We start from the raw sequence: 54,392 nt of genomic DNA on the forward strand, positions 1-54,392 counted from the left end.
CGGAAACACGCGGAAGACGCGGTCGCCGCCACCTCCGCCGCCATCCGAAGATCGGCCGCGAGCCCGGCCACGACGGCGGCTCGCTCGGACGAATCGCGCAGCCGCAGCACGGCGGACGGATGGATCGTGATGACAACCGTTCTCCCCTCGGCCTCGATCGGGCGTCCCCGACGGTCACACGCTCGCGGTCACTCGTGCTCGCATCACCTGCACCGCGATGCAGAGCGACACCGTCACGGCGCCCCAGACCGCACACGCCGGCGGCAGCACGCGGTAGGCGAGATGCGCGGCGGTGAACTCGGCATCCAGGGGACCATGAACAGCGATGCCCCATCCCCATGCCAGTGCGAGCGCGAGCGGGAGCGACGCCCACCAGATCCAGCGGGCCGCATCGGGCAGCACGCACGGAACGGATGCCGCGGCGGTACGCCGACGCAGCCACACGAGCATCCATACGACGATGATCGCGAGGCCGATCACGCTCGAGCCGTGCTGGAGCCACTTGTAGCCGGGAAGCGGGCCCCACGCTGCCGCCAGCACGGGGAGCACGGTCGTGCCCCAGCGACCCTCGTGCGTGAAGAGGTCCCACACGATGTGGCTCACGACGCCGAGCAGCAGCGAGGCGACGAGGAGCAGCATCCCCCGCCAGGACACACGCGGCTCGCCCGCCGAAGCTCCTCCCAGCGTCTCGCGCAGCGCGGCGCCGGCACCGGCATCCCACTGCGCCGGCAGTCGCGTCGCGAGCCATCGCGGCGAGAGCTCACGCGTGGCCGGCCGCAGCACGCACCGCCAGACGAGCAGCAGCACCAGCGCCAGGACGACCGTTGCGGGGAGCCACGCGAACGAGTGCGTCACTCCGTAATGCAACGGCAGCCCGCGGACGAACAGCGGCAGGTCGGGGGTCATGGCCCCGATGGCGATCGCCGCCGGCACGAGCGGCGTGCGCACGAACGGCAGCGCGACCACCGCGTGACTCGGGGTGAACGGCATCCGTCATCCCTCTGTCGGCGCAATGGCCGTGGTCACGAGCGTCCCGTCAGCCGACGAACACGCCGGCGAGCGTCTTCTTGCCGCGCCGGAGCACCGAGACCCCGCCGGGCAGTGCGCCCGACACGGTCGCCGCATCGTCCTCGATCTTCGCACCGTCCAGCGAGACCCCGCCCTGGGCGATCGCGCGCCGGCCCTCCGACAGACTCGAGACGAGCCCGGTGTCGATGAGCGCCTGCACGACCGGCGTGCCGGCGGTGACCGTGGCGTTGGGCAGTTCCTCGAGAGCGTGACGGAGCGTCGTCGCGTCGAGCGCCGCGAGGTCGCCCTGACCGAAGAGCGCCTCGGATGCCGCGATCACGGCGGCCGCGGCATCCACCCCGTGCACGAGGCCGGTGACCTCCATCGCGAGGCGCTTCTGCGCGGCGCGACGGAACGGCTCCGTGGCGACGAGTCGTTCGTACTCCTCGATCTCGGCCCGCGTGAGGAACGTGAAGATCTTGAGGCGCTCGATCACGTCGGCGTCGTCGGTGTTGAGCCAGAACTGGTACATCCGGTACGGGCTGCACATCGCGGCGTCGAGCCAGATCGCGTTGCCCTCGCTCTTGCCGAACTTGGTGCCGTCGCTGTTCGTGATCAGCGGCGTGCCGATCGCGTGCACCGAGACGCCCTCGACGCGGTGGATGAGGTCGGTGCCGCTGGTGAGGTTGCCCCACTGGTCGCTGCCGCCGGTCTGCAGCACGCAGCCGTACTGCCGGTACAGCTCGAGGTAGTCCATGCCCTGCAGGATCTGGTAGCTGAACTCGGTGTAGCTGATGCCGGCCTCGGAGTTCAGGCGGGCCGCGACCGCGTCCTTCTTGAGCATCGTGCCGACCCGGTAGTGCTTGCCGATCTCGCGCAGGAAGTCGATGGCGCTCATCGGCGCCGTCCAGTCGAGGTTGTTGACGATGCGCGCGGCGTTGTCGCCCTCGAAGCTCAGGAACCGCTCGACCTGCGACTGCAGGTAGCCGACCCACTCCCCGACCGTCTCTTTGGTGTTCAGCGTGCGCTCGGCCGACGGGCGGGGGTCGCCGATGAGGCCGGTCGATCCGCCGACCAGGCCCAGCGGCCGGTGGCCCGCGAGCTGCAGGCGGCGCATCGTGAGCAGCTGCACGAGGTTGCCGAGGTGCAGACTCGGCGCCGTGGGGTCGAACCCGCAGTAGTACGTGATCGGGTCCCCGGCGAGAAGGGCGCGCAGCGCCTCCTGATCGGTGGACACATGCACGAGCCCCCGCCAGACGATCTCGTCCCACACATTCTCGAACGCGGGGTCGATCGCAGGCGCAGTCGTGCTCACGACGGTTTCAGACACGCGAGCCAGGTTATCAGCGCGGATGGGGCGGCCCTTTCGCCGACGAGCCGCCGTGAGGTCAGCGGCGTGTGCCTCGGCAACGCCGGCACTGGGCGGGAACGCCACGTTAACCATCTGGGCTGAAGTCGGCCCACTTCAGCCCAGAGCCTTGCTTCACTGAAGTGCACAGGCTAAAGTAGGTCATAATTAAGTCTCGATGCATAAGGGTGGAGCCATGTACGTGATCACCAGTGATCAGCGCGACAGCCGCACCAGCGCCGATCTCGTGCCCGCCGCCCTCTCAGCCGTGGCGACGCACGCACCGAGGGGCGTCGCACTCGCGCCCGAGCGGACCGCGGGCGACGAGGTGCAGGTGGCGGTCACGGACGCCGCGGCCGTGCTCGCGATCCTCCTCGACCTCACCCGGGCCGGCCGATGGAGTGTCGGCGTGGGCGTCGGCGACGTCGAGACGCCGCTGCCGGACAGCGTCCGCGCGGCCAGGGGCGAGGCGTTCCTCAACGCGCGCGACGCCGTCGACCGGGCCAAGAAGGCCACCACACGGGTGGCGGTCACCGCGCCCGAGGGCGGGGAGGATGCCGAGGCGCTGGTGCGCCTCCTCGTGGAGCTGCGCGATCGCCGGACCGCTGAAGGATGGGAAGTCTACGACCTCCTGGCCGAGGGCATCACACAGCGCGAGGCGGCGGCGCGGCTCGGCATCTCGGAGGCCGCTGTCAGCCTGCGCGTCAGATCCGCCGGGTTGCGGACCGAGGAAGCGGCCGTCCCGGCCCTGATCCGCGTGCTCGCGGGCCTCGATCCGGCCGCCGTGCCAGACTGACGCCATGGTCTCCCCGGACGTGCTCCTCGTCGCCGTGCTCTCGATCTTCCTGTTCGTCGCCTTGTGCGGAGCGCTCGTGCTCGTGGTCCTCAGCCTGCGGAAGCCGACCGACATCCCGCTCATCGTCGCGGGCGTCCTCGTGGTCCTGTGCCTGCTCGCCGTGACGGTGTCGCCGGTGAACGTGCCGCTGCTGCTCGGACTGGGCATCGCGCTGCTGGGAACCGCCCTGGCCGTGCTCGGCGGCAACCCGGTCACCCGCCGGGTGCTCGACATCGCGAGCCACGGTCGCGTGGAAGAGGGCGACAACGGCGGCATCCTCCTCCGTGCGCCGTCCCTGCCGGGAGCGGTCGCCGGCGAAGGAGCCGTGCGCGAGGTGATGCGCGGCGGCACCACGATCGGCTATCTGGAACGCGTGGCGGTGGCGCTCGGGATCATCGCCGGGTTCCCCGAGGCGATCGCCGTGGTGGTCGCTCTCAAGGGCATCGGCCGGTTCTCGGAGCTGGCCAGCGCGGAAGCGCGCGAGAGATTCATCATCGGCACGCTCGCCAGTCTGGTCTGGGCGTGCATCGTCGCCGCGCTGGTGCGCCTGGCGATCTGGTGATCGCCGCCGCCACACCCGCAGCGCAGCGGACTACAGCCCGAGGATGTGTGCGGCCGCCTGCACGCGCTCGATCAGCTCGGCACGCTGCTCGGCGACCCTGACGGGCGCCGTCCCGCCCGCGCCGGTGCGGCTCGCGACGGAGCCCTCGACGGTGAGCACGTCCCGCACCTCGGGAGCGAGGTGCGGCGAGACCGACGCGAGCTGCTCATCGGTGACCTCGTGCAGCTCGATCCCGTTCTCTTCGCACACCCGCACGAGGTGTCCGGAGACCTCGTGCGCATCGCGGAACGGCACGCCGCGCTTCACGAGCCACTCCGCGACGTCGGTCGCCAGCGAGAAGCCCTGCGGTGCGAGCGCCGCCATGCGATCGGTGTCGAACCGCAGCGTCGCGACCATGCCGGCGAAGGCCGGCAGCACCGTCTCAAGCGTGCGCACCGAGTCGAACACCGGCTCCTTGTCCTCCTGCAGGTCGCGGTTGTACGCGAGCGGGAGCGCCTTGAGCGTGGCGAGCAGCCCGGTGAGGTTGCCGATGAGCCGCCCGGCCTTGCCTCGGGCGAGTTCGGCGATGTCGGGGTTCTTCTTCTGCGGCATGATGCTCGAGCCGGTCGAATACCCGTCGTCGAGGGTCACGAAGCCGAACTCGCGAGTGTTCCAGAGGATGATCTCCTCCGCGAAGCGCGAGACGTCGATGCCGACCATGGCCGTGATGAACGCGAACTCGGCGACGACGTCGCGCGCCGATGTGCCGTCGAGCGAGTTCTCGGCGGGGCGGTCGAGGCCGAGTTCCCGGGCGACCAGCTGGGGATCCAGCCCGAGCGTCGAGCCGGCGAGCGCGCCTCCGCCGTACGGCGAGACCGCCGCTCGCGCGGACCAGTCGCGCAGGCGCTCCAGGTCGCGCACCAGCGGCCACGCGTGAGCCTGCAGATGGTGGGCCAGCAGCACCGGCTGCGCGTGCTGCAGATGGGTGCGGCCCGGCATGACCGCGTCGGGGTGCGCCTCGGCCTGCGCCACGAGGGCGTCGACCAACCGGAGGATCTCGCGTGCGATGGTGCGCGAGTGGTCGAGCAGATACATGCGCACGAGCGTCGCGATCTGGTCGTTGCGACTGCGTCCGGCGCGCAGCTTGCCGCCCAGCTCGGCGCCGACGACGCCGATCAGCGCCTGTTCGAGAGCGCCGTGGACGTCTTCATCGGATGCCGCGGGCCGAAGTGTGCCGTCGGTCACGCCCCGTGCGAGCACATCGAGCCCGTCGTGCATGGCGTGCTCCTCGTCCGGGGTGAGATACCCCGCGGCGGCGAGCGCCTTGGCGTGCGCGTGCGAGCCGGCGATGTCGTAGAGCGCCAGGTCCCAGTCGAAATGGGTCGATCGGCTGAGCTCGGCCAGCTCCGGGGACGGCCCCGTCGCGAAACGGGCTCCCCACAGTGCGCCTTCGTTGGTGCCGTCAGCCTTCGATTCACTCACCCGACCAGCCTATCCGCCGGCCCGCGGCGCACCCGCCCGTGTCAGCGGCGCCAGCGGCCCCTGTCACCGTTGTCAGCGTGTGGGCGACGCCGCCGGATGCCTGGGCGGGCGGTCACCTGAGACTGCGAAGCGCGACGCCGCGTCCAGCGCCGTCTCCAGCGGGCCGCGCCCGACCAGAAGCGCCCACGCGGTGCACAGCACGACGGTGCCGATCGTGAGCGGCCAGAACGGCTCGAGCGCGCGGAAGCCGGCGAGGTCGCCGACGCGGTCGAGCGTCGCGGCGGCGATCGCCGCCCACACCACGAGCTGCAGCGTGTAGGCGGTCAGCGGCATCGCACCGACGGCGCGCAGGGGCAGCACGACCCACCGGAGCACGGTGCGGCACAAGAGCAGGCAGGCACCGAGCACGGCGAGCGCGAAGCCGCCGGACCCGATGACCTCGAGCAGCCCCGTGGAGTGGGGCCGAGCCGTCCAGAGCGCCCCGAGGTACGACGCCGTCTCGGCCTCCGGACCGGCGCCGGTCGCGGCATCCGTTCCGTAGCCGACCACGGCCAGGCACGCGCCGGCGACGACCAGCCACACCTGCGTGCGCAGCAGCGTCACGTCGGCGCGGGCGACGCCGAGTCCGGCCACCACGAACGCGATCCAGGTGGTGAACGGGTAATGCCAGCCGAGTCCCGCCGACACCGTGTACCCGGTGGGCGTGCTCCAGACCAGCGGCGCATCGAGGACGATCTGCACGAACGGCATGACGATGGCCAGGGCGCCCGCGAGCGGCAGCAGGACGCGGGCCGGCAGCGACGTCAGCGGCAGCGCCAGCAGGAACATCAGCGCGTACGCGGGGAGGATCACGTACACCGGCACATCGGTGGCGATCAGCAGGATGCCGAGCACCCACAGCAGTCCCGCTCGCACCGCGAGCCGACCGCGTGCCATCGTCATGCGGTCCGCCGGCAGCGGGACCCGCCCGCCCGTCATGAGGCCGATCGATACACCGGCGAGGGTCGCGAACAGGATCGATGAGCGGCCCTGAACGACGGTGATCCACGTGTCGGGCTCTGTCGCGTCGAAAGGTCCGCTGATCCACAGCAGGTGCGCCGCGAACATGCCGAGCACCGCGAGCCCCCGCGCGAGATCGACCCCGGCGATGCGGCCAGGCCCGTTGAGGCGCACCCAGCGCGACGCGAGCCAGCCGTCGTGGCGCGGCTCGGCGCGTTTCGTCTCGCTTCGCTCGCTCAACGACCGGGCTCTTCCGCGCCGCCGCGCTCAGTCCTGACGGAGGAGCCAGACCAGCAGGGCCTTCTGGGCGTGCAGCCGGTTCTCGGCCTCGTCCCAGACCACGCTCTGCGGCCCGTCGATGACTTCCGCGTCGACCTCGTAGCCGCGGTCGGCGGGCAGGCAGTGGATGAAGATCGCGTCATCCTGCGCGAGCGCCATGAGCTCCTGGGTCACCTTGTACCCGCCCAGGTCGCGCAGCCGCTCGAGCTTCTCCTCCTCCTTGCCCATCGACACCCACGTGTCGGTGACGATCACGTCCGCTCCGGCGGCCGCCTCGTTCGCGTCGGTGTAGAGGGTGACCGATCCGCCGGTCTCCGCCGCCCGTCGATCCGCGTCCGCGATCACGTCGTCGCGCGGCGCGTACGTCTCGGGCGATGCCACGCGCACGTGCATGCCCGCAGTCACGCCCGCCAGCACGTAGGAGTGGGCCATGTTGGACTTGCCGTCGCCGAAGAACGCCAGCGTCAGGCCCCTCAGGTCGCCCTTGTGCTCCTTGATGGTGAGCAGGTCGGCGAGCAGCTGGCAGGGGTGGAAGTCGTCGCTGAGCGCGTTGATGACCGGCACGCGCGTGCCCTCCGCCATCTGCTCGAGCCCTGCCTGCGCGTAGGTGCGCCAGACGATCGCCGCGACCTGGCGCTCGAGCACTCGTGCCGTATCGGCCGGCGTCTCCTTGCCGCCGAGCTGGCTGTTCGCGGTCGAGATGATGAGCGGCGAGCCGCCCAGATCGGCGATGCCGACGGCGAACGAAACGCGCGTCCGGGTCGAGGACTTGTCGAAGATGACCGCGACGGTCTGGGGGCCTTCGAGCGTCTTGAGCTTCCAGCGGTCCTTCTTGAGCGCGATGGCGAGATCGAGGATCTCGTCCTGCTCGGCATGCGTCAGGTCGTCGTCGCGCAGCAGGTGGCGGGTCATGCGGGAACCTCCGTCGGGGTATCGAGCACCAGGGCGTCCTCCACCGTGCGGATCGCAGCCGTGAACAGCTCGATGAACTCGTCGATCTCGACGTCGCCGATCGTGAGGGCGGGAACCAGCCGGATGGTCTCGTCGTTGGGCGCGTTGATCACGAGGCCGTGCTCCTGCGCGGCCGCGACGAGCGCCTTGGCGACGGGATGCCGCAGCCCCACGCCGATCAGCAGCCCCGAGCCGCGGCATCCGGTGATCAGCTCGGAGTCGATGCCCGCGATCGCCTCGCGCAGCTGCGCACCGCGCTCGGCCGCGTTGCGCACGAGGTCGGCACGCTCGATCTCACCGAGCACGGCGCCCGCGACAGCGGTGCCGAGCGCGTTGCCGCCGAACGTCGAGCCGTGCGTGCCCGGGTAGAACAGTTCGCTCGCGCTGCCGAAGGTGATCAGCGCGCCGATGGGGAACCCGCCGCCGATGCCCTTGGCGACCGTGATCGCGTCGGGGGTGATGCCCTCGTGCTGGAAGGCGAACCACTCCCCCGTGCGGCCGGCGCCGGTCTGGATCTCGTCGATGATCAGCAGCGCTCCGTGGCGTTCGGTGATCTCGCGGGCCGCGGCGAGGTAGCCCTCGGGCAGCGGGAGCACACCGGCCTCACCCTTGACGGGCTCGACGAAGAGCGCGGCGACGCGGTCGTCGATCGCCGCCTCGAGCGCCTCGACCGTGGAGTCGATGAACTCGACACCCGGCGTCATCGGCAGGAAGGGCTCCTGCATGTACGGCTTCCCGGTGAGGGCGAGCGTGCCCATCGTGCGGCCGTGGAAGGCGTCCTGCAGCGCGAGGATCCGCGGGCGCTCGGAGCCCCCGTGCAGGCGGGCGAGCTTGAACGCCGCCTCGTTGGCCTCCGCGCCCGAGTTGCCGAAATACACCCGGCCATCGTCGCCCGTGCCCGCGAGACGCTTCAGCGTCGACGCGAGCGCGAGCTGCGGCGGCGTCGCGAAGTAGTTCGACACGTGCGCCAGCGTCGCTGCCTGGGTCGCGATCGCGTCGACGAACACCGGGTGTGCGTGACCGAGCGAGTCCACCGCGATGCCCGCGAGGAAGTCGAGGTACCGCTTGCCGTCGGCGTCCCACAGATACGAGCCCTCGCCTCGCACGAACAGCGCCATCCGCTCGCCGAAGCTGCGGACGAGATCGCGTCCTGCGTCATCGTGCCAACTCATCCGTGCACCACCTCTGTTCCGATTCCCTTGCTGGTGAAGATCTCCACGAGCACCGAGTGCGGCACCCGCCCGTCGATGATGGCCGCGGTCTCGACGCCGCCCTCTACGGCCTCCAGGCACGCCGCCATCTTCGGGATCATGCCCGACTCGAGCGTGGGCAGCATCGCGCGCAGCTCGGTCGAGGTCAGGTGCGACACGAGCGAGTCGCGGTTGGGCCAGTCGGCGTAGAGCCCGGCCACGTCGGTGAGCACGACGAGCTTCGCCGCCCCCAGCGCCACGGCGAGCGCGGATGCCGCGGCATCTGCGTTCACGTTCAGTGAATGCCCGGGGTGGTCGAGGTCGGGCGCGATGCTCGAGACGACGGGGATGCGACCGGCGGTGATCTGGTCGAGCACGGGCTGCGGATCGACCTCGACGACGTCGCCGACCCGGCCGAGGTCGTGCTCGACGCCCTCGATCACGACACCGCGTCGGCGTCCGCCGAACAGGCCCGCGTCCTCCCCGCTGAGACCCGTGGCCACCGGGCCGTGGGCATTGATCTTCGACACGAGCTGGGGGTTGATCTGCCCGGTGAGAACCATGCGCACCACCGAGATCGCCTCGGTGGAGGTGACGCGGTATCCGCCCTTGAACTCGCTCGGAATCTCCAGGCGGTCGAGCATCGACGAGATCTGGGGGCCACCGCCATGGACGACGACCGGCTTCACCCCGACGTAGCGGAGGTAGGCGATGTCGGCGGCGAAGGCATCCTGCAGCTCCTCGCTCACCATCGCATTGCCGCCGTACTTCACGACGACGATCTGGTCGCGGAAGCGCTTGAGCCAGGGCAGCGACTCGATGAGCGTGACCGCCCGCGCGCTGGCCTCGCCGGGATCGGTCTCTTGCAGATCAGTCATGAGGCCTGCTTCTTCATGAGGAGTACGCGCTGTTCTCGTGAACGTAGTCGTGGGTGAGGTCGTTGGTGAGGATGGTCGCCGTCGCGGCGCCCACCTTCAGGTCGATGACGAGGTCGGTGGCGCGGGGCGTCAGGTCGACGGCCTCGCGCGGCGCGTCCGGGCCGCCGGCGCTGCACACACGCACGCCGTTCATCCACACGTCGACGTCGTACGGGTCGAAGGCCGCCTGGGTGGTGCCGATCGCCGCGAGCACGCGGCCCCAGTTGGGGTCGTTGCCGAAGACCGCCGCCTTGAAGAGGTTGTTGCGGGCGACCGAGCGGCCGACCTCCACGGCGTCCTCCTCCGAGGCCGCGTTGACGACCTCGATGGTGATGTCGTGGCTCGAGCCCTCGGCATCCCCCTGCAGCTGCTTGGCGAGGTCCTGGCAGACTTCGGCGAGAGCAGCGGCGAACGCGTCGCCGTCCGGCGTGACACCCGAGGCGCCGCTGACCATGAGCGTGACCTGGTCGTTCGTCGACATGCAGCCGTCCGAGTCGAGCCGGTCGAACGTGCGACCGGTGGCCTGCCGCAGCGCGGCGTCGGCCTGTGCCGCGTCGAGGACGGCGTCGGTCGTGATCACCACGAGCATCGTCGCGAGACCGGGCGCCAGCATCCCGGCGCCCTTCGCCATGCCGCCGATCGACCAGCCGTCCTTCGCTACGGCGGAGCGCTTGGGATGGGAGTCGGTCGTCATGATGGCGAGGGATGCCGCGTCCCCGCCGTCTGCGGAGAGCTCGGCGACACCCTGCTCGGTGCCGGCCAGCACCTTCGCGCGGAACACCTCGTCGCCCGTGCCGATGAGACCGGTCGAGCACACCAGGATGTCGCCCGCGCTCACGTCGAGCAGCTCCGCCGCCTTCTCGGCGGTCTGGTGCGTCGTCTGGAAGCCGAACGAGCCCGTGAAGCAGTTGGCACCGCCCGAGTTGAGGACGATCGCCTCGACGACGCCGTCACGGATGACCTCCTGCGACCAGAGGATCGGGTTCGCCTTCGCGCGGTTGCTGGTGAAGACGGCCGCGCCGACCTTGAGCGGGCCGCGGTTGACGACGACGGCCACGTCGGGCTTGCCCGACGACTTGAGTCCGACGGCGACGCCGGCTGCGGCGAATCCCTGGGGCGTGGTGACGCTCACGGGGCGACTCCGTTCACGGTGAGCGCGGTGCCTTCGGCGAGGCCCAGCGCGATGTTCATGGACTGGACGGCCGCTCCGGCGGTGCCCTTGACGAGGTTGTCGACGGCGGTCACGACGACCACGCGATTCGCCGCGCGATCGATCGCGAGACCCATCAGCGCCGTGTTCGCACCCAGCACGTCGGCCGTGCGTGGGAACTGGCCCTCGGGCAGCAGCTGCACGAAGGTCTCGTCGCCGTAGGCGGCCTCCCAGGCCGCGCGGATCTGCGCGTCGGTGGTGCCGGGTGCGATGGGTGCCGTCGAGGTCGCGAGGATGCCGCGCGACATCGGGACCAGAATGGGCGTGAACGAGATGCGGATGCCCTGGTCCGCGGCATCCGACGATGCCGTCTCCGTCGACGGGCGAGCGGCGGCGAGCGCCTGACGGATCTCGGGGATGTGCCGGTGCGTCCCTCCGACGGCGTACGGGTTCGCCGTGCCCAGGATCTCGCTGGCGAGGAGGTTCGTCTTGAGGCTCTTGCCGGCGCCCGAGGGGCCCACCGCCAGCACCGTCACGATGTCGGACGGATCGATGACGCCCGCGGCCACGCCCGGAGCGAGGCTGAGACTCACCGTCGAGGCGTTGCAGCCGGGGGCCGCGATGCGCGTCGCGCCGACGAGCCGGTCACGCTGCTTCGAGCCGGCGACCGGAAGCTCGGGGACGCCGTACACCCAGGGCTCGTGGTAGTCGCCGCCGTAGAAGCTGTCCCAGTCGGAGACCGACTCGAGACGGTGGTCGGCGCCGGCATCGATCACGAGCGGCGTGTCGCCGAGCGCGTCGGTGTACTGCCCGGACTGCCCGTGCGGCAGCGCCAGGAAGACGATGTCATGGCCGGCGAGGACGTCCGGCGTGGTCTCGGAGAGCGTGAGGTGTGCGAGCGACCGCAGGTGCGGCTGGTGCTGGATGAGCGGCTGTCCCGCGTTGGAGTGCGCGGTCACGGTGCGGATCTCGACGTCGGGATGCGCGGCGAGGATCCGCAGGATCTCGCCGCCCGCATAGCCGGATGCGCCGGAGACGGCGACCGAATATGTCATGGATTCCACCTTAGAGTCTGGGTGCAGGGGCCGGAGACGGCGACGCCCGCAGCTGCCCTCCTCAGAAGGTGCGCAGGGTCGCCTAAAGTCGGCGGTCTCCCAGACGGCGTCGGCGCGCGGGGACGACGCTCGGAACGAGCGTCGCGAATCCCTGGGCAGCCGAAGGCATGCGCCGACGATAGCGGCCCGCCCGCGGCATCCGCAAATCCGACCCGCCCTCCGGAATCGCGAAAGGGGAGATCTCCGCACGTCACGGGTGCGGGAATCTACACTTTCGCGCCTCCGGGGTCAGCCCTCGAGCTCGGCGAGCAGCGCGAGCTCGTCGGACCGCGTCAGCCCCGAGCGGCGGTCGCGATCCAGGCCGCGGGTGCGCTCGTCGGCGAGCGTGCGCTCGAGCGTCGCGCGCAGCGGACGCAGGCGACCGCCGAGAAGGCGGAAGGCGGCGTGGGATCGCGTCCAGAAGCCGGGCATGCCGACGGGCAGCCAGAGGGGGAGCGACCGAGGGCCGGCCCAGTGCGACACGTCGCGCGCTTCGAGCCACTCGTCGGACGCCGGGACCAGGGCGCCGGTGTGGCCTGCCACCTCGCGAGCGAGCCTCAGCACCTCGGCGAGCTCGATCGGGTCTCCGACGGCATTCACCACCCCGGTCCACCGCTCTCGGCCGAGCGCCTGGACGAACTCGGCGAGGTCGTCCACGTCGATCACCTGCGCGCCGCGGTCCGTCGTGTCGGGTACCAGCACGCCGCCGTCCGCGGCGAGCGCGAGACGGCCGACCCAGTAGCCGAACCGGTCGGTGGGGTCGCCGGGGCCCACGATGAGACCGGGTCGAACGATGGCGGCGCGGTAGCCGAGCGCTGCACGGACGGATGCCTCGGCCCGCACCTTCGCCTGCCCGTAGTCGTCTTCTTCGTCCGGTCCGGTCGGCGCCAGCAGCTCTGCAGTCTCGTCGGCGCCGGGAACGTCGTTCGCCGCGTACACCGACACGGTGGAGATGTAGGTCCAGTGCTTCGCGCGCTCCCCCAGCGCCGTCACCGCCGCCGCGACGTGCACCGGGTTCGACGAGATGTCCACCACCTCGTCCCAGTCGCGACCGTCGACCGCGTCGTACGCGCCAGGATCGTCTCGGTCGGCGACGACGAGCGTCGTGCCGTAGGGCGCTTCGCGTCCACCCCGGGCCAGGCAGGTGACGGCGGCTCCGGCGACCGCCCATCTCTCGGCGATGCGCCCGCTCAACCAGCCCGTCCCACCCAGCACCAGTACGTCGGTCATGTCACCAGCCAACCAGACGCCCAGGGTCGCGGCATCCGTCTCCGCCGACGGCGGATGCGAGTCAGTGGAGCGCGTCCGAGAGCACGGCGAAGTTCACGGCCGTCACCTCGCGGGCGCGACGCGACGAGAGGAGCCGCAGCTCGGCGGGTGCCGGCAATCCGTCGAAGAGGCGGATGCCTCCCCCGAGCAGGACGGGCACGATGTGCAGCAGCAGCTCGTCGACGAGGTTGTCGCGGAGGAACTGCTGGGCGGTGTTCGGGCTGCCCATGATGATCACCTCGGCACTTCCGGCGGCGTCCTGCGCCAGCGCGAGCGCGGCTGCCGGCTCACCAGAGACGAAGGTGAACACCGTCCCGTTCTTCACCTCGGGCGGGCGCTGCTCGTGGGTCATCACGAAGACCGGGCTCGAGAACACGTCGTCATCGCCCCACGGCTCCTGGCCGGCGTCCCAGGTGCGGCGCCCGAAGATGATCGCGCCCGCCCTGCGGAATCGGTCGATCAGCTCCACGGCGACCTGGTCCTCGTCCGGCGGCGCGGTGTCGTCGAGCCAGCGGTGGAGCCGTGAGAGGTCGTCGCCCGGCGCTGCCGCGTACCCATCGACCGAGACCGAGACGTACAGCACCGTCGAACCCATGAGCCGCTCCTTTCGGATACCGCCGGTCGGTCCGGCTCTCAGGAGCGTATGGCGAAAGTGGCCCAGTGATATGGTCCAGCGTGATGGCTCAGAATTGGACCACTTCCGATCTGGCGCTCGCACTGGCGCTTCCGCCCGGCCGACGGCCCGGCGAGCAGCTGCAGACCGCGCTGCGGGATGCCGTCCGGCAGGGTGTGCTCGACGACGGCGACGCGCTGCCGTCCACGCGTGAGCTCGCCGCAGCGCTGGGGGTCGCGCGCGGCACCGTCGTTCATGTCTACGAGCAGCTCGGCGCAGAGGGCTACCTCGTCGCACGCCCCGGCGGCCGCACGCGGGTCTCGTCGCGTGCCGTCCCGCCGGGCGGCACGCCGCCCTCGCCGCCGGCCGCGGCTCCGGCAGGCGCGGATCTGCGTCCCGGGATCTCTGATCTCCGCCGCTTTCCCGCCGACGATTGGGCCTGGGCCTATGCACGGGCGGCGCGAGGCGCGGGCTCGCATGATCTGGACTACGGCGACGGGCTCGGGCATCCGGCAGCGCGCGAGGCCATCGCGGGCCATCTGCGTCGGATCCGCGCCGCGTCGACCGACGCCGACCATGTCGTCCTCTGCCAGGGCTTCGCCCAGGGGTTCGCCCTCGTTCTGCCGGCGCTCGCCGCGCGCGGTGCCCGCGTGCTCGCCGTGGAGGATCCGGGCGACCGGGGCGTCGACGCTGCCGCTGCCGCCGCCGGAATGGAGCTCGCGCCCATCCCGGTCGATGCGCACGGCATCCGCACCGACCTGCTCGACAGGGCCGGCGCCCACGCGGTGCTGGTCACGCCGGCGCACCAGTCACCCACCGGGGTCGTGCTCTCGGCGTCCCGGCGGGTGGAGCTGGTGGAGTGGGCCGGCCGCAGCGGCGGATGGATCATCGAGGACGACTACGACTCGGAGTTCCGGTACGACCGTCAGCCCATCGGCGCGGTCCAGGGCCTCGCGCCCGACCGGGTCGTGCTGATCGGCTCGGCGAGCAAGACGCACGCGCCCGGCGTGCGGGTCGCATGGATGGCGATTCCAGGCGAGCTGATCGACGATGTCGCCGCACGGAGGATCGCGGCAGACCGCGGCGGACCGGTCATCGACCAGCTCGCGTTCGCGGCGCTGCTCCAGTCCGGACGCCATGATCGGCACGTGCGCACCATGCGCGGCGTGTACTCGGCCCGCCGAGCCGTGGTCCTCCAGACGCTCGACCGGATCTCTCCCGGGCTGACGTTGACGGGTCTGGTGGCTGGATTCCACGGTGTCTTGCGGCTTCCGTCGGGTGTCCGCGAAGACCGCGTCGTCGCCGCTGCCACCGATGCCTCCCTCCGCATCGCCGGCCTCGCGGCATTCACCCGGCACCGGCGCGACCTCCCGCCGGCCCTCGTCCTCGGCTTCGGCAACATCGACGACGAGGCCGTCGTCGAGGCGATCCTGCGCCTCGGCGACGTGATCGCCGCGGCCACTCCGCGACGGTAGTTCCCGCCCGATCCCTGCGTCGCAGCGGGTGGCGGCATCCTCATCCGAGAACGGTGAGAGCCCGTGCTCCCCACCGGAAGCCCACGTCGTTCTCGGTCAGAACGTGGGCGTTCGGTGTGAGCACGGGCTCTCGACCAATCTGCGCGGCCTGCGGGCGCCTACTCGCGCAGCGTTGCTCCGAAGCGCTCGGACGCCACGGCGACGCCGGCCAGCTTGGCCTCGCTCGCCTCGGCGGCCGTGAGCGTGCGGTCGGCGGCGCGGAAGCGCAGCGCGAACGTCAGGCTCTTCTGCCCCTCCGATACACCCTGGCCGCGATAGTCGTCAACCAGCCGCACGGACTCCAGCAGCTCCCCCGCACCCTCGGTGAGCGCCGCCTGCACCTCGGCGGCCGGCACGTCGGCCTGCAGCACGAGCGACACGTCCTGGGTAGCGGCGGGGAAGCCCGACAGCGACGCGGCGACGACCTTCTCGCCCGCCAGGGACAGCACGAGATCGAGATCCAGTTCGGCGACGATCACACGACCGGGAAGATCGGATGCCTCCGCCACACCCGGCAGCAGCTCGCCGACGTAGCCCACCTCGACGCCGGTCGCCGAGGTCGTCGAGGCGACCGACAGCACGCCAGTGCGGCCGGGGTGAAGCGCCGCCCGCTCGCCCTGGACGACGTCGATCGTGACGCCCGCGGCCGCGGCGATGGTGCGGACGGCGTCGAGCGCGTCGCCGAGCCCGGCGGTCACCGGCGCGACCCCGGGCTGCTTCGTCACGAGGTTGCCCGTGAGCAGCACGGCGATGTGCCGGTGCTGCGGCGGGATCGAGGCGTCGAGCTCGGCGAGGGTGGCGGCATCCGGGCGCACCGCGAGCGGCGGCACGTGCGGCGTGCCGTACTGCACCCCTGGCTCGGGAAGGAACACGACACCGGTCTCGAACAGCGAGAGGTCGGTCAGCCCGCGCGCCACGTTGCGGTGCGCGACCTGCAGCAGCCCCGGCACGAGCGAGCGGCGCAGGAACGGCGACTGGCCGTCGAGCGGGTTGGCGAGCTTGACGCTGGGCAGGTGCTCACCCGACGGCGAGCCGTGCAGGTCGTTCTGCTCCTCGGTGGTGAATCCGAAGGAGGGCGTCTCGACGTAGCCGGCGGCGGCGAGCGCGTTGGCGACCCGGCTCCGGCCCTGCTGGGCGGCGGTGAGGCCGCGACCCGACGGCGGCAGCGGCAGCACCGACGGGATGCGGTCGTAGCCCTCGATGCGGGCGACCTCCTCGGCGAGCGTCCACTTGTCGGTGAGGTCGGGGCGCCACGACGGCGGGATGACCTGCCAGCCGGCGGCGTCGTCCTCGTTGGGCACGACCTCGCAGCCGATGAGACGCAGCGCCGCCTCGATCTGCCCGGGCGTGTAGTCGACGCCGATGAGGTGCTGGACGAACAGCGGCGGAAGCTCGATGCCCGGCATGAACACTTCGGCGAAGAGCGCGGCGCCGAAGGTGTCGTCGCTCGTGCCCCCGGCGTATTCCTCCATCAGTTCGGCGACGCGGCGGGCGGCGACGAACGGCACGAGCGGGTCGACGCCGCGCTCGAAGCGACGGGACGCCTCGCTCGGCAGCTTGTGCCGACGAGCCGTTCGTGCGATCGACACGGTGTCGAACGTGGCGGCCTCGATGAGCACGTTGCGGGTCGTATCGCTCATCTCGGTGGCGCCGCCGCCCATGACACCGGCCAGACCGATCGGCCCGGACTCGTCCGTGATCAGGAGGTCTTCGGGGTGGAGCGTGCGCACCTTGCCGTCGAGCGTCTCGAGCTTCTCGCCGGCGGTGGCGCGGCGCACCGTGATCCCGCCCTGCAGCTTGTCGAGATCGTAGCCGTGGATGGGCTGGCCGAGCTCGAGCATCACGTAGTTCGTGATGTCGATCAGGATGCCGAGCGAACGGATGCCCGCGAGCGACAGGCGCGCGATCATCCATGCCGGCGTGGGCTTCGTCGGGTCGACGTCGCGCACGACGCGCGCCACGAACTCGGTGACGCCGGCGCGACCGCGGATCGGGGCGAGATCGTCGGCGGTGACGGTGAACCCCTGGCCCGGCGCGACCTCGTCCCACGGTCGCTCCGCAGGGTCGCGGAACGCCGCACCGGTCGAGTGCGAGTACTCGCGTGCGACACCGCGGATGGACAGCGCGTAGCCGCGGTCGGGTGTCACGTTGATCTCGACGGCGACGTCGTCGAGGCCCAGCAGTGAGATCGCGTCGGTGCCGACGGGCGCGTCGATGCCGAGCTCGACGAGCCGCAGGATGCCGTTGTGCTCCTCCCCCAGCCCGAGCTCGCGGGCGGAGGCGATCATGCCGTCCGACACATGGCCGTACGTCTTGCGTGCGGCGATCGGGAAGGGTCCCGGAAGCACGGCGCCCGGAAGCGTCACCACGACCTTGTCGCCGGCGAAGAAGTTGCGGGCGCCGCACACGATGCCGTGCACCGCGTCGCCGCCGTCCGCCGCGGTCTCGCCGTCTGGCGCGACGCGCACCTGGCACCAGCGGATCGTCTTGCCGTTGGACTGCGGCTCCTCGACGAACTCGAGCACCTCGCCGACGACGATGGGACCCTGCAGCTCGAAGCGGTGGACGTCCTCCTCTTCGAACCCGACGCGCACGAGCGCCGCGAGGACGTCCTCGGGCGAGGCATCCGCCGGAACGTCGACGTACTCACGCAACCATGAGAGCGGGACGCGCATCAGACCACCATTCCGAACTGCTCGCTGAAGCGGACATCGCCCTCGGCCATGTCGCGCATGTCCTGGACATCGCTGCGGAACATGAGCGTCCGCTCGACGCCCATGCCGAACGCGAAGCCCGAGTACTCCTCGGGGTCGATCCCGGCCGCTCGGAGCACGTTCGGGTTGATCATCCCGCACCCGCCCCACTCGATCCATCGGGCGCCGCCCTTGAAGGTGGGGTGCCAGAGGTCGAGCTCGGCCGAAGGCTCGGTGAAGGGGAAGAAGTTCGCGCGGAACCGCGTCTTCGCCTCGGGGCCGAACAGCACCTTGGCGGCGTGGTCGAGAGTGCCCCTGAGATGCGCCATCGTGATGCCCTTGTCGACGACGATGCCCTCGAACTGGGTGAACACCGGCAGGTGCGTCGCGTCGTACTCGTCGGTGCGGTAGACGCGGCCCGGGCACAGCACGTAGAGCGGCAGGTCGCGCTCGAGCATCGAGCGCACCTGGACGGGACTCGTGTGCGTGCGCATGACGAGATGGCGCTCCACCGGGTCGATGAAGAACGTGTCCTGCATCTGACGCGCCGGGTGGTCGACGTCGAAGTTCAGCGCGTCGAAGTTGAACCACTCGTGCTCGAGCTCGGGACCCTCCGCGATCTCCCAGCCCATCCCCACGAAGATGTCGGCGATCTGCTCCTGGAGCAGGGAGATCGGATGCCGCGCCCCGACGCGCGCGCGAGCGGCCAATGCGGTGATGTCCACGCGCTCGGCTTGGAGCTGAGCGGCCGTCTCCGCCGCGGCGAGCTCCGCTTCGCGCGTCGCGAACGCCTGGTTCACCCGGCCGCGAGCCTGGCCGACGAGCTTGCCGAACTCGGCCTTCCTGTCGTTCGGCACGTCGCGCAGGCGCGCGTTGAGCTTCGCCAGCGGCGAACCCTCGGCGGCGTGCGCGGACCGTGCGGCCTTCAACGCCGCGGTGTCTGCCGAGCCGGCGATCGCGGCGAGGGCGGCGTCGACGGCGGCGTTCACCGCCTCGGGCGTGATCTCGGTGTTCTCAGCAGCGTCTGACACGAGAGTCGAGTCTACCGACGGCGGACCGTCGCCTCCGCGCCTATCCTCGGAGCCGCTCAGCGCGGTGGTGGACCTTGGAGGTCGGCCTTGGCCTCGACCTCGAGCAGCGCACCGGGAGCGGTGGGGTCGGTGACCTTCGTGCCCCGCTTGATGCGGGTCCCCCCGCTCGCCGTGCGACGCGCCAGCCACCGCGCGAACCACGACAGGGTCAAGTTGATGGCCAGGTAGATGCACAGCGTCACGACGAACAGCGAGAAAAGATAGCGGTTGCCGTAGAAGCTGCCGAGGATGTTCATGTTCTTGCGGATGATCTCCTCGTAGCCGACGATGTAGCCGAGCGAGGTGTCCTTGAGCAGCACCACGAGCTGCGCGATGATGATCGGCAGCATCTGCCGGAACGCCTGTGGGAACTCCACCAGCATCTTGGACTGGAACTCGCGCATGCCGACGCTCAGCGCCGCTTCGCGCTGTCCGCGCGGCAGGGCCACGAGGCCGGCACGCAGGATCTCGCCGATCAGCGTGCCGTTGTACAGGATCAGCGCGATCACAACCGCCCAGAAAGCGCCGGTCGAGGCCACCAGCAGGATGAACAGCATCATCAGCAGGACTGGCATCCCACGGAAGAACTCGATCACCACTGCGGTCGGCACCCGCACCCACGCGATGCGGGAGCTGCGCATGAGCGACAGCACGATGCCGAGGGCGATGGCCCCTACCGCCGCGATCGCCGCCGCCTGCAAAGTCGCAACGACACCCTCCAGGATGAAGCCCCAGACGACCGGGTCGATGAAGATATCCCAGCGGGTGCCGTCGAACATGCCGGGAAGCGTGATGCCGCCGGAGTCGCGCGGCGCAGCCAGCGTCAGGACCACCCACACGGCTCCCGCGATGAGCAGGACCAGAGCGACGATCGACAGGATCAGCGACAGTCGCCTGGCCTTCGGGCCCGGCGCATCGAAGAGGACGCTCGGTGCGCTCATCGCTGCACCACCCAGCGCCGCTCGAGCCGCCCGGCGAGGAAGCCGAGCGGGACCGTGATGACGAGGTAGAGGACGGCTGCGGTGATGAGGATCTGGATGACGATGTTCCCGTTGTCGTTCGCGAGCTGCCGGGTCGTCCCGAAGAGCTCGAGGACGAAGAAGCCACCGGCCACCGAGGTGTTCTTGGTGAGCGCGATGAAGACGTTGATGAGGGGCGGGATCGTCATGCGGAACGCCTGTGGCAGGACGACCAGCGAGACCGTCTGCCCGAATCCCAGCCCGATGCTGCGGGCCGCCTCGGCCTGCCCGACCGGCACGCCGTTGATGCCGGATCGCAGGGCCTCGGCGACGAACGGCGACGTGTAATAGGTGAGGGCGACGAGCGCCAGGATGATGAACGGCAGTCGGACGCCGAGCATCGGCAGCACATACATCGTGAAGATGAAGACAAGCGTCAGCGGGGTGTTCCTGGCGATCTCGGTCCAGAACGCCGCGAACGCGCGAAGCGCGGCGACGGGTGAGATCCGCATCGCCGCGATGAGCGTGCCCAGGATGAGCGAGAGCACACCCGCGACCGCGAGCAGCAGGAGAGTCACGCGGAAGCCCTCGAAGAACGTCGGCATCAGCGACCAGAGCTGTTCCATGCGCCTCCTCTCGTGAGCATCGAAGTCAGGTCAGGGGATCGGATGCCTCGGGCCGGGGCGCGGCCCGAGGCATCCGGATCAATCAGTACCGATCGGGTGCCGGCGGATCGACGAACGGCAGCACGGTGCCGGCCGTCGCGTTCCAGGCTTCCTCGTAGCGGCCGTCCTCGTACGCCTCCTCGAGCACGTCGTTGATCCACATACGGAACTCGGTGTCTTCGAGCGTGACGCCGATGCCGTACGGCTCTTCGGTGAAGGGCTCTCCGACGACCTTGAACTCGCCCTCGTTCTGCGCGGCGAGGCCGGCGAGGATGACGTTGTCGGTCGAGACCGCGACGACGGCGCCGCTGCGCAGCGGCTCAAGGCAGTTCGAGTAGGTGTCGGTGAGCACCGGCTCTGCGCCGATCTCGGCCAGCTTGGCAGCAGGCGTCGAGCCGGTCACCGAGCAGACGGGCTGTCCGACGAGGTCGTCTTCGCTCTCGATGTCCTCGTTGTCGGCGAGCACCAGGATCGACTGTCCGGCCATGTAGTACGGACCGGCGAAGGAGACGACCTCCTTGCGCTTGTCGTTGATCGTGTAGGTCGCGACGACGAGGTCGACCTCACCGTTCTGGATGAACGGCTCGCGGTTGGCCGAGACCGATTCCTTCCACTCGATGCCCTCTTCGGCAATGCCGAGTTCGGACGCGATGATCTTGCCGATCTCGACGTCGAAGCCCTCGGGGTCGCCCGACGGGCCCTTGAGGCCGAACAGCGGCTGGTCGAACTTGGTGCCGATGGTGATCGAGCCGGCCTCGGCGAGCTCGGCCATCGTCGTGCCGGCCTCGAACGTGGGCTCGGGCTCAGGAGTCGTCGTCTCCTCGCCGCCCGGCGTGCCACCGGTGGCGCACGCCGACAGCGCGAGCGCACCGGCGGCTGCCAGCGCGATCAGCGGAAGTCGCATTCGCTTCATGTTTTCGTCCTTTGCTGTGGGGACCGCTCGTGACGGCCTCTCGGATCCCGGCCGCTTTTGGGCGACGACCGGACGTACGGATCAGTGCTCGAGGATCTTGGACAGGAAGTCCTTCGCCCTGTCGCTCTGCGGGTTGGTGAAGAACTCGTCGGGCGTCGCCTCTTCCACGATCGCGCCGTCCGCCATGAACAGCACGCGATCGGCCGCCTTGCGGGCGAACCCCATCTCGTGCGTGACGACGATCATGGTCATGCCGTCGGCTGCGAGGCCGATCATCACGTCGAGGACCTCGTTGATCATCTCCGGGTCGAGGGCGCTCGTCGGCTCATCCATGAGGATCAGCTTCGGATCCATCGCGAGCGACCGGGCGATCGCGACGCGCTGCTGCTGACCGCCGGACAGCTGGCTCGGCATCTTCTTTGCCTGATTAGCCACGCCGACCCGGTCGAGCAATGCCATGGCCTTCTCGTCGGCCGCCTTCTTCTTCATGCCGCGCACGCGGATGGGACCGAGCGTGACGTTCTCGAGAACGGACTTGTGCGCGAAAAGATTGAACGACTGGAACACCATGCCGACGTCCGCGCGAAGCGTGGCGAGGGCTCGACCCTCTTCCGGGAGCTTCGCTCCGTCGATGGTGACCGTGCCCGAGTCGATCGTCTCGAGTCGGTTGATCGCGCGGCAGAGCGTCGACTTGCCGGAGCCCGAGGGACCGATGACGACGACGACCTCGCCTCGATTCACCACCGTGTTGATGTCCTTCAGGACATGCAGGTCGCCGAAGTGCTTGTCGACGTGGTCCACGACCACGAGCGGCTCACCTCGTCGCACCGAGATGTTGGAAGTCCGGGGCGCCGGCGCCGGGGCATCAGGTGTCGCCATGTCCCTCACCCTAGGGGCGAGCGGCGACCCACTGCCAGTGGACCCGCGAGCCTTTACCGATCCGTAACAGGGTCGGAACGAGAGCCGCTCAGCCGGCGGCGCGCTGCGCGAACGCGGTCTCGTAGAGGCATACGCTGGCGGCCGTCGCCAGGTTCAGCGACTCGGCGGCACCGTAGATCGGCAGCCGCAGCGAGAGGTCGACGAGCGCCAGCGCCTCGTCGTCGAGCCCGCGGGCCTCGTTGCCGAAGAGCCAGGCGGTCGGCTCGGCGAGCACGTCGCGCGCGGCGAGGAAGTCTCCTCCCCCGACGTCGGCGGCGATGACGCGAACGCCGGCGGCGCGTGCCTTCTCGACAGCCGAGGCGAGATCGGCGCCGACGGCGACCGGCACGTGGAAGAGCGAACCGGTCGTGGCGCGCACCACCTTCGGGTTGTACGGGTCGACGGTGCGACCGGTGAGGATGACCGCGTCTGCTCCTGCGGCGTCGGCCGCGCGGATGATGGTGCCGAGGTTGCCCGGGTCGCGGACCTCCTCGCAGATCGCGACGAGCCGGGGCCCGGCCGCGAAGATGTCGCGCAGCGACGTCGGCGACTGCCGTGCCACCGCGACGATCCCCTGCGGCGTCACCGTGTCGGCCATCGCATCGAGCACGGCTTCGGTGGTGTAGACCACCTCGAGGCCGGCATCCTTCGCGGCATCGCGCACATCCACGTGCCTCTCGAGCGCCGACGGCGTCGCGAACAGCTCCACGAGGGTGTCCGGCCGGTACGCCAGCGCCTCGCGCGCGGCCTGCGGCCCTTCGAGGAGGAAGAGCCCGGTCTCCTGCCGCGCGCTGCGCTTGGTCAGCTTCGCGACGGCGCGGACACGCGGAGAGCGAGGGTTCTCGAGCACGGCATCAGTCTAGGGTCGCGGCTGGGCCCACGCGCCCCGAGGCTCCGGACGACGCGCCAGCGGCGTCGGGAGAGGGCGTGGGGACCGTCCCCCGGCACGCATTCTGCGCGGACGGCGTCCCGTCGAGACGAAAAGAGGCGCCCTCCGTGAGGAGGGCGCCTCTTTCGAGACAGCGTATGCCGAGGGTCAGGGGCTCTTCGGAGCGTTGACGTTCTCGGGCAGTGCCTTCTTGGCGGTCTGGACGAGCGACGCGAACGTCTTGGGCTCGTTCACCGCGAGCTCGGCGAGCATGCGACGGTCGACCTGCACACCCGCGAGGCCGAGGCCCTGGATGAAGCGGTTGTACGTGATGCCGTTCTGACGGGCAGCGGCGTTGATGCGCTGGATCCACAGACGGCGGAAGTCGCCCTTGCGCTTGCGACGGTCGCGGTACGCGTAGACGAGCGAGTGGGTGACCTGCTCCTTCGCCTTGCGGTACAGACGCGAGCGCTGGCCCCGGTAACCGGAGGCGCGCTCAAGGATGACGCGACGCTTCTTGTGGGCGTTGACGGCCCGCTTGACTCTAGCCATTTCGATTGATTCCTATTCCTGCGTCGGCGCTCAGATACCGAGGAGCTTCTTGGCGACCTTGGCGTCGCCCTTCGCGAGGACCTGCTCCTGCGACAGGCGACGGGTGCGGCGGCTGGACTTGCCCTCGAAGTTGTGGCGAAGGTTCGCCTGCTGCTTCATGAGCTTCCCGCTGCCTGTGACCTTGAAGCGCTTCTTGGCGCCCGAGTGGGTCTTCTGCTTCGGCATCTCTTCTTCCTTCGTTTCACTTCCCGCCCAGGCGGGAGTCGGTATCCCGCGGTGCGGGAGTCTGTGGGGCCTATTCGGCCGTGGCGGTCTCGGACTCGGCGGCCGGGGCTGTCTCGGCCGCGGTGTCGGAGCTGTCCGAGTCGGCGTCGCCCTGAGGGCCACTGCCGTTGCGGGCGGAACGCGCTGCCTCCTTGTTGGCGGCACGCTGCGCGTTCTGCTCGGTCTTCACCTCGGACTTGTTCTTGTGCGGGGCGACCACCATCACCATGTTGCGACCGTCGATCGTCGGGTTCGACTCGACCGTGCCGAACTCGGCGACGTCTTCCGCGAACTTGCGGAGGAGACGGACACCCTGCTCCGGGCGCGACTGCTCGCGGCCACGGAACAGGATCATCGCCTTGACCTTGTCGCCCGCCTGGAGGAAGCCCTCGGCGCGCTTGAGCTTGGTGATGTAGTCGTGGGCCTCGATCTTCAGACGGAACCGGACCTCCTTGAGGACGGTGTTCGCCTGATTGCGACGCGCTTCCTTGGCCTTCTGCGCAGCCTCGTACTTGAACTTGCCGTAGTCCATGATCTTGACCACGGGGGGCTTCGAGTTCGGGGCCACCTCGACGAGATCGAGGTCGGCCTCCTGGGCCAGGCGCAGTGCCACCTCGATGCGGACGACGCCGACCTGCTCACCCGCGGGTCCGACGAGGCGGACCTCGGGGACGCGGATGCGGTCGTTGGTGCGGGGATCGCTGATGCGGAACTCCTTGGGTTTATGGGCTGGACCACCGCGACACATGTTCATGTCGCGGGCGGAGGAAGATCCATTCCACCCGTCAGACGCTTCGAGCGCCGACTTCCTGCACCCTCTCCGGTGACGGAGCTCCCGCGCGGTTGCCCTGGCGGCTACCCCTCCCGTTTCTGCGTGGCCGCAGGACGGTCGGGGCGGAGTGCATGACCCGGTAGCCTGGAACGGCAAGCGCGGGTGGGATGTGATCCACTTTCCGATCCGGTACAGAACGTACCGGAGACCGCAGCAGTCTATCAGAGAGTACGGCGTGGACACGATTCGAGACCAGGACGGCGAAACGACGAGCACGACGGCGGTGGATGCCGAGCGTCAAGCCCGCTGGGAGGAGCAGGAGCGCGCGGCCGCATCGGCCTCGCGCGACATCGCCGAGGTGCCGGCCGTCGAGATCATCACGACCGCCGCCGTGCACCTGCTGAGCGCCGCCGCCGTCAAGGTCGGGCTCGCCGACGATCCCGCGACGCAGACCGACCTGGACGAGGCCCGCAAGCTCATCAACGCCCTGGCCGGCCTCATCACGGCAGGCGCCCCCGAGATCAGCGACATGCACGCCCGCTCGCTGCGCGATGGCCTGCGCTCGGTGCAGCTCGCCTTCCGCGAGGCATCCGTGATCCCCGACCCGATCGGCAAGGGTCCGGGCGAGAAGTGGACCGGCCCGGTCACCTGACCACACCCGCGATCGTGTCCCGCTTTCCAGCCTTCATGTCCCGGATTCGGCCGCGACCGGGTGTCCAAATGGCGGATTTCGGGACACGGACCACATGATCAGCGCCCGCTAGCTGTACCCGCAGGACGGGCGATGCCGGATCGCCCGCCGATGCCCAGCGCGACCACCCCGCGCGCCCCGGCGTCGACCGTCCGACGCAGCCTCGGCGTCGGTGCCGTCGCAGGGAGGGCGGCGAAGGGTGCCGTGAGATACGTCGCGGCTCAGGCGCGGACGAGCTTCACGGTGAGCGAGTCCACGAGCACCGCGATGCGGTCGTCGGCAGCCCAACGCGCGGCGAGCCGCGCGAGCACCGCATCGAGCTCGGCCTTCTCGAGGCCGTCCATGAGGTGCAGGCGCACCACGAGCTCGGGCCCGCGGAGGCGGGCGTCGGGGTCGCCGGGCTCCACGGCGAGGTCGATGACCGCGAGCTCTCCCCCGATGCTCTCGTGCAAGCCGGTGAAGACCTCCGGCGAGAGGAAGCTCGGCTCCCAGGGCTGTCCTCGGCCGATCGCCCAGACCGCCGGACGACGGATGACGAACTCGGTGTCCGATCCCGGGTCGAGCACGATCAGGTCGGTGTCGTCGGCGGCGGCCGACAGCGCGGTGCGGACGCCGTCGGCGGGAACCGGCCGCGCCGCGGCATCCCATCGTCCCATCGCATCGACCGACGAGAAGACCGGCAGCACGCGACGCCCGTCGGGCGCGGCGACGGTGACGATCGACAGCTCCTGCGTCTTGTCGACCTCGAGGCCATGTGCGCCGATGCCGTGCTCGCCCTTCTCGGCGACGAGCGGGATCAGCAGCCGCGCGGAGCGGTAGGCGTCGATCACCTCGCGCTGGCTGCCCGAGCCTGCGCGGAACGCCATGAGCGCGGTGAGGAGTGCGGGATCGGCCGAGCCGTCGTCCGAGGCGTGCGGGTTGGCCTGGAAGCTGCGTCCCTCCCAGGGCACGCCCGCGGAGTCGCCGCCGTGTCCATGACCGTGACCCTGCCCCTGCCCCTGACCGTGGCCGGCGGCGTGAGGGTCAGTATCCGGCGACATCCAGCGCCTCGGCGAGCGTGAACGCGCCGGCGTACAGCGCCTTGCCCACGATCGCACCTTCGACACCGAGGGGCACGAGGTCCCGGAGCGCGGCGATGTCGTCGAGACTCGACACACCGCCGGACGCCACGATCGGCTTCGGCGTGCGCGAGGTCAGCTCCCGCAGCAGATCGAGGTTCGGACCCTGGAGGGTGCCGTCCTTGGTGACGTCGGTGACCACGTAACGGCTGCAGCCCGCCGACTCCAGCCGGTCGAGGACCGTCCACAGGTCGCCGCCCTCACGGGTCCACCCGCGGGCGGCGAGCGTGGTGCCCCGCACGTCGAGGCCCACGGCGATCGCGTCGCCGTAACGGCCGATGACGTCGGCGGCCCATTCGGGGTTCTCGAGCGCCGCGGTGCCGAGGTTGATGCGGGAGGCACCGCTCTCGAGCGCCGCCTCGAGGGTGCGGTCGTCGCGGATTCCGCCCGACAGCTCGACCTGCACGCCCTTGGCCTGCTTGATGACCTTGCGGAGCACCCCGGCGTTGCTGCCGCGGCCGAAGGCGGCGTCCAGGTCGACGAGGTGGATCCACTCGGCGCCCTGCCGCGCGAAGTCCAGCGCAGCGTCGACGGGATCGCCGTAGCTCGTCTCGGTGCCCGCCTCGCCCTGCGTCAGGCGGACGGCCTTGCCGTCGGCGACGTCGACGGCGGGCAGGAGGACGAGTTTGGGTGTGGACGCGAAATCGTTCATGGCTCCTGGCTCAGGCATCGAAAGCTGTGGGTGGCGGATCCGGGAAGCACTCGCTCCCGCAGATGGCACGGTCTCAGAGGGTAGCCCTGCGAAGCCCGTCGATCCAATTCGTCAGCAGGCGGATGCCGGCATCTCCCGATTTCTCGGGATGGAACTGGGTGGCGGACAGCGGCCCGTTCTCGACAGCGGCGAGGAACGGCGTGCCGTAATCGCACCATGTCAGGACCGGCTCGGGGAACGGCGGCTGCACGTCGAGCAGCCACTTCTGCGCGGCGAAGGAGTGGACGAAGTAGAACCGCTCGTGCTCGATGCCGCGGAAGAGGCGACTGCCCTCACCCGGCTCGACGGTGTTCCACCCCATGTGGGGCAGAACGGGAGCGTCGAGCTCGGTCACGACCCCCGGCCATTCGCCGAGCCCCTCGGTGTCGACGCCGCGCTCCACGCCGCGCTCGAAGAAGATCTGCATGCCGACGCAGACGCCCAGCACAGGACGTCCGCCGGCGAGACGGCGTTCGATGAGCTCGTCGCCGCGGCTGGCCCGCAGCGCCTCGGCGACGGCGCGGAACGCGCCCACACCGGGCACGAAGAGCCCGTCGGCGTCGCCGACGAGGCCGCGGTCGGCGGTCAGCCGCGCGTCGGCGCCGGCGGCGATGAGCGCCTTCACGGCCGAGTGCACGTTCCCGGAACCGTAATCGAGGACCGCGACGACCGGCCGGTCGCCTTCCATGGGCACGCCTTCGCTCACAGGGCGCCCTTCGTGCTGGGAATGCCCTCGACCAGCGGGTCGAGCGCCTTCGCCTGACGGAAGGCCCGCGCGAAGGCCTTGTACTCGGCCTCCGCGATGTGGTGGGGGTCGCGCCCCGAGAGCACGCGCACGTGCACCGTGAGGGCGGCGTTGTACGCGATCGCCTCGAACGTGTGCCGCACCAGCGAACCCGTGAAGTGACCGCCGATGAGGTGGTGCTCGAAGCCCGCGGGCTCGCCCTCATGGACGAGGTAGGGGCGGCCGCTGATGTCGACGACGGACTGGGCCAGCGCCTCGTCGAGCGGAACCAGCGCGTCGCCGTAGCGCGCGATGCCAGACTTGTCGCCGAGCGCCTGGCGGATCGCCTGGCCGAGCACGATCGAGATGTCTTCGACCGTGTGGTGGGCGTCGATGTCGGTGTCGCCCGATGCGCGCACCGTCAGATCGGTCAGCGAGTGCTTCGCGAACGCCGTCAGCAGGTGGTCGAAGAACGGCACGGTCGTGTCGATCCGGCTGCGGCCGGTGCCGTCCAGATCGAGTTCGAGCTCGACGGTCGACTCGCTCGTCGCCCGTCGCAGCTCGGCGGTGCGTGGTGCGGCGCTCATGCCGCCGATCCTACCGAGGCCAGCGCGTCGAGGAAGGCCGTGGTCTCATCGGCCGTCCCCGCCGTCACCCGCAGATGCGCGGGGATGCCGACGTCGCGGATGAGCACGCCCTGGTCGTAGAGCGCCTGCCAGACGGCAGCGGGATCGGTCACTCCCCCGAACAGGACGAAGTTCGTCCACGTCTCGTGCGGCGTGTAGCCCAGCGCCTCGACCGTCGCCGAGATGCGGTCGCGCTGCGCGACGATCTCGTCGACCATGCCGAGCATGATGGGCGCGTGGCGCAGCGCGGCCGTCGCGGCGGCCTGTGTGAGCGCACTCAGGTGGTACGGCAGGCGCACCAGCCGGAGTGCGTCGATGAGCGCGGGGTCGGCGGCCATGTATCCGACGCGCGCGCCAGCGAAGGCGAAGGCCTTGCTCATCGTGCGCGAGACCACGAGCCGCTCACGGCCCGGCAGCAGGGTCAGCGCCGACCGCTCGTCGTGCGGGGCGAACTCGAAATAGGCCTCGTCCACGATCACGATCCCGTCGGTCGCCTCATAGGCGGCCTCGACGACGTCGAGCCCGAGCGGGGTGCCGGTGGGGTTGTTGGGCGAACACAGGAACACGACGTCGGGCGCGGCATCCGCGATCTGGGATGCCGCATCGTCCGCCGTGATCCAATACTCCGCCGATCGGGTGCCCGAGATCCACTCGGCGCCCGTGCCACGGGTGAGCAGCGGGTACATCGAGTACGTGGGTGCAAACCCGAATGCCGTCCGACCCGGTCCCGCGAAGGCCTGCAGGATGTGCTGCAGAACCTCGTTCGAGCCGTTGGCGGCCCAGATCTCGTCGCGCGTCAGACCGTGACCCAGATAGTCGGCGAAGCCCTCGCGCAGTGCGGTGAACTCGCGGTCGGGGTAGCGGTTCACGTCGCTCAGCGCCCGGGCGATCGAGTCGAGGATGTCGTCCGCGACCTCCGCCGGAACCGGATGCGTGTTCTCGTTCACGTTCAGGGCTACCGGCAACGGCGCCTGCGGGGCACCGTACGGCTTCTGACCGCGGAGATCGGTGCGCAAGGGGAGGTCTTCGAGACGTGCACTCACCTCTCCCATGCTAGGCCCGTGGCCGGCTGTGCCGGCGCCGCGTGACGTCAGGAGATCGGGAGATCGGGCTGGCTCGCGAACCGCGCGGGGCGGCCCCCGCGAGCGTCGTGTGAGCGGCCGCCAGTGCCGGCTCGACCGAACGCGACCGCCTCAGCGGCCGTCGCCGTACGCCGCAGGGATCGCGATGCTCTGGCCGGCCTGAACCACCACGGTGTCGAGAGCGTTCAGCCGCACGATCTCATCGACCACATCGCGCGGATCGTGCTCGGGCGCGACCTCTTCGGCGATGCTCCACAGCGAGTCGCCGGCAGCCACCGTCATCGTGCTGAAGGAGCCCGCCGGGGCGCCCGCGTCACGGGAGGCGAGTGCCGCTCCCCCGCCGATCACGGCAGCGCTCAGCGCGATCACGGCCGGCAGCGCCGCGAGGACGGCCAGCACCCGACGCCCGCGCAGGGTGAGGCGGAGCCGTGTGGACCGCCCGGACGAGGCCTGCGCAGCCGCGCCGGCGGCGAACTGTCGTGCCGAGCTGTTCACGCGCTGCGCCGCGACACGCGCGGCGCGGGACGGCGACGGGACGGAGGTCGTGAAGTCGATCGCGGTCATGCTGGGCTCCTCGTGATGGGGAGAGATTCGCATTCACCACTCAGCCGGGAGCGGCGAATGCGAATCTCTCTTCCGAAGCTATCTTCGAGTCTGTACGATGTCAATACCGGTTCAGGACGGCGATCTCTCGAACGCGACACGCGGCTGAGATGTTCCCCAGAAGCCCGCTATCCGGATACGGTTTCGATACGAGAACCCCACCACGGGCCTCCGACATTCGAAGAAACAGCGCTCCTCGCCGGGCGCAGGACGGAGCCGGAAGATGAGCGACGCGGCCGGGCGCGAGAAGCCCCAGACTCGTCGGCGCAAGAGCCTGAGCGACAAGCAGCTGGCGATCCTCGAGGTGATCCAGCGCTCCATCGCGCGCCACGGCTACCCGCCCAGCATGCGGGAGATCGGCGACGCCGTCGGCCTGAAGTCGCTCTCCAGCGTCACGCACCAGCTCAACCAGCTGGAACTGAGCGGCTATCTGCGGCGCGATGCGGGCAAGACGCGCGCGATGGAAGTGCTGATCGACCTGCCCGGCACGGCGACCGAGAGCCCGGCGGACGCCTCGCCCTCCGTGGGCGATGCGGCCCTCGTCCCTCTCGTCGGGCGCATCGCCGCCGGCGTTCCGATCACGGCCGAGCAGCAGGTCGAGGAGATCTTCCCGCTCCCCCGGCAGCTCGTGGGCAAGGGCGACCTCTTCATGCTGAAGGTCTCGGGCGAGTCGATGATCGACGCCGCGATCTGCGACGGCGATTGGGTCGTCGTCCGCTCGCAGGCGACGGCCGACAACGGTGAGATCGTGGCCGCGATGCTGGACGGCGAGGCCACCGTCAAGACGTTCCGCCAGCGCGACGGCCACACCTGGCTGCTCCCGCGCAACTCCGCGTTCGAGCCGATCCTCGGCGATGAGGCCACGGTGCTCGGCAAGGTCGTGGCGGTGCTGCGCGCCGTCTGAACGGCGTCGGACGAATTCATTCGGAATGGGTGATGCCGGACGTGGCATCTACGACACAATGAGTGCATCCGGCTAGAGGAGGCCTCATGAGCGAGCCAGTCACCGTCGACCTGCAGGCCGAACTCGCCGCGTTGCGGGCCGAGAACGAAGCACTCCGGCGGGGCGTGGTCGCTCCGGACGAGGTCGCACCCCCCTCACGCACTCGCAGTGGATGGTGGCGTTCGCTGCTCTCGGCCCTGTGCATCACCATCGCGGCCATCCTCGTCCCGGTGTCGATCGTCGGCGCGTGGGCCCGTGTACAGCTGACCGACGAGGACGCCTTCGTCGCCACGCTGGCACCGTTGGTGGACGATCCCGCGGTGCAGTCGATGATCATCGACGAGTCCATGGAGGCGGTCAACGCCCAGGTCGACTTCGACCAGATCACTGCGGACGTCTTCGACGGCATCGCCGGCCTCGGACTGCCGCCCCGCGCCGCCGACGCCCTCCAGCTCCTGGAGGCGCCGGCTGCCAACGGCCTCGAGAGCCTCGTGACGACGACGGTCACGCGAGTGGTCGAGTCCGATGCCTTCGCTGAAGTGTGGGCCACCGCGACGCGCGCCGCCCATCGCGCCCTGGTGGGCGTGTCCACTTCCGACGGCGGCGGACTCATCGTCCGCACCGACGAGGGCGTGGGGATCCAGTTGGGCGCGGTCGTCGAGCGTGTGAAGCAGAACCTCATCGATCGGGGCCTGGGTGCCGCTGAGCTGATCCCCGCCGTCGATCGCGTCATCATCCTCGGCGAAGGCGACAACCTCGCGACGATCCGCACCGGTTACGCCGCCGCGAACACGCTCGGACTCTGGCTGCCGATCATCGCGATCGCGCTGTTCGGCTTCGGCATCCTGATCGCCCGCCGCCGCAGCGCCGCCGTCCTCGGGACGGGCATCGGATTCGCCCTCGGCGGCGTGGCCCTGGCCATCATGCTCGCGATCGGCGATTCCGCCATGGGCGTCACGGCGGGGGTGCTCGGCCTCTCACCCGATGCGCTGAACGTCATCTACGAGCAGCTGGTCGGCAACATGCAGCAGACCGCGCTCGTCGCCGCGTTCCTCGGTGTCTTCATCGCGATTCTGGGCTGGGTGACCGGCAGGTCGGCTCCGGCACGCGGCTTGCGCAGCGCCATCGACAGCATGAATGCGTCGGGGCGGCGCGAACTGGCCGCGCGAGGACTCGACACCGATTCGTTCGGGCTGTGGCTCGGCCGGCAGCGCGTCCTGGTGCGGACCCTCATCGCCGTGCTCGCGGTGATCTGGCTCTTCTTGTTGCGGCCGCTGTCGGTCGGCGACATCGTGCTCGTGGCCGTCGTCGCATTCGGCGTCGCCTGGGTCCTCGAACTGCTGCAGCGCCGCCCCGAGGAGGCGGCCGCAGTCGGCGACGCGGACCTGCTCTACAGCGGCGTACCCATCGGGGACGACGACGCGAATCCCACGGTGGAGATCCTGCTCGCCGACGAGTCCCCGACGACCGACCCCGACGCCGACACCCTCGTGATCGATCCGGATGCCGCGACCGATGCGGCCGCGGCACCCGGATCGAAGAAGGGCTCCTAGGCCGGAACGGCCGCGCGCACCGCCTGCGTCGCCGCCACGAGGTTCTTGAGCGACGCGACGGTCTCGTCGTACCCGCGGGTCTTCAGCCCGCAGTCCGGGTTGACCCAGACGCGGCGCAGCGGCAGCTCAGCGACCGTGCGGTCGAGGAGCTCGGCGATCTCATCCACCGACGGCACACGCGGCGAGTGGATGTCGTAGACACCGGGTCCGATGCCGGCGGCGAAGCCGGACGTGGCGATGTCTCCGATCACCTCGCCGCGGCTGCGCGCGGCCTCGATCGAGGTCACGTCGGCGTCCAGCGCCGCGATCGCGTCGATCACGGCGTCGAACTCCGAGTAGCAGAGGTGGGTGTGCACCTGCGTAGCCGGGGCCGCGCCGGCGGTCGCGAGGCGGAACGAGCCGACCGACCACTCCAGGTAGGCGGGCTGGTCGGCGCGCTTGAGCGGCAGGAGTTCGCGCAGCGCCGGTTCGTCGACCTGGATGACGCGGATGCCGGCCCCCTCGAGGTCGGCGATCTCGTCGCGGAGGGCGAGGGCGACCTGGTTCGCGGTCTCCCCCAGCGGCTGGTCGTCGCGGACGAACGACCACGCCAGGATCGTCACCGGGCCGGTCAGCATGCCCTTCATCGGCTTGTCGGTGAGGGACTGCGCGAACGCCGACCACGCGACGGTGATCGCCGCGGGGCGTGCGACATCGCCCCAGAGGATCGACGGGCGGGTGGCCCGCGAGCCGTACGACTGCACCCAGCCGTTCTCGGTGACGGCGAAGCCTTCGAGGTTCTCGGCGAAGTACTGCACCATGTCGTTGCGCTCGGCCTCGCCGTGCACCAGGACGTCGAGGCCGATGTCCTCCTGCAGCGTCACCACCTGCGCGATCTCGTCGCGCAGGAAGCTCTCGTACTCGTCGGCGCTGAGCTCGCCGCGGCCGTGCCGCGCACGCGCGCGGCGGATGTCGCCGGTCTGCGGGAACGATCCGATCGTGGTCGTCGGCAGAACGGGGAGGGCGAGCTCGGCCTCTTGCGCGGCGACCCGATCGTCGTAGCTCCCGCGGGCGAAGTCGTCCGCGGCGAGCACCGACGCCCGCTCCCGCACCGCACCGTCGCGTACGCCCGGCGCATTGCGACGGTCGGCGAGGGCGTCGGATGCCTCGGCCAGAGCCTCCGCGATGGCGAGGCGGCCGTCGACCAGGCCTCGCGCGAGCGTCACCACCTGCCCGACCTTCTGGTCGGCGAACGCCAGCCACGTCGCGAGGCGCGGGTCGAGCGTCGTCTCGTCCTCGACGTCGTGCGGCACATGCTGCAGCGAGGTGGAGGTGCCCACGCTGATCTCCGACGCTCCGAGTGCGTGCAGCGCCTGCAGCCGCTCCCACGCGCCGTCGAGATCGCCTCGCCACACGTTGCGTCCGTCGACGACCCCGCCCACGAGCGTCTTGCGGTCCAGGCCGGGCACAGCCTCGGGCACCGCACCGCGGGTCAGATCGATGGCGACCGCCTCGATGGGAGCGGCCGCGAGCGCGGTCCACGCCTCGGTCGACAGCTGCGCGTAGCCGGCCGCGACGAGGATCGCGGGCCGGTCGCCACGCACACCCAGCGCCGCATATGCGCGGGCCGCGGCATCCGCCAGTGCGGCCGCGTCGGCCGGCAGACTCTCGCTGACGAGCGCAGGCTCGTCCAGCTGCACCCACTCAGCGCCCGAGGCCCGCAGACTCGCCAGCAGCTCCGCGTACACCGGCAGCAGGTCGTCGAGCCGGCTGAGTGGGTCGAAGCCCTGGGGCGCGGCATCCGTCGCCTTCGCGAGCGCGAGGAGCGTCACCGGGCCCACGATCACCGGGCGAACGGTGAATCCGTCAGCCTTCGCCTCTGCCACCTGGCGCGCGAAGCGGTCGCTCGAGAGGGTGAAGACCGTCTCGGGGCCGACCTCGGGCACGAGGTAGTGGTAGTTCGTGTCGAACCACTTGGTCATCTCGAGGGGGGCGTCCTCGCCCGCACCGCGCGCGGCCGTGAAGTACGCGTCGAGGCCGATGCCGCCGTCGGCATCGCGGAGCGCGGCGAACCGGTAGGGCAGCGCGCCGACCGTGACGGCCGCGTCGTGCACCTGGTCGTAGAACGAGAATGACTCCGGGATCGACGAGTCGTCGCGGCCGAGGCCGAGCTCGGCGAGGCGCTCGCGCGTCGCGCGGCGCAGTCCGGCCGCCGTCTGCTCGAGGGTCTCGGCGTCGGTCTCTCCGGACCAGTACGCCTCGACCGCGCGCTTCAGCTCGCGGCGGCGCCCGATCCGGGGATAGCCCAGGATCGTGCCGTGGGGGAAGGTGCTGCGGGGTTCGGTCATCGTGCTCTCTCTTTCGCTTCGTTCATCTCGGAGTGGGGTTTTCGGGGTCGCCGAAGAGACCATCGGGGCATCCGACGGATTGCGGCGTCCGGGTCAGTGGACGGCGTCGGGCATTCGCGTCGCCGAGGCGAGCACGCCGGCTTCACGCAGCACGTCGAGGACCGTGTCGTGGTTGTTGAACGCGTACAGGTGGATGCCGGGGGCACCGCCGTCGACGACCTCGCGGGCGAGACGAGCGGCATGGGCGATGCCGATGTCGCGCTGCCCCTCGACCGTGGGCTCGACGTCGAGCGCGATCGCGAGGTCGGCCGGAAGCGCCTCGCCGCTGAGCTCGAGCACGCGCCGCAGCCGGGTGCTCGAGGTGATCGGCATGATGCCGGGCAGGATCGGGATGCTGACGCCGGCGTCGCGCGAACGCGCCACGAACGCGAGGTAGTCGTCGGCGTGGAAGAACAGCTGAGTGATCGCGAGGGTGGCGCCCGCCGCCTGCTTCGCGAGGAGCGCGTCGATGTCCTCGAACGCGTGCCGGGAGCGGGGGTGACCGTTGGGGAACGCGGCGACCGCGATGTCGACCCGGGGCCGCTTCTCGACCCGCACCGCACCGGGCACGCCCGAGATGGGCGCCTCGGTGTACGGCTCGCGCTCCGCCTGCACCCGGTCGATCAGCTGCACGAGCTCGCCGGCGCTGCGGAGGTCGCCCAGGAACACGTCGTCCTCGGATGCCCCCGCCGGCGGGTCGCCGCGCAGGGCGAGGAAGCTCGTGATGCCGGCATCCAGGAACTCCCGGATCAGCGTGTTGGCGCCCGCGTAGGTGTTTCCCACGCACGTCAGGTGGGCGAGCGGCTCGACGTGGGTCTCGCGGAGGATGTGGGTCAGGAGCTCCAGGGACCGACCGCCGGTGGATCCGCCCGCGCCGTACGTGACGGAGATGAACCTGGGGTCCACCGACGCCAGATGGCGGATGGTCTCATGCAGCGCGGCGACACCGGCCTCGGATCGGGGCGGGTACACCTCGAACGAGATCGGCACGGGAGGAGTGCTCAGGTCGATGGACATGGGCCTGCTTCTCAGGATCGGAATCGGGCTCAGCCGAACGGGAGGACCCGGGCGGCCGCGGCACCTCGCCTCCGCCGCGCTGTTCAGGACATGCGAGGCAGAAGGGGTGTCATCGCGGGCGGGTGCCGGGCTCGGCTGTCGCTCCTGCCCGGCAACCCCGAGGTTCGGGGGGCGTCCTCGCGGACGACCGGGCGTCGATGCGTCCACGGTAGCGGAGCAAGTCCGTGCGGAACCGCCTGTGACGTACTGTTTCGATCGCATCGCGCACACGTTGGTCGTAGCGTGGGGGGCGTGACGACCCGCGATGTTCTTCCCTATGGCAGCTGGCCATCCCCCATCTCCGCCGCGCAGGTGTCGGCTGGGTCGTCGCGCATCGAAGGCGCCCGCTTCGTCGGCGCCGGTGAGGTGCTGGCCGGGGAGACCGGCGGCGCGGCGGCCCGGGTGCGGCGGGGCGACGTGTGGAGCGGCGACGTGTGGTGGGGCGAGTCGGTGCCCGAGGAGGGCGGCCGTTCCGCCGTGCGCCGGCGGGAGGCATCCGGAGCCGTCGTGGATGTCCTTCCCGCCCCGTGGAGTGCGCGGTCGCGGGTGCACGAGTACGGTGGCGGATCCTGGACCGCCGACGACGATGGTGTGCTGCTCTTCGTGGAGAAGGCCGACCAGCGCATCTGGAGTCTCGCCCCGGGTGAGGAGCCGCGCCCGCTCACGCCCGACGCCGGCGATGTCCGCTACGGCGGGCTGACGCTGCAGCACGGCCGCCTGCTGGCCGTGCGCGAAGACCACACGGCGGGAGGCGCGCCGGTGCGCGACATCGTCGACGTTCCGCTCGACGGCTCGGCAGCAGAGCATCCCTCACGACTGACCTCGCTGGCCGGCGGCAGCGACTTCGTCGCCCATCCCGCGCTCTCGCCCGACGGCACCCGCTTGGCGTGGATCGCCTGGGATCATCCGCACATGGCATGGGACCGCGCCGAGCTTCGGATCGGCCGGCTCGAGGACGGCGAGGTCGTGGAATGGACCACCGTGGCCGGCGGCGAGTCGTCCGACGGCGATTTCCATTCCCCGTTGCAGCCGGTGTGGGTCGGCGACGACGACCTGCTCTACGCCGACGACCCGACCGGGAGATGGAACCTCTGGCACCTGCGCCTCACGGCCGATCTGCACCACGAGCCGTTCGCCCCCGCCGACGCCGACACCGGCGGCCCGCTGTGGGTGCTCGGCACCCGCTGGTTCGTCGCGCTGCACGACGGGCGTGTCGTCGCCGCCCGCACAAATGGCGCCGACCACCTCGTGGTGATCGCACCCAGCGGGTCCACGCGCATCCTGCCGCTCGACGCCGTCACGCGGCTCTCGATCGAGGACGCCCGCGGACAGCGCGTGCTGGTCTCCGGCGCGGGCTCCGGCGGCGCCGGACTGTGGGAGCTGGACGTCGACGACGCGGCCGCGACGCGGCTGATAGCCGGCGGCAGCTCACCCTGGGGCGCGAGCTGGATGCCGCAGCCCCGCGCGGTCACCATGCCCGGGCCGCACGGCCCGGTGCACGCCTTCGACTACCCGCCCACGAACCCCGACGTGGTGGGACCTGAGGATGAGCTGCCCCCCTACGTCGTGTTCGTCCACGGCGGGCCGACCGACCATGTCGGCGGCGCGGCATCCGGAAAGATCGCCTATCTGACGAGTCGTGGCATCGGCGTGCTCGACGTCAACTACGGCGGGTCGAGCGGGTACGGCCGCGCCTACCGCGAGCGTCTGCGCGGGCAGTGGGGCGTCGTGGACGTCGACGACGTCGTGGCCGCGGCGCAGGGGCTCGCCGCATCGGGTGCGGCCGACGCCCGTCGGCTCGCGATCGCCGGCGGCTCGGCCGGCGGCTGGACGGTGCTGTGCGCACTCGCGAACTCCGACGTCTTCGCCGCGGGCATCAGTCGCTACGGCGTCGCGGATCTCCGGCGTCTCGCCGCAGACACCCACGACTTCGAGGCCCGCTACCTCGACGGCATGGTGGGGCCGCTCCCGTCCGCCGAGGCGCTGTACGTCGAGCGGTCGCCGCTGACGCACCTCGACCGGATGCGGACGCCGCTGCTGATCGAGCAGGGCCTCGAGGACCTGGTCGTGCCGCCCTCGCAGTCGGAGGCGGTGCGCGACGCCCTCGCGAAGAACGGCGTCGCCCACGCATATCTGGCCTTCGAGGGCGAAGGACACGGGTTCCGCGGCGCCGACACCCTCGTGCGCACGATGGAGGCCGAGCTCGCGTTCCTCGGCCAAGTGCTCGGCTTCGAGACGCCGGGGGTGCCGCCGCTCGAGCTGGAGTGAGACGTCCGCCGCGCTCCGGCGTGTCGTCGCCGGGCGCTGTCGGAGCCTCGCTCCCTCGTCGACCGGACTCCGAGTCCGGTCGACGAGCGAGCGAGGAACGCGCAAGACGGAACGCCCTCGCCCTCGCGTCCCCGGTCGTTGAGCGAGCGAGGAACGAGCGAGACGAAACGCCCTCGCCCTCGCGTCCCGGTCGTTGAGCGAGCGAGGAACGAGCGAGACGAAACGCCCTGCACCGACGGGGAACGCCGGCTCTAGACCTCGAAAGGCGCGAGGCGCGCGGCGAGATGCTGCCCCACGCGGGCGTGCACCGCCGTGCCGCCCTCCTCGTGCTCCTGCGAGAGGATCATGCCCTGCTCGTGGATGGCCGACACGAGATCGCCCCGGTCGTACGGCACGAGAGCGCGCACTTCCACCGCCGGCAGCGGCAGCGCCTCCTCGATCGCGGTCCTCAGCTCGTCGATGCCCTCGCCGGTGCGCGACGACGCGAAGATCGCCTTCGGCTCGAGACCGCGCAGCAGCAGACGAGTGTCGTCGTCGACGAGATCGGCCTTGTTGAACACGATCAGCTCGGGGACGTCGCGCGCTCCGACGTCGCCGATCACATCGCGAACCGTCGCGAGCTGGGCGGCGGGATCCGGGTGCGACCCGTCGACGACGTGGACGATGACGTCGGCGTCGCCGACCTCCTCGAGCGTCGAGCGGAATGCCTCGACCAGCTGGTGAGGGAGATTTCGCACGAACCCGACGGTGTCGGTGAGCGTGTAGACGCGGCCGTCGCTCGTCTCGCTCCGCCGGACGGTGGCATCCAGCGTCGCGAACAGCGCGTTCTCCACCAGCACGCCGGCGCTCGTCAGCCGGTTCAGCAGCGACGACTTGCCGGCGTTCGTGTACCCGGCGATCGCGACCGACGGGATGGTGTTCCGCTTGCGCTCGGCGCGCTTGGCGTCGCGAGCGGGGGTGAACTCGCGGATCTGCCGCCGCAGCATCGCCATCCGCGTGCGGATGCGGCGACGGTCGAGCTCGATCTTCGTCTCACCGGGTCCGCGCGAGCCCATGCCCGCACCGCCCGCACCCACCTGGCCACCGGCCTGGCGGCTCATCGAGTCACCCCAGCCGCGCAGGCGCGGGAGCAGGTACTCGAGCTGGGCGAGTTCGACCTGCGCCTTGCCCTCCCGGCTCTTGGCGTGCTGGCTGAAGATGTCGAGGATCACCGTGGTGCGATCGATCACCTTGACCTTGACGACGTCCTCGAGCGCGCGTCGCTGGCTGGGCGCGAGCTCGGTGTCGGCGATCACGGTGTCCGCGCCCACCGCGGCGACGATGTCGCGCAGCTCCTCGGCCTTGCCGCGGCCGACGTAGGTCGCGGGGTCCGGGTGCGGACGCCGCTGCAGCACGCCGTCGAGCACGACGGCGCCGGCGGTCTCGGCGAGCGCCGAGAGCTCGCGCAGCGAGTTCTCGGCATCCTCCGTCTCGCCCTGCGCGTGAACGCCGACCAGCACGACGTTCTCGAGTCGCAGCTGCCGGTACTCGACCTCTGTGACGTCTTCGAGCTCGGTGGACAGGCCAGGAACGCGCCGCAGCGCCGCGCGCTCCTCGCGGTCCCACTGCTCGCCGTCGCTGTCTGCGCGCCCGATCGTGGCCTCGTCTTGGAGCGCCTGGGCTGCTCCGAAGACGTGCACCCCCGAGCGCGCTTCGGCGCGCGCCAGCACGCGATCCACCGGGTCGACCGGCGTCTCGTCGGTGCTCTGGGGTGTCGTCGTATCCGTCATGTGTTCCTTTCGGGATGCCGTTTTCCGGCGCTCATCGGCCGGTTCGCGGCATCCGTGAATTCTACGCTCCCCTCCCGGGGAGCACCTCCGCTAGGCTCGTCAGCCATGGGGAGCGACCACTACTTCAGTGCGACGCCCGCCAGCCCCGAGAACCTGCGCCGCATCCGCGTCTCGCTCGCCGGACGCGATCTCGAAGTCACGACCGCCGGAGGCGTCTTCAGCCCCGACCACGTGGACGCGGGAACCGCGGTGCTGCTGTCGAACACTCCCCCGCCACCGGCCGGCGGGAACTTCCTCGACCTCGGCTGCGGGTGGGGACCGATCGCACTCAGCCTGGCACTCGACGCCCCGCACGCGACCGTGTGGGCCGTCGACGTGAACGAGCGAGCGCTGGACCTCGTGCGGCGAAATGCGGCCGACCTCGGGCTCGACAATGTCAACGCCGCGCTGCCCGACGATGTTCCCGACGACATCGTGTTCCGCACGATCCGCTCGAATCCGCCCATCCGCGTCGGCAAGAACGAACTGCACGGCCTGCTCGAGCGGTGGATTCCCCGCCTGGACGAGCAGGCGGACGCCTGGCTCGTCGTGCAGCGCAATCTCGGCTCGGACTCCCTGCAGCGATGGCTCGCATCGACGCTCGATCGCCGCTTCAGCGTCTACCGTGCCGCCACCGCCCGCGGCTTCCGCGTGCTGAAGGTCCGGCGCCACGGCTCGCCCCAGAGCGAGCCCATCTCACTGCCGGAGATCTGAGAGCCGTCAGGCCAGCGTGACTTCGCCGGTGTAGACCAGGGTCGCGGGCCCGGAGAGCAGCACGTGCCGCTCGCCTGCGACCTCCGGCATCCGCACGCCGAGGGTGCCGCCGGGAACGTCCACGACCCAGTGGTCGGGGGCCGCGGGGCCTGCCCAGTGCCTCACCGCAAGAGCCGCGGCCGCGACGCCCGTGCCGCAGCTGAGCGTCTCGCCGACCCCGCGCTCGAACACGCGCATGCGGATCGATCCGACCCCCTCGTGCACGAGCGGGTCGCTGGGCACCACGAACTCGATGTTGGCGCCGTGCGGGGGCTCGGGATGCAGCTGCGGCTGTGCCGCAAGGTCGAGGCCCTCGAGCTCGGCATCGTCGGGGAGCGCCACGACGACGTGCGGGTTGCCGACGTCGATCCCGATGCCCGGACGGGGAGCGCCGCCCGCACGGGTGCGCACCAGCACTCCCGAGTCGTCGATGGCGAACCCGCCGAGGTCGACCTCGAAACCCTTCTCGCCGAGTGCGCCGTCGCTGCGGGTGACGGTCTTGACGCCCGCCCGGGTGCCGATGGCGAGCGGCGCCGCGTCGACATCGGCCCAGCCGACGTCCACGAGGTAGCGCACGAAGACCCGGATGCCGTTGCCGCACATCTCGGCCTTCGAGCCGTCGGCGTTGCGATAGTCCATGAACCACTCGGCGCCGAAGCCCACCGCTTCGGCCCCCTCGGCGATCGCGCTGGCGCGCACCACCCGCAGGATGCCGTCGCCGCCGATGCCGAAGCGCCGGTCGCACAGCACCGCGACCTGGTCGTCGGTGAGATCGAGCGCGCCCTCGGGGTCGGGGACGATCACGAAGTCGTTGCCCGTGCCGTGGCCCTTGGTGAACGCGATCGTCTGCGGCATCGTCACAGTCTACGGTCGCCGGCGCACCCTCCTCCCCGGCGCCGGAGGTGGTCGCTGTCACATACGGCAGCCCCGCGGTGTCTTGTGGATAGGACCATCACGAGGAGACGGCATGCGAAGGATCGCGAGCGAGACAGAGAGGGCGGGCGACGAGGACCACCGCCGTCGATCCGTGACGGACCGGGCCGCCGAGAGCGTCGGGAGGATCGCGGTATTCGGTCACCGCATCGACGAGACATGGGCGGAACTGCGGCGGCGCCGCGTGCCCACTCACTGGACGAACCTGTTCGGCATCGTCACCCTGGCGTCCCTCGTCGTCGTGACGGTGACCGGCATCCTGCTGATGTTCTTCTACACACCCTCGAGTGAGGGCACGGTCTACGCCGGGTCGTATGCGCCGCTGCACGGCGCCACGGTGTCGGAGGCGTTCGCCTCGACGATGCACGTGACGTTCGACGTGCCCGGCGGCGTGGTGCTGCGCCAGGCGCATCACTGGGCCGCGCTGCTCCTGCCCGCAGCCATCACCGTGCAGCTGGTGACGACCTTCTTCACCGGGGCCTTCCGACGGCCGCGACGCGCCATGTGGGTGCTGCTGCTCCTCGCCTTGATCGCCGCCCTCGCGAGCGGATGGAGCGGCTACGCGCTGCCCGACGACATGCTCTCCGGCACCGGCCTGCGCATCGTCGAAGGCATTCTCCTCGGCATCCCCGTCATCGGCACGTGGCTCGCGTCGGCGCTCTTCGGCGGGCCTTTCCCCGGTCGCATCATCGAGAACCTGTACCCGTTGCACATCGTGGTGTTCCCCGGCGCGCTCCTCGTGCTCGTGGCGCTGCGAGCCCTCAGGGCGTGGCGGCAGGGCCCGCCGCAGTTCCCCGGGCGAGGCCGTACGCCGGAGAACGTCGTCGGCGTCACACTCATCCCGACGGCCGCCGCGCGCGCGGGCGGGCTGTTCCTCGTCGTCACCGGCCTGCTGCTGCTCATCTCGGCGACGGTCACGGTGAGCCCCATCTGGCTCTATGGCCCGGCCGACCCGGGCAACGCCGGGGCGGGGAGCCAGCCCGACTGGTACACCGGGTTCCTCGACGGAGCCCTGCGGCTCGTGCCGCCCGGCTGGGAGGTCGTGTGGCTGGGGCGCACGTGGACGCTGGCGATCCTCGCGCCACTGGCCGTCGTCGGCGTCTTCTTCGCCGTCGTCGGCGCCTACCCGTTCCTCGAGGAGTGGGTCACAGGCGACCGCGGCGACCGCCATCTCCTCGACCGGCCGCGCCACGCCCCGACGCGCACCGGCCTCGGCGTCGCCGGCCTGGTGTTAGTGAGCGTGCTCTGGGCCGCGGGCGGCGCCGACGTCATCGCCACGGCGTTCTCGGTGAGCATCGAGCACGTGATCTCGGCACTCCAAGTGGCACTCGTCGTCGGGCCGTTCCTGGCCTTCACGGTGGCTCGCCGCATCTGCTTCGGCCTGCAGCGGAAGGACGCCGGCCTGCTCCACCACGGCTATGAGACGGGGCGGATCGTCCGCCTTCCCGGCGGGGAGTATGTCGAGATCCATCAGCCGCTCGACGAGACCGAGCGGGCTCGCCTCGCCATGCCCGACGGCGCGCCGCAGGCGGATCGCCGGCCGGTCGGCAGCGCAGTCGGCTCGTTGACACACCGGCTGCGCCGGGGTCTTCGCAGCTACTACGAGGGAGGCCCCATCGAAGAGCCCGCCGACCATGAGCCAGGTGACAGCACGCCGGCGGTCGACGCGCCGGTCAGTCGGCGATGAGGCGCTTGCCCGTCGACCAGGTCTCGAAGGGCTCGTAGCCCAGCTCGCGATAGAAGCCCTGCGCGGCGTTGTTGTCGGGGCGCACCATGAGCTGCACCTTCGGACACCCCATCGCGAGCAGACGCTCCTCGGCCGCCTCGACCAGCAGCCTGCCGATCCCCTGCCCGCGCCGGTCGGGGGCGCTCGCCAGGTAGTAGAGCCAGCCGCGGTGTCCGTCGTACCCCGCCATGACTGAACCCACGATGGTGCGGCCGTCGACCGCGACAAGGAACAGCTCCGGCTGCACCGAGAGCTTGCGGCTGATGTCCTGGTACGGGTTGTTCCACGGGCGGGTGAGCCCCGTCGCCTGCCACAATGACACGACGGCTTCGGTGTCGGCCAGGATGAAGGACCGGATCGCGATGCTCATGCCGACGAGTCTGCCAGGACCGCGGCATCCACGCCGGATTCCACCCAGCGCAGCGCGTCGTAGCGCCGGAACCACGACACCTGGCGGCGGGCGTACCGGCGTGTGAGCGCCTGGGTCTCGGCGATCGCCTCACCTTCGGTCATCTCGCCCGACAGCTGGGCGAGGGCCTGCGCGTAGCCGATCGCCCGGCGTGCGGTGACGCCGCGCTCGAGCCCCTCGTCGCGCAGCGCGCGCACCTCGTCGAGGATCCCGTCGCGCCACATCCCCTCGACGCGGATGTCGAGCCGGACGACGAGCTTGTCCCGGGGCACGGCAACTCCGAAGATGCGTGTGGCGTCGTGCCAGAGCACGGGCTCGGACGGAAGCACCGCGCCGTGCGTGCGCTCCCCGAGCTCGAGCACCTCGAGGGCCCGCACCACGCGGCGGCCGTTCCGGGGGTCGACCTTGGCCGCCGTGGCCGGGTCGATCTCGCGCAACCGGGCGTAGAGGGCACCGGGACCGTGCGCATCCAGCTCCGCCTCGAGCCGGGCGCGCAGAAGCTCGTCGCGGGGCGGGAAGCGGAAGTCGAAGAGCACGCTCGACACGTACAGGCCCGACCCGCCCACCAGTACGGCGTCGGCGCCGCGGCCGTGGATCTCGCGGATCGCGGTGCGCGCGGCATCCTGATACCAGGCGACCGCCGCGTCGTCGGTGACCTCGAGCACGTCGAAGAGGTGGTGCGGGATGCCGCGCCGCTCGCTTTCGGGAAGCTTGGCGGTGCCGATGTCCATGCCGCGGTAGAGCTGCATGGCGTCGGCATTGACGATCTCAGCCGGCCGCCCGCGCGCCTCGAGAGCCGCGGCGAGGTCGAGCGACAGAGCGGTCTTGCCGGTACCCGTGGCGCCGACGACGGCCCACACCTGCGGCCGCGCGGCCGCGGCGTCGTCCGCCGGAGGCCGGGGGCTCACCGTCGGACTCAGACGCCGAGGCGGAGCGTCGGCAGTCCGAGCGACACGGCGCGCGGTGCGCCTGACTCCCCCGCCGGCGCCGGCACGGCGCACGACTCGGCCTGCGCACGGTCCCAGGCGTCGCCCGACCGCGTCCGGCGGATGCGCAGCGGCGCGCCCTCGGGCGCGTCGGCGAGGAGATGGAACGGCGCGGCATGCGTCACCACCACCGACACGACGTCGCCGGGGCGAGGGACCTCGGAGCCCGCGGGCACCTCGAAGTGCACGAGACGGTTGTCTTCGGCCCGGCCGGTGAGCCGGTGCGTCTCTGCGTCCTTCTTGCCCTCGGCCGAGGAGACGAGCACCTGGAGCTCGCGGCCGAGCTGCTTCTCGTTCTCTTCCAGCGAGATGCGCTCCTGCAGGGCGATCAGGCGCTCGTAGCGCTCCTGCACGACCTCCTTCGGCACCTGGTCGGGCATCGTGGCCGCCGGTGTGCCCTCGCGGATCGAGTACTGGAAGGTGAACGCACTCGCGAAGCGCGCCTGCTCCACCACCCGCATGGTGTCTTCGAAGTCCTCGTCGGTCTCGCCGGGGAACCCGACGATGATGTCGGTCGTGATCGCCGCGTCGGGCATCTTGGCCCGCACCCGATCGAGGATGCCGAGGAACCGCTCGCTGCGGTACGACCGGCGCATCGCCTTGAGGATGCGGTCGCTGCCGGACTGCAGCGGCATGTGGAGCTGCGGCATGACGGCAGGCGTCTCGGCCATCGCGTCGATGACGTCGTCGGTGAAGGCCGCCGGGTGCGGGCTGGTGAAGCGGATGCGCTCCAGTCCCTCGATCGCGCCCGCCGCGCGCAGCAGCTTGCCGAACGCCTGGCGGTCGCCGAACTCGACGCCGTACGAGTTGACGTTCTGGCCGAGGAGGGTGACCTCCATGGCGCCGTCGTCGACAAGGAGGCGGATCTCGTTGAGGATGTCGCCGGGGCGACGGTCCTTCTCTTTGCCGCGCAGGCTCGGCACGATGCAGAACGTGCACGTGTTGTTGCAGCCGACCGAGATCGACACCCAGCCGCTGTAGATGCTGTCGCGCTTGGTGGGAAGGGTCGAGGGGAAGATCTCGAGCGATTCGAGGATCTCGAGCTCCGCCTCGCCGTTGTGGCGTGCACGCTCGAGCAGGCTCGGCAGAGATCCCATGTTGTGGGTGCCGAAGACGACATCGACCCAGGGCGCCTTCTGCTGCACCGTGTCCTTGTCCATCTGCGCCAGGCATCCGCCGACGGCGATCTGCATGCCGTCGTGCTTGTCCTTGCGGGACTTGAGGTGGCCCAGTGTGCCATACAGCTTGCCGGCGGCGTTGTCGCGGACGGCGCACGTGTTGATGACGACGACGTCAGCCTCTTCGCCCGCCTCAGCCCGGACGTAGCCGGCGCTCTCGAGCGAACCGGAGAGGCGCTCGGAGTCGTGCACGTTCATCTGGCAGCCGAACGTGCGCACCTCGTAGGTGCGGGCGCGGCCGTCGACGTCGTTCGCGGCCGGCGACGGCGCGATGAGAGTCGGAGTAGCAGAAGGCGAAGACATGATCCCGCCATTCTACGAGCCGTGCGCCAGGACAGAGACTGCGGACGGATGCCGCGCCCGGCGCGTCAGCGGATGCCGAGCGTCACCGCGTCGCTGCGAGGCAGCGGCTACCCCGCCTGACGGTGACCGTGTCGGACGGCACCCGCTCAGCTCTCTTCGAACCTCACCCGGCCGGCGGGACGCATCGCCTCTTCGAGAGCCGTCCGCGCGGCGTTCAGCGCCATGGAGCCGCCGTATCCCCGCCGTGCGAGCTGCCCCGCCAGTCGGCGAAGCGCGACATCACGTTCCAGTCCACGCAGGGAGCCGGCTTTCGACCGCGCGAACTCGAGGGCGCGTTCGGCATCGTCATCGGGAAGCTCCGCGAGCGCCGCGTCGGCCACGTCACGAGGCACGCCGCGCTTGGCGAGGCTCTGCGCGATGACCTGGCGCCCCTGTCCCTTGCGATCGACGCCGGAGTGCACGACCTGCTCGGCCAGACGCATGTCGTCGAGATAGCCGCGCTCGAGAAAGGCGTCGAGGATGGCAGCCACGGCGTCCGCATCGAGGTCGTACTGGCCGAGGTAGGTCTTGGCCTCCGACACGGAGAGCTGGCGCCCGCGAAGCTTCTTCACGAGACCGCGCTCAGCGGTCGCCGCCGCGTCGGCATCGTCACCGGCGCCGGCGCCGGCGCCGGCAGGCTTGCGTGGGCGGCCGCGTCCGCCCGAGCTCGCTCGGTCGATACGCGCGGCGGCCAGATCGATCGGCGCGGCGCTCTCGGACGTCGGTGTGACATCCGGGGGCAGCGGCGTCACGTCCTCGGGAATGGGATCTGTCCAGGTCTGAGCTGCCGAGCGGGGAGAGGTCGGGGCGTCGAGGCTCGTCTGGAGGCGATCCTCGAGCGCCCGCTGAACCTCGGCGGCGGTCGTCGGGTATGACCGCGCTCCCCCGCCGCCGAAGAGCGGCGTCACGGGGGCGAGTCCGTCGTCGGTCCCGACGTCGGACTCGTCCCCGCTGTCGACGAATCGAACCATCACGCCGGGCGGCGCGCGGCCAGCTCGTCTTCGACCGAGCCCTCGACGGCGCCCTTGGGGACGCCGATGCCGAGCTTCGTCTTGATCTTCGACTCGATCTCGGTCGCGACGTCCTCGTTCTTGATGAGGAAGTTGCGCGCGTTCTCTTTGCCCTGGCCGAGCTGCTCGCCTTCGTAGGTGTACCAGGCACCGGACTTCTTGACGATGGCGTGCTCCACGCCGAAGTCGATGAGGCTGCCCTCGCGCGAGATGCCGACGCCGTACAGGATGTCGAATTCCGCCTGCTTGAACGGCGGCGCCATCTTGTTCTTGACCACCTTGACGCGCGTGCGGTTTCCGACGGCCTCGGTGCCGTCCTTGAGGGTCTCGATGCGACGGATGTCGAGACGCACCGATGCGTAGAACTTCAGGGCCTTGCCGCCCGCGGTGGTCTCAGGCGAGCCGAAGAACACGCCGATCTTCTCGCGCAGCTGGTTGATGAAGATCATCGTGGTGTTGGTCTGGTTGAGGCCACCCGTGAGCTTGCGGAGCGCCTGCGACATGAGGCGCGCCTGCAGACCCACGTGCGAGTCGCCCATCTCGCCCTCGATCTCGGCCTTGGGCACGAGCGCCGCAACCGAGTCGATCACGATGAGGTCGATGGCGCCGGAACGCACCAGCATGTCGGCGATCTCGAGCGCCTGCTCACCGGTGTCGGGCTGCGACACGAGCAGCGCGTCGATGTCGACGCCCAGCTTCTGCGCGTAGTCGGGGTCGAGAGCGTGCTCCGCGTCGATGAACGCGGCGATGCCGCCGGCACGCTGCGCGTTGGCGATCGCGTGGAGCGTGAGCGTCGTCTTACCCGACGACTCCGGACCATAGATCTCGATGATGCGGCCGCGCGGGAGTCCGCCGATGCCGAGGGCGACATCGAGGGCGATCGAGCCGGTGGGCACGACCTCTACGGGGGCGCGCTCGTCGCTGCCGAGGCGCATCACCGAGCCCTTTCCGAACTGCCGGTCGATCTGGGCGAGGGCTGATTCCAGGGCCTTCTCGCGGTCAACGGGTGATGGCATGACGTGCTCCTCTATGCTCGCGTTCCGTCGCCTGTAGGCTGTCGCGCTCCGGCCCGGTGGGACGAATGCTGCGACAAGGCGTGAGGTGTCGTTCGACGCTGTTCACGTTAGGGAGGGGCTCCGACATCCGTCTTCGCTCCTCCCGCGTCCGTGGAAAACGCGCTCTCGACACCTGCTGTGCAGGAGCCTACGCCGTTCTCGAACACTTCTTCGATGACACGCCGCGCGAAATCGCACGGAACGACGACCGCGGCGGGACGGAGAACGCGCAGAAGCGCTCAGCGACGACGCGGTTCGAGTCGTCCGACGCCGTAGCGGCGCTCGGCCGGGACGTCGAGCTCGTCGCAGAGGGCGAGCCACACCTCGCGCGGCTCGACACCGGCGGCGATCGCCTCCGCGGCGGTGCGGCCTCCGACCTGCGACAGGAACAGATCCGTCACCACGGCGTTCGCACGCGCGCCGAATTCGTCCGCGACAGCGCGGTCGAACTCACTGCGACGCATGGTGATCGGCGGTTCCTGGCTGCGTGAGGGCGGAACCGGGTCAGCGCAGCGAGAGCTCGGCGTCGACCGAGGCCACGAGGTCGTCGGGAACCACGTCCGGGAAGGTCTGGATTCCCTCGAGCACCGAGATGCGGTCGCCCACTTCGCGCATGATCGTCGAAATGGGGACGTCGAGCGCTTCGGCCACGGAGGCGAGGATCTCGCTCGAGGCCTCCTTCTGGCCGCGCTCGACCTCGCTCAGGTAGCCGAGTGCGACGCTCGCGCGTCCCGCGACCTGGCGGAGGGTGCGTCCCTTCTGCTGGCGGAAATCACGAAGCACTTCACCGATCTCTTGACGTACCAGGATCATCAGGGCCCCTCCTCACTTCTGATTCCACCGTCTTCCGGGTGCCCAACAGTACAGCACCGGATGATGCCAATCTAATCCCGACAACTGGGCAATGGGTGGGAATCACCGAATGTAACCGAGACGAAACACCGTCTGTTCCCGACCCGAACGACCATGGACCTCGGATGCCTCACAGCACGGTGAGCGCCAGCTCCAGCACGCGCCGCACGGTCTGCGTGCGGATCTCGTCGCGCGATCCCGCGAGGGCGAGCGAAGAGACGACCACCGTTTCGGGCGTCGCGACGGCGATGTGGACCGTGCCGACCGGCATGTCGTCCTGCGGGTCGGGGCCCGCGACTCCGGTCGTCGCGAGGCCGACGTCCGCGCGCAGGGCGCCTCGCACGCCCTGCGCCATCTGCACCGCGACGTCGGGATCGACCGGGCCTCGTGCCGCGAGGAGCTCGGCATCGACGCCCAGACGGCTCGCCTTCACGTCGGTCGCGTACGCGACGATTCCTCCGCGCACGTGCGCGGAGGCGCCCGGCACGTCGACGAGTGCAGCCGTGACACGACCGCCGGTGAGCGACTCGGCCGCGGCGATCGACCAGTCACGTGCGTCAAGGCGCCGCAGCACCGCGACGGCGTCGGGGCGAGGCGGCGCCTCGTGGACCTCGTGCTCGTCCGCCGAGCGGGGCGACGAGGCACCCGTCACGCGCTCCTCCGCTTGGCGCGCGCGGCACGCAGTTCGGTGACGATGTAGTCGATGCCGCTCGCGATGGTGAGGATCACGGCGATCGCCATGAGCACACCGTTCACCCAGAAGATCCATTCACCGACGAGCGTCCACAGCGGCAGGAGCGCGAGCGACAGCGCGACGCCCTGGGCGAGCGTCTTGAGCTTGCCCATCCACGCCGCGGCGAGCACGTGATCGCTCACCACCATGAACCGGTACACCGTGATGCCGATCTCGCGGATGAGGACGACGATGGTGATCCACCAGGGCAGCTCGCCGAGGATCGACAGGCCGACGAACGCGAAGCCGGTGAGGACCTTGTCGGCGATGGGGTCGAGCAGCTTGCCCAGATCGGTGACGATGTCATGCCGGCGGGCGAGATAGCCGTCGATCCCGTCGGTCGCGATCGCCACGATGAACAGCGCCGCCGCCCACCAGCGCAGCGCGCCGTCCGCTCCCCCGTCGGCGAGGAGAAGCCACAGGAAGACCGGCGCGCACAGGATGCGCACGATCGTGATCGCGTTGGGCAGCTGCCGAGGGATCGCCATGGCCCGAGCCTATCGGCGCGCAGCGGACCGACTGGGCTCGACAGTTGCACAGGCCGTCAATCGCGGCCGGTGAGACCCCATGCGTCTTCCGACCCGTCGTCGTCGCTCTCGACCACGGGATAGCCGTCGTACTGCGAGGCCACGGCATCCGTCCCATAGGGGTCGGCTGCCGCCGCAGCCGCCGCTGCCGCAGGCGCCGCCGCCGGCACGTCGTCGCCGCGCATGCGCGCGAGCACCGACGGCAGCTGCTCGACCGTCACCAGCACGTCGCGGGCCTTGGAACCCTCCGACGGGCCGACGACCTCGCGCGACTCGAGGAGGTCCATGAGACGCCCCGCCTTGGCGAAGCCGACACGCAGCTTGCGCTGCAGCATCGAGGTCGAGCCGAACTGACTCGAGACCACGAGCTCGGCCGCGGCCAGCAGCAGCTCGAGATCGTCGCCGATGTCGGCGTCGATCTCCTTCTTCTCGGCCACGGCGGCCACGTCGGCGCGGTACTCGGGACGCGCCTGGTTCGTCACGTGCTTGACGACGGACTCGATCTCCTTCTCGCTGACCCACGCGCCCTGCACGCGGATCGCCTTCGAGGCGCCCATCGGCAGGAACAGGCCGTCGCCCTGGCCGATCAGGCGGTCGGCGCCGGGCTGGTCGAGGATGACCCGGGAGTCGGTGACGCTCGTCACCGCGAACGCGAGCCGCGACGGCACGTTGGCCTTGATGAGGCCGGTGACGACGTCGACCGACGGACGCTGCGTCGCGAGGACGAGATGGATGCCGCTGGCCCGCGCGAGCTGCGTGATGCGGACGATCGAGTCCTCGACGTCGCGCGGCGCGACCATCATCAGGTCGGCGAGCTCGTCGACGACGACGAGCAGGTAGGGGTACGGCTTCAGGACGCGCTCGCTGCCCGGCGGGAGGGTGATCTCGCCCGCCACGACGGCCTTGTTGAAGTCGTCGATGTGGCGGAAGCCGAAGGACGCGAGATCGTCGTACCTCATGTCCATCTCTTTCACGACCCACTGCAGAGCCTCGGCGGCCTTCTTGGGGTTGGTGATGATGGGGGTGATGAGGTGCGGGACGCCCGCGTACGACGTCAGCTCGACCCGCTTGGGGTCGATCAGCACCATGCGCACATCGGCGGGCTTGGCGCGCATCAGGAGGCTCGTGATCATCGAGTTGACGAAGCTCGACTTGCCGGAGCCGGTCGAGCCCGCGACCAGCAGGTGGGGCATCTTGGCCAGGTTCGCGACCACGTAGCCGCCGCCCACGTCCTTGCCCACGCCGATCGTCATCGGGTGCGTCTGATTCGCGGCGGTGGTCGAGCGCAGCACGTCGCCGAGCGTCACGATCTCACGGTCGATGTTCGGGATCTCGACGCCGATGGCGCTCTTGCCCGGGATCGGGGCGAGGATGCGCACCTCGTTCGACGCGACCGCGTACGCGATGTTGTTGGTGAGCGCGGTGATTCGCTCGACCTTGACGCCGGGGCCGAGCGAGATCTCGTACTGCGTCACGGTCGGGCCGCGCGAGAAGCCCGTCACCCGCGCGTCGACGGAGAACTGATCGAGCACACTCGTGATCGCCCGCACCGTGTCGTCGTTCGCCTGCGAGCGTGCGACGTGAGGCGAGCCGGCGGCCAGGGAGTTGACCGACGGCAGCCGATACGGGGCCGCCGGCGAGTCGACCGCGGCGACGGAGCCGATGCCGTCGAGGCCCGGGAGGGTGCCGTCGTCCTCGATGATCTGGGCATCGTCCCGCAGCGACGTGCGCGACGAGGAGGCCGCTTTGGCGGCCGACAGCACCGCAGGATCGATGACCTCGGTGAGCGCGTCGGTCGCCGGGGCGGGCGGCGGCGTGACGGGCGGCACGATGGCCTGTTCGAACCCGCCCTGGGCCGCGCCCGCCGGCAGCAGCTCGGTGAGGTCCTGGGATCCGAGCCCGCCCTCCGGGTCCTTCTCACGGCCGGTCTTGTTGCGGCGCCAGAACGGGATGGACGGGTCACCTTCGTCTTCCGCCACCGCCGCGGCGGCGGCATCCGTCGACTTCTCTTCCCTCGGCTCGGCGCCGAACATCCACGAGTACAGCTCGCCGAGACGGCGGCCGATGCGGTTCGGCGGCGTCTTGGTGATGATCAGGATGCTGAGCACGGCCAGTACCGACAGCACGATGTAGGCGCCCACGTCGGTGAGCACGAGAGCGAGCGGCTCACCCAGCATCCAGCCGAAGAGCCCGCCCGCTTGACTCAGCGCAGGGAGTCCCGCATTCGGCTGGGGACGGCCCCCTGCGACATGGCAGAAGCCGGCGATCGTGACCAGGAGCAGCCCGAAGCCGATGCCGACCCGCCCGTTGTCGTGTACCGACGACGGATGCCGGAACATCCAGCCGGCGAGCATGAGCAGGAGCACCGGGAGCACGAACGCCTCGCGGCCAAGGGCCGCGCCCACCGTGTAGGCGCTGATGTTCGCGGCGACATCGTTGCCGATGAAGAACCACTCGTCGACGGCGCCGGCGATCGCCAGCAGCACGAGCAGGAACGGGAAGCCGTCGCGGCGCTGGTCCTTCTCGAGGGTCTCAGGACCGAACGCGCGGAAGAGGCCGCCGGTCGCGTGGGCGAGGCCCAGCCAGGCCCGCACGATGACGGGGGGTCGCTCCGGCTGATCGACGTAGCGCTTGGGCGCGGGTGCCGGCTTGGCGGCGGGCTTGCGCGCGGTCGACGACGCGCTCGCGCGCGTGTTCGTCGATGCGCTCGAAGACGCGCGCGACCCCTTGGTCGGGCTTGAGCTCCTGGCCATTCCCCCACGGTAGGCCGGTCCGCCGACATTCGGCGGCAACCACGCCGCCCGACCCGCGACCCCACGGGGTGCGGGGAGGCCGGGATTCTCAGCGCAGGCGCTTCACCATCGTGTCGCGCCCGACGCCGCTGCGGACGACCGCGAAGCCTTCGCTGCGATAGAGCGTCGACGCGAAGTTGCCCCGCTCGACACTCAGGCTGATGCGCGCGTAGCCCGCTGCCCGCGCGTGCTCGCAGAGCCGCTGCAGCAGTGCACGACCGACACCGTGCGCCCGCCAGATGGGGCGTACCCCGATGATGAGCTCGGGCACACCCGTGCCGACGTAGCCGAATCCCGGATCGCTGCGTGGCAGCATCCGGTACCAGGCGGCCCCCACCGGCTGGCCGATGGAGTCCTCCGCGACGAAGCCCGCGTCGCCGGGCCGGGTCCAGCCGGCGACGTAGCGGCGGTGATCGGCGCCGTCCATCACTTCGTGTCGCGGCCGCGCACCGCCCTCGCGCCAGTTCGCGGCCTCGACCACCATGTCGCCCAGGAACGCGCCGTCGGCCGCCACGGCGGGGCGGATGCGGAACGAAGAGGCCACGAGAGCGATGCTACGGCGCGCGTGTTACAGACGATGACACTCGTGGCGACGTCGTCGCCGCCGAGACCGGGGAATCCGGACCAGACCGAGGGCGACGCCCCTGTCTCGGCGAGGATCCCCGGTCTCGGCGACGCCGCGACCTACGCTTCGATACTCCGC

Annotated in this window: 51 protein-coding genes; 9 read left to right on the forward strand and 42 right to left on the reverse strand. The window is 70.5% G+C overall.

The features are described 5' to 3' along the window. Window positions 1–174: 174 nt before the first annotated feature. Both B1729_RS12930 and tyrS read right to left on the reverse strand, forming a co-directional pair. The gene (locus B1729_RS12930; protein WP_163633091.1) at window positions 175–990 is read right to left on the reverse strand and encodes a DUF4184 family protein; all 816 of its coding nucleotides are present in this window, start codon (window positions 988–990) and stop codon (window positions 175–177) included. Between the two features lie 46 nt (window positions 991–1,036). Continuing rightward, the gene (gene tyrS, locus B1729_RS12935; RefSeq protein WP_163620447.1) at window positions 1,037–2,338 is read right to left on the reverse strand and encodes a tyrosine--tRNA ligase; all 1,302 of its coding nucleotides are present in this window, start codon (window positions 2,336–2,338) and stop codon (window positions 1,037–1,039) included. A 214-nt stretch (window positions 2,339–2,552) separates the two neighbouring features. Here tyrS and B1729_RS12940 point away from each other — a divergent pair, with 214 nt between their 5' ends. Continuing rightward, window positions 2,553–3,152 (forward strand): DNA-binding protein, encoded by a 600-nt coding sequence (locus tag B1729_RS12940; RefSeq protein ID WP_163620445.1) that lies wholly within the window; start codon window positions 2,553–2,555, stop codon window positions 3,150–3,152. Between the two features lie 4 nt (window positions 3,153–3,156). Next, window positions 3,157–3,753 carry a hypothetical protein gene (locus B1729_RS12945; RefSeq protein WP_163620443.1) on the forward strand — a complete coding sequence of 199 codons (597 nt, stop codon included), beginning with the start codon at window positions 3,157–3,159 and terminating at the stop codon, window positions 3,751–3,753. A gap of 30 nt (window positions 3,754–3,783) precedes the next feature. Here the strand turns inward: B1729_RS12945 and argH are convergent, their stop codons facing one another. From argH to B1729_RS12990, 9 genes are all read right to left on the reverse strand, one after another. Next, window positions 3,784–5,214 (reverse strand): argininosuccinate lyase, encoded by a 1,431-nt coding sequence (argH, locus tag B1729_RS12950; RefSeq protein ID WP_163620441.1) that lies wholly within the window; start codon window positions 5,212–5,214, stop codon window positions 3,784–3,786. A 72-nt stretch (window positions 5,215–5,286) separates the two neighbouring features. Further along, window positions 5,287–6,453 carry a heparan-alpha-glucosaminide N-acetyltransferase domain-containing protein gene (locus tag B1729_RS12955; RefSeq protein WP_239539632.1) on the reverse strand — a complete coding sequence of 389 codons (1,167 nt, stop codon included), beginning with the start codon at window positions 6,451–6,453 and terminating at the stop codon, window positions 5,287–5,289. A gap of 27 nt (window positions 6,454–6,480) precedes the next feature. After that, window positions 6,481–7,404 (reverse strand): ornithine carbamoyltransferase, encoded by a 924-nt coding sequence (gene argF / locus B1729_RS12960; protein WP_163620439.1) that lies wholly within the window; start codon window positions 7,402–7,404, stop codon window positions 6,481–6,483. Continuing rightward, complete coding sequence (locus tag B1729_RS12965; protein WP_163633093.1) at window positions 7,401–8,615, reverse strand: acetylornithine transaminase; 1,215 nt, start codon at window positions 8,613–8,615, stop codon at window positions 7,401–7,403. The genes argF and B1729_RS12965 overlap by 4 nt, the downstream gene beginning before the upstream one ends. Further along, the gene (gene argB / locus B1729_RS12970) at window positions 8,612–9,511 is read right to left on the reverse strand and encodes an acetylglutamate kinase (protein WP_163620436.1); all 900 of its coding nucleotides are present in this window, start codon (window positions 9,509–9,511) and stop codon (window positions 8,612–8,614) included. Before argB ends, B1729_RS12965 begins: the two co-directional genes overlap by 4 nt. 13 nt (window positions 9,512–9,524) lie before the next feature. After that, window positions 9,525–10,682: a bifunctional glutamate N-acetyltransferase/amino-acid acetyltransferase ArgJ gene (gene argJ / locus B1729_RS12975; protein ID WP_163620434.1), complete on the reverse strand. Its 1,158-nt coding sequence runs from the start codon at window positions 10,680–10,682 to the stop codon at window positions 9,525–9,527. Further along, complete coding sequence (argC, locus tag B1729_RS12980) at window positions 10,679–11,755, reverse strand: N-acetyl-gamma-glutamyl-phosphate reductase (RefSeq protein ID WP_163633095.1); 1,077 nt, start codon at window positions 11,753–11,755, stop codon at window positions 10,679–10,681. The genes argJ and argC overlap by 4 nt, the downstream gene beginning before the upstream one ends. 288 nt (window positions 11,756–12,043) lie before the next feature. Next, on the reverse strand, window positions 12,044–13,024 hold the full coding sequence (locus B1729_RS12985; RefSeq protein WP_163633097.1) for an NAD-dependent epimerase/dehydratase family protein: 981 nt from the start codon (window positions 13,022–13,024) through the stop codon (window positions 12,044–12,046). A 61-nt stretch (window positions 13,025–13,085) separates the two neighbouring features. Then, the gene (locus B1729_RS12990) at window positions 13,086–13,658 is read right to left on the reverse strand and encodes a dihydrofolate reductase family protein (protein ID WP_163633099.1); all 573 of its coding nucleotides are present in this window, start codon (window positions 13,656–13,658) and stop codon (window positions 13,086–13,088) included. An 83-nt stretch (window positions 13,659–13,741) separates the two neighbouring features. On the opposite strand from B1729_RS12990, the gene B1729_RS12995 reads away from it, so the two are divergent. Then, window positions 13,742–15,151: a PLP-dependent aminotransferase family protein gene (locus tag B1729_RS12995; RefSeq protein WP_163633101.1), complete on the forward strand. Its 1,410-nt coding sequence runs from the start codon at window positions 13,742–13,744 to the stop codon at window positions 15,149–15,151. A gap of 158 nt (window positions 15,152–15,309) precedes the next feature. Here B1729_RS12995 and pheT read toward each other — a convergent pair whose 3' ends face one another. The 10 genes from pheT to infC all read right to left on the reverse strand — a co-directional run bounded on the left by pheT (window position 15,310) and on the right by infC (window position 24,846). Further along, complete coding sequence (gene pheT, locus B1729_RS13000; RefSeq protein WP_163633103.1) at window positions 15,310–17,865, reverse strand: phenylalanine--tRNA ligase subunit beta; 2,556 nt, start codon at window positions 17,863–17,865, stop codon at window positions 15,310–15,312. After that, a complete protein-coding gene (gene pheS / locus B1729_RS13005; RefSeq protein WP_163620422.1) occupies window positions 17,865–18,914 on the reverse strand; it encodes a phenylalanine--tRNA ligase subunit alpha in 1,050 nt (349 codons plus the stop codon). The genes pheT and pheS overlap by 1 nt, the downstream gene beginning before the upstream one ends. 56 nt (window positions 18,915–18,970) lie before the next feature. Then, window positions 18,971–19,894 (reverse strand): amino acid ABC transporter permease, encoded by a 924-nt coding sequence (locus B1729_RS13010; protein ID WP_163620420.1) that lies wholly within the window; start codon window positions 19,892–19,894, stop codon window positions 18,971–18,973. Then, window positions 19,891–20,538, reverse strand: a complete 648-nt coding sequence (locus B1729_RS13015) for an amino acid ABC transporter permease (RefSeq protein ID WP_163633105.1) — start codon at window positions 20,536–20,538, stop codon at window positions 19,891–19,893. The genes B1729_RS13010 and B1729_RS13015 overlap by 4 nt, the downstream gene beginning before the upstream one ends. 82 nt (window positions 20,539–20,620) lie before the next feature. Then, window positions 20,621–21,490: a glutamate ABC transporter substrate-binding protein gene (locus tag B1729_RS13020; protein WP_163620416.1), complete on the reverse strand. Its 870-nt coding sequence runs from the start codon at window positions 21,488–21,490 to the stop codon at window positions 20,621–20,623. Window positions 21,491–21,571: 81 nt separating this feature from the next. Next, a complete protein-coding gene (locus B1729_RS13025) occupies window positions 21,572–22,369 on the reverse strand; it encodes an amino acid ABC transporter ATP-binding protein (RefSeq protein WP_163620414.1) in 798 nt (265 codons plus the stop codon). Between the two features lie 88 nt (window positions 22,370–22,457). Beyond that, window positions 22,458–23,258 carry an RNA methyltransferase gene (locus B1729_RS13030; protein WP_163633106.1) on the reverse strand — a complete coding sequence of 267 codons (801 nt, stop codon included), beginning with the start codon at window positions 23,256–23,258 and terminating at the stop codon, window positions 22,458–22,460. A 186-nt stretch (window positions 23,259–23,444) separates the two neighbouring features. Beyond that, window positions 23,445–23,828 carry a 50S ribosomal protein L20 gene (rplT, locus tag B1729_RS13035; RefSeq protein ID WP_163633108.1) on the reverse strand — a complete coding sequence of 128 codons (384 nt, stop codon included), beginning with the start codon at window positions 23,826–23,828 and terminating at the stop codon, window positions 23,445–23,447. A gap of 30 nt (window positions 23,829–23,858) precedes the next feature. After that, window positions 23,859–24,053 carry a 50S ribosomal protein L35 gene (rpmI, locus tag B1729_RS13040; RefSeq protein ID WP_163620411.1) on the reverse strand — a complete coding sequence of 65 codons (195 nt, stop codon included), beginning with the start codon at window positions 24,051–24,053 and terminating at the stop codon, window positions 23,859–23,861. 70 nt (window positions 24,054–24,123) lie between these two features. Continuing rightward, window positions 24,124–24,846: a translation initiation factor IF-3 gene (gene infC / locus B1729_RS13045; RefSeq protein WP_239526234.1), complete on the reverse strand. Its 723-nt coding sequence runs from the start codon at window positions 24,844–24,846 to the stop codon at window positions 24,124–24,126. A 301-nt stretch (window positions 24,847–25,147) separates the two neighbouring features. Between infC and B1729_RS13050 the strand changes: the two genes are divergently transcribed. Then, a complete protein-coding gene (locus B1729_RS13050) occupies window positions 25,148–25,516 on the forward strand; it encodes a DUF1844 domain-containing protein (RefSeq protein ID WP_163633136.1) in 369 nt (122 codons plus the stop codon). A 260-nt stretch (window positions 25,517–25,776) separates the two neighbouring features. On the opposite strand, the gene B1729_RS13055 is transcribed toward B1729_RS13050, so the two are convergent. From B1729_RS13055 to B1729_RS13080, 6 genes are all read right to left on the reverse strand, one after another. After that, window positions 25,777–26,595, reverse strand: coding sequence for an SseB family protein (locus tag B1729_RS13055; RefSeq protein WP_163633110.1), 819 nt, complete (start codon window positions 26,593–26,595; stop codon window positions 25,777–25,779). Beyond that, window positions 26,579–27,325 (reverse strand): bifunctional 1-(5-phosphoribosyl)-5-((5-phosphoribosylamino)methylideneamino)imidazole-4-carboxamide isomerase/phosphoribosylanthranilate isomerase PriA, encoded by a 747-nt coding sequence (gene priA / locus B1729_RS13060; RefSeq protein ID WP_163620408.1) that lies wholly within the window; start codon window positions 27,323–27,325, stop codon window positions 26,579–26,581. The genes B1729_RS13055 and priA overlap by 17 nt, the downstream gene beginning before the upstream one ends. Before the next feature lie 73 nt (window positions 27,326–27,398). Further along, window positions 27,399–28,052, reverse strand: coding sequence for an imidazole glycerol phosphate synthase subunit HisH (gene hisH, locus B1729_RS13065; protein WP_163620406.1), 654 nt, complete (start codon window positions 28,050–28,052; stop codon window positions 27,399–27,401). 14 nt (window positions 28,053–28,066) lie between these two features. Further along, entirely contained in the window at window positions 28,067–28,675 is a 609-nt protein-coding gene (gene hisB, locus B1729_RS13070; protein WP_163620404.1) for an imidazoleglycerol-phosphate dehydratase HisB, read from the reverse strand. Next, window positions 28,672–29,766: a histidinol-phosphate transaminase gene (locus B1729_RS13075; RefSeq protein ID WP_163620402.1), complete on the reverse strand. Its 1,095-nt coding sequence runs from the start codon at window positions 29,764–29,766 to the stop codon at window positions 28,672–28,674. Before B1729_RS13075 ends, hisB begins: the two co-directional genes overlap by 4 nt. Before the next feature lie 141 nt (window positions 29,767–29,907). Further along, the gene (locus B1729_RS13080; RefSeq protein ID WP_163620400.1) at window positions 29,908–30,360 is read right to left on the reverse strand and encodes a LysM peptidoglycan-binding domain-containing protein; all 453 of its coding nucleotides are present in this window, start codon (window positions 30,358–30,360) and stop codon (window positions 29,908–29,910) included. A 262-nt stretch (window positions 30,361–30,622) separates the two neighbouring features. On the opposite strand from B1729_RS13080, the gene lexA reads away from it, so the two are divergent. Both lexA and B1729_RS13090 read left to right on the forward strand, forming a co-directional pair. Then, window positions 30,623–31,303: a transcriptional repressor LexA gene (gene lexA / locus B1729_RS13085; RefSeq protein ID WP_163620398.1), complete on the forward strand. Its 681-nt coding sequence runs from the start codon at window positions 30,623–30,625 to the stop codon at window positions 31,301–31,303. Window positions 31,304–31,389: 86 nt separating this feature from the next. After that, window positions 31,390–32,895 (forward strand): hypothetical protein, encoded by a 1,506-nt coding sequence (locus B1729_RS13090; protein WP_163620396.1) that lies wholly within the window; start codon window positions 31,390–31,392, stop codon window positions 32,893–32,895. Here the strand turns inward: B1729_RS13090 and metE are convergent. Both metE and B1729_RS13100 read right to left on the reverse strand, forming a co-directional pair. Further along, window positions 32,892–35,222: a 5-methyltetrahydropteroyltriglutamate--homocysteine S-methyltransferase gene (metE, locus tag B1729_RS13095; RefSeq protein ID WP_163633112.1), complete on the reverse strand. Its 2,331-nt coding sequence runs from the start codon at window positions 35,220–35,222 to the stop codon at window positions 32,892–32,894. The two genes, B1729_RS13090 and metE, sit on opposite strands and share 4 nt — an antisense overlap. A gap of 93 nt (window positions 35,223–35,315) precedes the next feature. Continuing rightward, on the reverse strand, window positions 35,316–36,278 hold the full coding sequence (locus B1729_RS13100) for a methylenetetrahydrofolate reductase (RefSeq protein WP_163620392.1): 963 nt from the start codon (window positions 36,276–36,278) through the stop codon (window positions 35,316–35,318). Between the two features lie 291 nt (window positions 36,279–36,569). Here B1729_RS13100 and B1729_RS13105 point away from each other — a divergent pair, with 291 nt between their 5' ends. After that, complete coding sequence (locus B1729_RS13105) at window positions 36,570–38,585, forward strand: prolyl oligopeptidase family serine peptidase (RefSeq protein WP_163633114.1); 2,016 nt, start codon at window positions 36,570–36,572, stop codon at window positions 38,583–38,585. Window positions 38,586–38,836: 251 nt separating this feature from the next. Here B1729_RS13105 and hflX read toward each other — a convergent pair whose 3' ends face one another. Continuing rightward, window positions 38,837–40,354 (reverse strand): GTPase HflX, encoded by a 1,518-nt coding sequence (gene hflX, locus B1729_RS13110; protein ID WP_163633116.1) that lies wholly within the window; start codon window positions 40,352–40,354, stop codon window positions 38,837–38,839. Window positions 40,355–40,459: 105 nt separating this feature from the next. Here hflX and B1729_RS13115 point away from each other — a divergent pair, with 105 nt between their 5' ends. Continuing rightward, entirely contained in the window at window positions 40,460–41,107 is a 648-nt protein-coding gene (locus tag B1729_RS13115) for a methyltransferase (protein ID WP_163620386.1), read from the forward strand. Between the two features lie 6 nt (window positions 41,108–41,113). Here B1729_RS13115 and dapF read toward each other — a convergent pair whose 3' ends face one another. After that, complete coding sequence (dapF, locus tag B1729_RS13120) at window positions 41,114–42,001, reverse strand: diaminopimelate epimerase (RefSeq protein WP_163633118.1); 888 nt, start codon at window positions 41,999–42,001, stop codon at window positions 41,114–41,116. A gap of 112 nt (window positions 42,002–42,113) precedes the next feature. Between dapF and B1729_RS13125 the strand changes: the two genes are divergently transcribed. Continuing rightward, window positions 42,114–43,766 (forward strand): cytochrome b N-terminal domain-containing protein, encoded by a 1,653-nt coding sequence (locus B1729_RS13125; RefSeq protein WP_163633120.1) that lies wholly within the window; start codon window positions 42,114–42,116, stop codon window positions 43,764–43,766. Here the strand turns inward: B1729_RS13125 and B1729_RS13130 are convergent. From B1729_RS13130 to B1729_RS13180, 11 genes are all read right to left on the reverse strand, one after another. Further along, window positions 43,753–44,175 carry a GNAT family acetyltransferase gene (locus B1729_RS13130; RefSeq protein ID WP_163620684.1) on the reverse strand — a complete coding sequence of 141 codons (423 nt, stop codon included), beginning with the start codon at window positions 44,173–44,175 and terminating at the stop codon, window positions 43,753–43,755. The two genes, B1729_RS13125 and B1729_RS13130, sit on opposite strands and share 14 nt — an antisense overlap. Then, window positions 44,172–45,122, reverse strand: coding sequence for a tRNA (adenosine(37)-N6)-dimethylallyltransferase MiaA (gene miaA, locus B1729_RS13135; protein ID WP_163633122.1), 951 nt, complete (start codon window positions 45,120–45,122; stop codon window positions 44,172–44,174). The genes B1729_RS13130 and miaA overlap by 4 nt, the downstream gene beginning before the upstream one ends. An 8-nt stretch (window positions 45,123–45,130) precedes the next feature. Next, window positions 45,131–46,681, reverse strand: a complete 1,551-nt coding sequence (gene miaB, locus B1729_RS13140; protein ID WP_163633124.1) for a tRNA (N6-isopentenyl adenosine(37)-C2)-methylthiotransferase MiaB — start codon at window positions 46,679–46,681, stop codon at window positions 45,131–45,133. Between the two features lie 146 nt (window positions 46,682–46,827). Continuing rightward, entirely contained in the window at window positions 46,828–47,691 is an 864-nt protein-coding gene (locus B1729_RS13145; RefSeq protein WP_163633126.1) for a regulatory protein RecX, read from the reverse strand. Next, window positions 47,691–48,746, reverse strand: coding sequence for a recombinase RecA (gene recA, locus B1729_RS13150; RefSeq protein WP_163620680.1), 1,056 nt, complete (start codon window positions 48,744–48,746; stop codon window positions 47,691–47,693). Before recA ends, B1729_RS13145 begins: the two co-directional genes overlap by 1 nt. A 278-nt stretch (window positions 48,747–49,024) precedes the next feature. Further along, the gene (locus tag B1729_RS13155; RefSeq protein WP_163620679.1) at window positions 49,025–49,249 is read right to left on the reverse strand and encodes a DUF3046 domain-containing protein; all 225 of its coding nucleotides are present in this window, start codon (window positions 49,247–49,249) and stop codon (window positions 49,025–49,027) included. Window positions 49,250–49,289: 40 nt separating this feature from the next. Then, window positions 49,290–49,598, reverse strand: coding sequence for a helix-turn-helix transcriptional regulator (locus tag B1729_RS13160; RefSeq protein ID WP_163620678.1), 309 nt, complete (start codon window positions 49,596–49,598; stop codon window positions 49,290–49,292). A gap of 169 nt (window positions 49,599–49,767) precedes the next feature. After that, window positions 49,768–50,211, reverse strand: coding sequence for a CinA family protein (locus tag B1729_RS13165; protein WP_239539633.1), 444 nt, complete (start codon window positions 50,209–50,211; stop codon window positions 49,768–49,770). 74 nt (window positions 50,212–50,285) lie between these two features. Further along, on the reverse strand, window positions 50,286–50,858 hold the full coding sequence (gene pgsA / locus B1729_RS13170) for a CDP-diacylglycerol--glycerol-3-phosphate 3-phosphatidyltransferase (RefSeq protein ID WP_163633130.1): 573 nt from the start codon (window positions 50,856–50,858) through the stop codon (window positions 50,286–50,288). Window positions 50,859–50,914: 56 nt separating this feature from the next. Continuing rightward, a complete protein-coding gene (locus tag B1729_RS13175) occupies window positions 50,915–53,650 on the reverse strand; it encodes a DNA translocase FtsK (protein ID WP_163633132.1) in 2,736 nt (911 codons plus the stop codon). Window positions 53,651–53,738: 88 nt separating this feature from the next. Continuing rightward, on the reverse strand, window positions 53,739–54,233 hold the full coding sequence (locus tag B1729_RS13180; RefSeq protein ID WP_163620674.1) for a GNAT family N-acetyltransferase: 495 nt from the start codon (window positions 54,231–54,233) through the stop codon (window positions 53,739–53,741). Window positions 54,234–54,392: the final 159 nt, after the last annotated feature.

The sequence above is a fragment of the Microbacterium sp. B35-04 genome (genome assembly GCF_010634885.1).
In the GTDB taxonomy this organism is placed as follows: Bacteria; Actinomycetota; Actinomycetes; order Actinomycetales; family Microbacteriaceae; genus Microbacterium.

Excerpts from the sequence above, each read along its gene's own strand:
- B1729_RS12930 (WP_163633091.1), bottom strand. The coding sequence starts at position 990 with ATGCCGTTCACCCCGAGTCACGCGGTGGTCGCGCTGCCGTTCGTGCGC.
- B1729_RS12940 (WP_163620445.1), top strand. The coding sequence starts at position 2,553 with ATGTACGTGATCACCAGTGATCAGCGCGACAGCCGCACCAGCGCCGAT.
- B1729_RS12945 (WP_163620443.1), top strand. The coding sequence starts at position 3,157 with ATGGTCTCCCCGGACGTGCTCCTCGTCGCCGTGCTCTCGATCTTCCTG.
- argF (WP_163620439.1), bottom strand. The coding sequence starts at position 7,404 with ATGACCCGCCACCTGCTGCGCGACGACGACCTGACGCATGCCGAGCAG.
- B1729_RS12965 (WP_163633093.1), bottom strand. The coding sequence starts at position 8,615 with ATGAGTTGGCACGATGACGCAGGACGCGATCTCGTCCGCAGCTTCGGC.
- argB (WP_163620436.1), bottom strand. The coding sequence starts at position 9,511 with ATGACTGATCTGCAAGAGACCGATCCCGGCGAGGCCAGCGCGCGGGCG.
- argC (WP_163633095.1), bottom strand. The coding sequence starts at position 11,755 with ATGACATATTCGGTCGCCGTCTCCGGCGCATCCGGCTATGCGGGCGGC.
- B1729_RS12985 (WP_163633097.1), bottom strand. The coding sequence starts at position 13,024 with ATGACCGACGTACTGGTGCTGGGTGGGACGGGCTGGTTGAGCGGGCGC.
- B1729_RS12990 (WP_163633099.1), bottom strand. The coding sequence starts at position 13,658 with ATGGGTTCGACGGTGCTGTACGTCTCGGTCTCGGTCGATGGGTACGCG.
- B1729_RS12995 (WP_163633101.1), top strand. The coding sequence starts at position 13,742 with ATGGCTCAGAATTGGACCACTTCCGATCTGGCGCTCGCACTGGCGCTT.
- pheT (WP_163633103.1), bottom strand. The coding sequence starts at position 17,865 with ATGCGCGTCCCGCTCTCATGGTTGCGTGAGTACGTCGACGTTCCGGCG.
- B1729_RS13010 (WP_163620420.1), bottom strand. The coding sequence starts at position 19,894 with ATGAGCGCACCGAGCGTCCTCTTCGATGCGCCGGGCCCGAAGGCCAGG.
- B1729_RS13015 (WP_163633105.1), bottom strand. The coding sequence starts at position 20,538 with ATGGAACAGCTCTGGTCGCTGATGCCGACGTTCTTCGAGGGCTTCCGC.
- B1729_RS13020 (WP_163620416.1), bottom strand. The coding sequence starts at position 21,490 with ATGAAGCGAATGCGACTTCCGCTGATCGCGCTGGCAGCCGCCGGTGCG.
- B1729_RS13025 (WP_163620414.1), bottom strand. The coding sequence starts at position 22,369 with ATGGCGACACCTGATGCCCCGGCGCCGGCGCCCCGGACTTCCAACATC.
- rplT (WP_163633108.1), bottom strand. The coding sequence starts at position 23,828 with ATGGCTAGAGTCAAGCGGGCCGTCAACGCCCACAAGAAGCGTCGCGTC.
- rpmI (WP_163620411.1), bottom strand. The coding sequence starts at position 24,053 with ATGCCGAAGCAGAAGACCCACTCGGGCGCCAAGAAGCGCTTCAAGGTC.
- infC (WP_239526234.1), bottom strand. The coding sequence starts at position 24,846 with ATGAACATGTGTCGCGGTGGTCCAGCCCATAAACCCAAGGAGTTCCGC.
- B1729_RS13055 (WP_163633110.1), bottom strand. The coding sequence starts at position 26,595 with ATGTCGCCGGATACTGACCCTCACGCCGCCGGCCACGGTCAGGGGCAG.
- priA (WP_163620408.1), bottom strand. The coding sequence starts at position 27,325 with ATGAACGATTTCGCGTCCACACCCAAACTCGTCCTCCTGCCCGCCGTC.
- hisH (WP_163620406.1), bottom strand. The coding sequence starts at position 28,052 with ATGGAAGGCGACCGGCCGGTCGTCGCGGTCCTCGATTACGGTTCCGGG.
- hisB (WP_163620404.1), bottom strand. The coding sequence starts at position 28,675 with ATGAGCGCCGCACCACGCACCGCCGAGCTGCGACGGGCGACGAGCGAG.
- B1729_RS13075 (WP_163620402.1), bottom strand. The coding sequence starts at position 29,766 with ATGGGAGAGGTGAGTGCACGTCTCGAAGACCTCCCCTTGCGCACCGAT.
- B1729_RS13080 (WP_163620400.1), bottom strand. The coding sequence starts at position 30,360 with ATGACCGCGATCGACTTCACGACCTCCGTCCCGTCGCCGTCCCGCGCC.
- lexA (WP_163620398.1), top strand. The coding sequence starts at position 30,623 with ATGAGCGACGCGGCCGGGCGCGAGAAGCCCCAGACTCGTCGGCGCAAG.
- B1729_RS13090 (WP_163620396.1), top strand. The coding sequence starts at position 31,390 with ATGAGCGAGCCAGTCACCGTCGACCTGCAGGCCGAACTCGCCGCGTTG.
- metE (WP_163633112.1), bottom strand. The coding sequence starts at position 35,222 with ATGACCGAACCCCGCAGCACCTTCCCCCACGGCACGATCCTGGGCTAT.
- B1729_RS13100 (WP_163620392.1), bottom strand. The coding sequence starts at position 36,278 with ATGTCCATCGACCTGAGCACTCCTCCCGTGCCGATCTCGTTCGAGGTG.
- hflX (WP_163633116.1), bottom strand. The coding sequence starts at position 40,354 with ATGACGGATACGACGACACCCCAGAGCACCGACGAGACGCCGGTCGAC.
- B1729_RS13115 (WP_163620386.1), top strand. The coding sequence starts at position 40,460 with ATGGGGAGCGACCACTACTTCAGTGCGACGCCCGCCAGCCCCGAGAAC.
- dapF (WP_163633118.1), bottom strand. The coding sequence starts at position 42,001 with ATGCCGCAGACGATCGCGTTCACCAAGGGCCACGGCACGGGCAACGAC.
- B1729_RS13125 (WP_163633120.1), top strand. The coding sequence starts at position 42,114 with ATGCGAAGGATCGCGAGCGAGACAGAGAGGGCGGGCGACGAGGACCAC.
- B1729_RS13130 (WP_163620684.1), bottom strand. The coding sequence starts at position 44,175 with ATGAGCATCGCGATCCGGTCCTTCATCCTGGCCGACACCGAAGCCGTC.
- miaB (WP_163633124.1), bottom strand. The coding sequence starts at position 46,681 with ATGTCTTCGCCTTCTGCTACTCCGACTCTCATCGCGCCGTCGCCGGCC.
- B1729_RS13145 (WP_163633126.1), bottom strand. The coding sequence starts at position 47,691 with ATGGTTCGATTCGTCGACAGCGGGGACGAGTCCGACGTCGGGACCGAC.
- recA (WP_163620680.1), bottom strand. The coding sequence starts at position 48,746 with ATGCCATCACCCGTTGACCGCGAGAAGGCCCTGGAATCAGCCCTCGCC.
- B1729_RS13155 (WP_163620679.1), bottom strand. The coding sequence starts at position 49,249 with ATGCGTCGCAGTGAGTTCGACCGCGCTGTCGCGGACGAATTCGGCGCG.
- B1729_RS13160 (WP_163620678.1), bottom strand. The coding sequence starts at position 49,598 with ATGATCCTGGTACGTCAAGAGATCGGTGAAGTGCTTCGTGATTTCCGC.
- pgsA (WP_163633130.1), bottom strand. The coding sequence starts at position 50,858 with ATGGCGATCCCTCGGCAGCTGCCCAACGCGATCACGATCGTGCGCATC.
- B1729_RS13175 (WP_163633132.1), bottom strand. The coding sequence starts at position 53,650 with ATGGCCAGGAGCTCAAGCCCGACCAAGGGGTCGCGCGCGTCTTCGAGC.